Source organism: Aeromonas simiae, assembly GCF_000820125.1.
GTDB classification, from domain to species: Bacteria; Pseudomonadota; Gammaproteobacteria; order Enterobacterales; family Aeromonadaceae; genus Aeromonas; species Aeromonas simiae.
Map to the genome: position 1 here is coordinate 1 of NZ_CDBY01000076.1, position 53,443 is coordinate 53,443.

A 53,443-nucleotide genomic window follows, 5' to 3' on the forward strand; every position below is an offset into this window, starting at 1 on the left:
GTTGCTGACTTCCAAAGAAGTCTTGCTTGGTCACTTCATCAGACATTGAAATATCAAAAATTGTTTTTGATGCTTTCAATCCTGCGAGTGCCCACACAGATTGCTTGATTCAATTTGTTAAAGAACGTTGCCTTGTCGGCATCCAGCGCGGCATGCCGTGCTGGTGAGGGCGCATTATAGGGATAGCGGCGAGGCTAGCAAGCCCTTTTCTCACCTCGGCGAACCGTTCGCTCACAAAACACCCGAATCAGGCTGTTTTGTTTAAAAACCCACCCCAAAGGCGCCCCTCTACCGCGCATTTTAATTGAACATTTCAGATGCTAGTTTATAATCGACATCTGAAAGCACTATTTCATCTTCAGGAGCCCACATGCACCAGATCCTCGACCGTCAGAAGGAGGAGGCGATCCCTCCCCTGCTGCGCCTCGGTTTTCGCCCCTTCTTCCTGTTCGGGGCGCTGTTCTCGGTCGCGGCCATGCTGCTGTGGTGGCTGCAGTTAACCGGACTGGTGGCATTCCCGGCGCTGACCAACCCCATCTGGTGGCACGCCCATGAGATGTTGTTCGGCTTTGGCAGCGCCATCGTCGCCGGTTTCTTGCTGACGGCGGTGCAGAACTGGACCGGTTTTCCCGGAGTGCGTGGCCCTGTGCTTGGGCTCATCGTCTCGCTCTGGCTGCTCCCACGCCTGCTGCTGCCCCTGCTGGGTAACGACAACCTGCTGCTGATGATGAGCGATCTGATCTGGCTTCCCCTGGCCGCCTTCTACCTGGCCCGCCCCATAGTGCGGGTACGCCAGTGGCGCAACCTCTTCTTCGTTCCCCTTTTGCTGGTGCTCACCGCACTCAACGCCAGCAGCTGGCTGCTCGGGCCTGACTGGCTGCTGACGGAGAAGCTGCTGGTCGCCACCGTATTGCTCTTTACTACCCTGATCGCCGTGATGGGGGGACGCGTCATTCCCTTTTTCACCTCGCGCGCCACCCAGACCACCAAGCCAGAGCCACGAGTGTGGCTCGAGCGCATCGCCCTGGGGTCGCTTTGGCTGCTGCTGATAAGCTGGATCGCGCTGCCCACGTCGCTTCTGCAACAACCGGCCTGGGCGCCGCTCTACGCGCTCGCCGCCCTCGCCCACTTGATCCGCCAATCACGCTGGCGCTGGCGCGCCACCGCAGCCCACCCCCTGCTCTGGTCGCTGCACCTTGCCTATCTGTTTATTCCCCTCGGCCTCGCCGCACTGGGATGGTGGGCGCAGGGCGGCGCCCTGACCTTGTCGAGCGCCAGCCATTTCCTGAGCGCCGGCGCCATGGGGGGCATGATCCTCGCCATGATGGCGCGCGTCTCCCTCGGCCACACCGGGCGAGCGCTGGCGGTCGGCAAGCGCATCAGCGTCGCCTTCGCCCTGCTGCTACTGGCAGCCCTGCTGCGCGCCGCCCTCCCTTTGCTGCTGCCAAGCCAGACGCTCGCCGCCTGGCACGGGGGAGCCTGGGGCTGGGTCATCGCCTACGGTCTGTTTGTCTGGGTCTATCTGCCCATCCTGAGCCAACCCCGCATTGATGGCCGTCCCGGTTAGGGATAACGAATGAGATTATGAAAGCGGGCCGCGGTCTCACCCAGATTGCGATAACCATGGGGGAGATCGGCGGCAAAGCGCACCGCCTCTCCCCGCAACAGGCGGTGCCACTGCCCCTCTATCAGCACCTCCATCTCCCCTTCCAGCACCACCACATGCTCACTCACTCCGCGCTCATGGGGCTCAGACTCGCGCTCATAGCCAGGGAGCAGGGTCAGCTCGAAGAGTTCAAACCCAAGCGTGGGATCAAACGGAAAGAGGGGGGCCACCAGCATGCCCGCCTCGCCCGGCTGGCGGCGCAGGCGTTCCGCCGAGCGAAACAGCGTCGTGGTGGCATCCGGCATGGGGCCATCGAGAAAGCTCGAAAACGAGACCTTAAAGCCAGTGGCTATCTTCCACAGGGTCGCCACGGTCGGACTCGACTCACCGCGCTCAATCTGACCCAACATGGCCTTGCTGACGCCGGTCTCCTGCGCGGTGCGATCCAGGCTCCACCCCAGGGTCTGGCGCAGCTCACGCAGGCGGGCGGCGATCTGCTGGCCCGGGGGGAGGACGAGGGGGTCCGTCATAGGGCATCTCCTTCTTGTGCGTTATAACGCCCATCACTATAGTGAGGGCAATTGTACGTTATAACGCACGGAGCACCCATGCCCTTCTCGCTTTCTCACCTCAGTGCCGGCTTCATGGCGGTGCTGGTCGGCTACACCAGCTCGGTGGTGATCATCTTGCAGGCCGCCGCTGCGGCCGGAGCGGATGCCGCTCAGACGGCCTCCTGGCTGTGGGCGCTGGGGCTCGGCATGGGACTGACCTGTATCGGTCTCTCCCTTTACTACCGCATTCCGGTGCTCACCGCCTGGTCAACCCCGGGGGCCGCCCTGCTGGCCACCAGCTTAGCGGGGGTGAGCCTGGGTGAGGCCATCGGCGCCTTCATGTTGAGCTCGGCGCTGATGGTGCTGCTGGCCTTAAGCGGCAGCGTCGATAAACTGCTGCGGGTGCTGCCCAAACCGTTAGCGGCGGCCATGCTGGCCGGCGTACTGCTGCGCTTTGGCATCAATCTGTTTGCACCGCTGCCCGATGCCCCCTTGCTGATCCTCGGCATGCTGGCCCTCTATCTGCTGGCCAAACGCTGCGTCCCTCACCTGGTCATGGTCGTGGTTCTCATTGGCGGAGCCCTACTCGCCGGATGGCTAACGCCGTTTCACCTCGATGGCGTCACCCTCTCGCTCACCGAGCCGGTGTGGATGAGCCCGCGTTTCTCCTGGCATGCCCTCATCGGGGTGGGGCTCCCACTGTTTGTGGTGACCATGGCCTCCCAAAACCTGCCCGGCATGGCGGTGCTGCACGCCCACGGTTATCACCCCAAGGCCTCCCCCCTCATTGGCTGGACCGGCCTGACTGGCCTGTTGCTCGCGCCATTCGGCGGCTTTGCTTACAACCTGGCTGCCATCACGGCCGCCATCTGCATGGGAAAAGAGGTCGACGAGGCGCCCGCACGGCGCTGGCCCGCCGCCGTCTGGGCCGGGCTCTTCTATGTTATGAGCGGCCTGTTTGCCGCCAGCGTGGTGAGCCTGTTTGCCGCCCTGCCGCCGGCCCTGGTTGCCGCCATCGCTGGGCTGGCACTGCTCGGCACCATCGGCAGCAGCCTGCACAATGCACTGGCCGAAGAGCCCAGCCGCGAGAGCGCCCTCATCACCTTCCTAGTCACCGCTTCCGGGATCAGTTGGCTCGGGATCGGCTCGGCGTTCTGGGGGATCTTGCTTGGCGCCCTGGTGTGGCAGTGGCAACGCAGATCACCGCCTCCCCTCTGCCGCTAAGAAACCACACAGGCCCTACCGGGCCTGTTTATTTCTCCCCCATGTTCTCACTCAAGACGGGGCTTATCCCACTCCAGCACCGGCCAATGGCGCGCCTGCGCCAGCTCGCGCAAGGCCTTGGCCGGGTTGGTGGCGTGGGGAAATTCGGCCCATTCGAGCAGGGGCAGATCGTTGATCGAATCGCTGTAGGCAAAGCTGCCGGCGCTGGCCTCGCCGAAGCATTCACGCAGGCGCGCCACCTTGCCTTGGCGAAAGCTCAGCACCCCGCACGTCTCACCGATGAGCCGTCCATCCACCATCTCCAGCTCGATGGCGATACAGTGATCCATCCCCAAGGCGCGGGCCACGGGGGCAACGATGTGTTCGCCGCTGGCGGAGATGAGCACCAAGGTATCGCCCCGCCGCTGGTGCCAGGCGATGCGATCGAGCCCCTCGCGGTAGAGGCGCGGCAGCAGCCACTGCTCGCAAAAGTGCTGACCGTGGCCGTCGACCCAGGCGCGCGCCTTGCCGGCCAGCGGCGCCAGGGTGAAGGCCATGTAGGCGTGCATGTCCATCTTGCCCTGGTGGTAGAGGTTCATCATGGCCTGCTCGCGGGCCAGCATGTCGGCTGGGGCCAGCCCCTGCTCCACCAGGTATTCGAGCCACAGACTGGCGCTGTCGCCGCGCAGCAGGGTCTCATCGAGATCAAACAGGGCCAGCGCCATCACGCCACCTCACACAATTGGTCAAGCGGGATCACCAGCTGTAGCGGACGTCCCACGGGGTGCAACTCCTTGGCGCTGCGGTTGAGGGCATCGACGGTGAAGTCGGTGTCACCGCAGCGCACCCGATAGCGTACCACGTTGCCAAGCAGCTGCGCCTCCTCCACCACGGCGGGCAACACCCGCCGCCCCTCCCCCTCGGCGGCGCACTGGGCCAGGCTCAAGGTCTCGGGGCGCAGGGCCACGGCGCGCGCAAAGGGGCGCCCCAGCAGGCGGCTGGCGATCTCGGGTTCAAGCAGGTTGTAGCTGCCCATAAAGCCCGCCACGAAGCGGCTCGCCGGGCGGGTGTAGATCGCCTCTGGAGTGCCGGCCTGAACGATGCGCCCCTGCTCCATCAAAAAGACCCGATCCGAGAGGATCATCGCCTCCTCCTGATCATGGGTGACAAACAGGGTGGTGAGCTCAAGCCGGCGCACGATGTCGCGAATTTGGCTGCGCAGCACCCGGCGGATCCGCGCATCGAGGGCCGAGAGCGGCTCATCGAGCAACAGGATGCGCGGGCGCACCACCAGGGCGCGGGCCAGAGCCACCCGTTGGCGCTGGCCACCGGAGAGGGCCGCCGGGTAGCGCTCGGCTAGGTGGGCAAGCTCCACCAGCGCGAGGGCCTCACGCACGGCGCGATGCAATTCGCGCCCCGGCTGCGGCTTCATGCGCAGGCCGAAGGCGACATTGTCATAGACCGTCATGGTCGGAAACAGGGCATAGCTTTGAAACACCATGCCGATGCCGCGCTGCTGCGGCGCCAGGTGGGTGATTGCCTCCCCCGCCACCTGAATGCAGCCGCCGTCGACCTCGGTCAAACCGGCGATGGCGCGCAGCAGGGTCGACTTGCCGCAGCCCGAGGGGCCGAGCAGGGTGACCAGCTCTCCCTTGCGGATACCAAACTCGATGCCGGCAAACACCGGGGTGTCGCCGTAGGACTTGTGCAGTTGACTCACTTCGAGATGAAACATGGGATGTCACCGACTAAAACGGTTGGCCGCCCAGGTGAGCACCAGGGTCAGCAGGAAGTAGCTCATCACCAAGGCACTGGTGAAGTGGCCCGAGGTGGAGCGCATGTTGTAGAGGTAGACCTGCAAGGTTTCATAGCGGGTGCCCACCAGCATGTTGGCAAACACGAACTCCCCGAGCAGGAACGAAAGCGACAGGAACAGGGCCGAGAGCAGCCCCTTGCGCAGGCACGGCAGCACCACCCGCACGAAGGCCACCGGGGTGGTGGCGCCGAGCAGATGGGCCGCGTCCATCAGATCCTTGAGCGGGATCGCCTGCAGGTTGTTGGCCAGCGCCCGGTACATGAAGGGGAGCATGATGGTAAACCAGGTGCCGATGAGGACCCAGGGGGTGCCGACCAGCGAATCGGCATAGATCTGCAAGAGCCCCACCGACGAGACCACGGGGGGCACGGCAAAGGGCACCAGGATCAGCAGGTTCATCCAGGGATCGAGGCGCGGCGCGTAATAGAAGATGACCAGCACCAGGGGTACCAGCACCAAGGTGCCGAGCAGGAGCGTCCCAAAGCAGACCAACAGACTGCGGCCAAAGGCGGCCAGAAAACGGGGATCGCTCCACAGCTTGCCGTACCAGGCCAGTGTCAGATCGTCCGGCAGCAGGGTCGCCCCCCAGCGGCTCGACAGCGAATAGAGCAAGGTGGCGAGCAGGGGCAGCAGCAACAGGGCGGTCAAGGCCCATAAGCTGGCACGAGCCCAGTGCGGCGGCGAAGGGGGACTCGCGGCGTGAGAGACATCAGCCATGGGTGGCCTCCTTGTGGCGCTGGGCGCGGCGAATGAGCCATTGATTCAAGGCCGTGACCAGGCTCAAGCCGGCCATCAGCCAGACCGCCAGCGCCGCGGCGAGGTTGGGCTCGAGGAAGATGTCCCCCGACACCAGGCTGGCGATGCGGATGGTCACCAGATTGATATTGCCGGTGGTGAGCGCATAAGCCGAGGCGTAGGCCCCCACCGCGTTGGCAAGCAGGATGATAAAGGTGGCCAGTAGCGCCGGGGCCAGCACCGGCAACGCCACATGCCACACGTAGCGGGCGCGGGAGGCCCCGAGCAGGGCCGCCGCGTCGCGCCAGTCATCTTGCAGGGCGTCGAACGCCGGATAGAGCAGCAGCAGGGCCAGCGGGATCTGGAAATAGGTGTAGATGAGGATAAGGCCGCTACCCGAGTAGAGGTTAAACCCCTCAATAACTCCCCACTGGCGCAGCAGCAGGGTCAGGGCGCCATTGACCCCCAGCACAATGATGAAGGCAAACGCCAGCGGCACGCCGCTGAAATTCCCGGTCATGGTGACAAAGGCGAGCATCACCCGGCGCACCCGCTCGCCGCTGTGGCGCAGGGCCGCCGCCCCTAGGGTTGCGATGGCAAGCCCCAGAAGGCTCGACCAGAGGCCAATTTTCAGCGAGTTGCCAAACGACTGGCGATAGAAGGGGGAGTCCCAGATGGCGCGATAGTGAGAGAGCCCCACCCCGTCCGAGGTCTGCACGCTGCCCACCAGCACCCAGATAAGCGGCGCCACCTGAAACAGTAAAAACAGGGCGGCGAAGGGCAGCAGCCAGAGAAACGGCAACCAGCGGCGAATCGGGCGCACGCGCTGTACTCTGATGGGCCGGGTGGCTGACGGCGCGGTGCGGCGCACTGTCGTATCCTGTTGTGTGGTCATCGCCCCTCCCCTGCTAACAGCCAGGGGAGCGCCGCCTTGTCGTGTTCAAGGCCCAGCAGATCGGCCAACAAGCCACACAGGGACGTTTGCGGGATGGCCCGCTCGGGGGCGCCATGATCGAACGCCGCCCCCAACAGCCACAGTGGCACCTGCTGCTCTTCATCCAACGTGCCGCCGTGAGTGCGATCGCTATTCATGCCGTGATCGGCGGTCACCACCACCTGATAGCCGGCGGCGAGCCAATGGGGCAGCACGCCCGCCAGCAGCGCGTCCATCTTGCGGGCGCGGTTGCGATACTCGGGCGAGTCGAGGCCAAAGCGGTGGCCCGCATCGTCCACCCCCATGGGGTGCACCAGCAAAAAATCGGGGTCGTGAAGGGTGCGCAGCGCCTCGGCATCGGCCAGCAGGTGGCTGTCGGGGTAACCGTCGTCCCAATAAAACAGGCCGTGCTGAATAGGCAGCGCGTCGTCATGGGTGAACCGATGGCGCTCTTGCCAGGGGCTGACGTTGTAAAGCTCGCTCACCCAGTAATAGGCGGCCGCCGCGGTGCGGCGCCCCTGGCGAGTGGCGAGGTGAAACAGGGAGATCTGGGTCGAAAGGCGGCTCACCCCGTTGTGGGTGATGCCGCTTTGCAGCGGGCTCGCGCCGGTCAGCAGGCACTCGTAGAGGGGGCGCGAGAGGGAGGGCAACTCGCACGCGAGGCGATGATGACTCCCCTGCCCCGCCGCCACCAAGGCGGCAAGGTAGCCCATGCCATGGGCTACCCTGGCCGACAGGCCGTCCACCAACACCAGGATGACCTTGTGTCGCATCACACGCTCCTTTACTGCATGTGGATCATGACGCGCTCCTGCCACTGGCGCGGCAGGGCCTTGGAGCTTTGCTCCCAGGCGGCGTGATCGGTCACCGGCTTAGCGCTGGCGTATTGCCCGGCCGGCAGCAGCTTGGCCTTGACCTCGTCCGGCAGCACAACATTGCTACGAATGGGGCGGGCGTAGCCACGGGCCAGGTTGATTTGGCCGGCATCGGAGAGGATGTATTCACGGGCCAGCTTGGCGGCGTTGGGGTTCTTGGCCCACTTGTTGATGAGGGTGGTGTAGCCCGCCATCACCGAGCCGTCACTTGGGATCACCACGTCAAACTTCTTGGGATCGATCTGGTCGCGGTAGTTGAAGGCGTTGAAGTCCCACAGCACCCCCACTTCCACCTCGCCCTTTTCGATATTGGCGATGGTGGGATCGTTGAGCGACAGCCGCCCCTGCTGGGCCAGCTTGCCGAACAGATCCAGCGCCGGTGTCAGGTTCTTCTCGCTGCCACCGGTGGCAAACGCCGCCGCCAGCACGCCGTTGTTGGCCTGGGAAGCCACGCCCACATCCCCCAGGGTCACCTTGTAGCTGCCATCGAGCAGGGAGACCCAGGAGGTGGGGCTCTTCTTCACCAGATCCTTGTTGATGAGAAACGCGATGGTGCCGGTGTAGGCCAGCATCCAGTGGCCGTCGGCGTCCTTGGCCCAGTTCGGGATATCCGACCAGGTGGAGGGCTTGTAGGGCTGGGTCACCCCCTGCTGCACCGCGATCGGGCCAAACGCCCCACCCACGTCGCCGATATCGGCGGTGGCATTCTCTTTTTCGGCGGCAAACTTGGCGATCTCCTGGGCCGAGCTCATGTCGGTGTCCTGGTGCTTGATGCCATAAGTGCTGCCGAGCTGCTGCCAGGTCTCCTTCCAGTTGGCCCAGCTGTCGGGCATGCCGATGCTATAGAGCTGCCCTTCCTGGCGGGCGGCCTTCTCGATGTCGGCAAGTGCATTGGCGGCCAGGGCCGGTTGCAGGCTGGCCATCACGGCCAAGGCGGTCACGAGTGGTGCGTTCATCATCCCATCCTTCTGGACTAGGTCAGTTAAGGTCAGAAGGGATGCTAGGGGCCGAAAATGACGGTGACGGGGCAGTTTGATGGCGTTTTGGTGACAATCGGTGCCGCTTTAACCGAACGACTGCCCTGTCACCCCTCTGTCACGGTCAGCGGGTATCTCTGCTCTGGCCTAGTCCAAGGAGCCCTTATGACCTTTGCCATCGAACCCGGTCCCGCGCGCAAGAGCGAGCGCATTGCCCATGCCCTGCGCGATCTGATCCTGCGCGGCGCCCTCGCACCAAGCGAGCAACTCCCGGCGGAGCGGGCCCTGAGCGAGCGCTTTGCCACCACCCGCATCACGGTGAAAGAGGCGCTGCAATGGCTCGAGGCCGAGGGGCTCATCTACCGGGCCGAGCGGCGCGGCTGGTTTGTCTCCCCTGCTCGCCTCACCTATGAGCCGGCGCGCCACCTGCACTTTCACCACTGGATCCACAGCACCGCACGCCATGCCACGACCCGCTTGCTGGGGCTGACCCAACGCTTGGCCGGCGCCGAGCAGTGTGAGTGGCTCGCGGTGGCGCCGCTCACGCCTCTGGTCGAGATCCGGCGGCTGCGCACCATCGACGCGCGCCCTGTGCTGCACGTGACCCACCAACTGCTGGCGGCGCGCTTTGTCGGGATAGAAAACGAAGATCTGGAAGGGTCGCTCACCGAGCTCTATGCCCGGCGCTTTGGCATAGCGCAGGGTCAGGCCACCCTGGAGATTGAGGCCACCGCCGCCCGCGGCGAGGTGGCTCGCTGCCTGAACCTCGCCGAAGGGAGCCAGGTGCTGTGCATTCGGCGCCGCAACTGCGATCCTTTCGGCCAATTGGTGGACGGCGACATTGAGCACTGGCGCACCGATGCGATCCGGATCCGTTTTGAAAGCAGCGTAAAAGAATGAAGCCGTTATGACGTTCAGGGGCGGGAAAGCCCGCCCCTGCCGAGATTAGAAGTGCATGGTTTCACCATCGGCGGGAATACGCACACGCTCTTGCATGCCGTGCTGCTGAACGTGATCCCGAAGCGCTTTTCGACTTAATGTCATGTGGTTGATGGCTTCCATATGGGTGGCGACGATCACCGCCTGCGGTGCCACGTGAGCGGCATGAATGATGTCGTCTTTACCCATGATGATGGAGCCGGTATAGCCCGCCATGCGCGCATCGCCGGCGTTGATGACAATGACGTCGGGATTAAATTGGGCCAGCGTGTGATCGACATCTTTTTGCCAGATGGTATCACCCACAAAATAGATTGTTTTCGCACCTCGAGCGTGGAAAACCACCCCCATGGCTTCGCCCAGCAGCGCGGCAGCCTGGGGATTGGCGTACATCTCATCCGTGCCGTGTTGACCACCGATCTTCGTCAGATGAACCCCCTCAAAGAGGGTGTCTTCATTGAGAATGCGAACATTGCGATAACCCTGATCACGAATGATCTTGGCATCCCCTTCATGCTGCACAAATACAGGGAGATCTTTAGGGATCGCATTATTATCCCCCCCATCCCAATGATCCAGATGGGTGTGGGTGACGATCACCGCATCGACACTTTTCATGATGTCATTCACCGGCATCGGCAGTTCAACCAACGGGTTGCGTAATTCGCTGTGAAAGGTGCCCGCAAAACCGGGATAGGCTCCTTTCTTGGCGAGAAAAGGGTCGAGCAAAAAGATTTTCCCGGCATAGGTGATCTTCGCGGTTGCATTACGAATCTGCTGTATTTGCACCACCTGGTCAGCCACGTTTTCTGTGGTTTTCACTGCGTCTTGAGCAAATACACTCCCGGCGAGGACACTCATGGAAATGGCGATGGCACGTATTGCGATCATGGGTTGCATATTGCGGCTCCACATAAGTAGTGAGGTGAGACCGTATTGTGAATGGGCCAGGCGCCATTTAATATTGACCTGAAAGACAAGCTTCGACACATTTGGGCCACCATCATAGAGAAACAGCACCATGTCTGATGCCGTACCCGTGGTCGCGCTGATCACCTACCCCCGCTTTAGCCCCTTCCACTTTGCAGTGCCGTACTTGGTGTTCAGCGCAGAGCTGCCCACCCAACCCCTGTTCGACCTGAAGATCGTCTCATCGGGCGCACCAAGCCTGGTGGCTGAACGGGCATTAACGGTGCAACCCGATGGCGGGCTCGAACTCACAAAAACGGCTGACATTCTGATCGTCCCCGGCTGGCACGACCTCAACGAGCCGCCCGCCCCAGATCTGACGGAGGCATTATTGTCTGCCCATGCCAGGGGGGCTCATGTGGTGGGATTGTGTTATGGCGCCTACGTGCTCGCGTATGCCGGGCTCCTCGATGGCAAACGGGCTTCGACCCACTGGATGGCAGAGCAAGATTTTAGCCAGCGCTTTCCAAGCGTCACCCTCGATATGAATGCACTCTATGTCGAAGACAACCGGGTGATCACCTCGGCCGGCACCGGGGCCGGGCTGGATTGCTCTTTGCATATAGTGCGAGAGTATTACGGGCACCAGATTGCAAATAAAATTGCGCGTACTCTGGTCATTCCCCCTCACCGAGAAGGGGGCCAGGCCCAATTTATTGAGCAGCCGATAGCCTCATCAACCCAAGACGCCCAAATCAATCTGCTGCTCGATTACCTGCGAGAAAACCTTGCCCTGCCTCACTCTATTGATGAATTGGCCAGGCGAACCACCATGAGCCGGAGAACCTTCACGCGCCACTTTCTCAAGGCCACCGGCTTACCGCTCGGTGATTGGCTCGTGAATGAGCGGCTGCAACGGGCGCGTGAACTGCTCGAAACGACGTCATTATCTATCGATAAAATCGCCGAGCTGACCGGATTTCAAACATCCGTGTCATTTCGCCAGCACTTTAAGAAAAAATGTCAGATCAGCCCCCGAGGCTGGCGCCAGGTATTCGGAAAGAGCCGCGCGGCGAAATAGTGTTCGCCTCTCCTTCTTACTTACTCTTTTTGGCATTGCGCCGTCGATGACGCCCACTGACAAGATGGGGGGGATGGATCATTGAGGTCAACATCATCCCCTCATTGCTTTCGATCCCCATCCAGCACCACAGACTTCTCATATAAAAGAGCCGGCCCCAAAGGGGCCGGCTCTTTACCATGCATCGGCACGCCATATTATCGGCTGGCCGACCCCAGCGGAATTTCCGGATCGGGCTCGTGAGTGATGCGGTTACGCAAATCACGGCGGATGATCTCAATCGACCAGAACCAGACCAGGTGGCCGACGATCTCCGAGACATGCTCATACCAAGGCAGGCTAAGCAGCGGCGGGGTCAACCCCATCAGCGGGAAGGAGATCATGTGAACAAACAGCTGTGCCAGCGCACCGGCCAGCAGGCCTTGCCACAACTTGATCTTGGGGAAACGCTCGGCAACGACGCAATACCCCACGGCAAACACGATTGAGAAGAGGATGTGCGTCACCCCAACCCAGTTAAATACGTGGCCGGCGAAGGTGTAGACCGCCTCGTTGGGATCGGCAATCCCCAGCCAGTCGCGCAAAAAGACATAGGGCGGGTTGAGGAAGTTACGCGAACAGTCGATCTGGTCGGCGGCACGCAGCAGCGACTCAGGGGCGCAAGCACTGTTGAAGAGGTCGCTCGGGCTGCGCGGTGGCAGGGGATTTTCCGCCCCCCACTTTACAAAGGCAGAGACGATCCCGGCGATAAGGCCGATAAAGGCCGCCAGCCCATAACGACGGCGCGATGGGGGCGTTTGCTCAAAAATATTCATATAAGCTCCAACAGATAAGAGGTGAGTGCGAAACAGACATCAAGGCAATCCCATAATGCACGTTCTGGCAATTTCATCAGCGCCCCACATAGGCACGCCAATCGCCCTTGACAGAGAAAAGAGAGTCCGTCTGCATGCGCCGCCGGAGTGTAACCGAAGTGAGGCCCTGTTCGAAACCATCTTTACCTTATGGGCACGAGATGGGGGCCTCCAAGGACAATCAGGGGCACCACGCCGCCATAGTGAGGGATGAAGATGAACCGACCGCTTGCCAAGGGATATGGTTCACGCAAGGCTTGGGAGAAACAGCAACGCCGCCATGCCGCCATCCCTCTGTTGGAGTGGACAGGATATAGGCACAGCAAAAACCGCACGCAAAGAAAAAGCCCAAGCTGAATCGCCACCTGATGGGCACAAAGCTGATGCGGCGCCTTCCCTGGCCATTAGCCTTGCCTGTCAGGTGGTTTTTGCAGTCATAATAAGCTCTGTTACATTCCGAATTCTAGGAAGTAACTTCTAACTTGATGCGTTTTCATCCATTCGTTAGCCCAAGATTTAGCCTCTTCAATTTCGTTCTCAGAGAGTTTTTTTTCAAGAAGACTGAGTTCTTTAACAGAACGAGAATAGGCTGACTCCTCAGTTTCTGGCGGTAGTTGATGGGTTAATACATATAACCAAGCGTAAGCTTTTTTATTGCTTTGCATATCAGTAGGAATTGGAATGGTAAACTCATCGCCTCCCATCAGATAAGTGCTATAGATCCTTATCGAGTTAATATTTCCTGTATTGGCTGCACGTTCGAGCCAAGCCAGCATTCCAACAATATCTTTGTCTTTCTCAGCATAGCTGGACATAACCTCCATCGCCTTGGGATGGCCATGATTGGCGGCTTGTTCTGTCCAATAACGTTCAGCTTTTTCACGGGAGCCAGGGATAAGGTACCAACTGCAGCCACTTCGGATGTCATTTGCTAAATTGAACTGAGCTCCTGCATCCCCTTTTTGGGCTGCCTTCTCAAGCCATTTACATGCACCATTATCATCATTTTTTAATGATAGGAGGAAAGAATATGTCTTCAACCCCTCGATATCACCTTCTTCAGCCAGTTGCTTGGATTTCTTAATCAGCTTGTCAGACCAACCACCATCACCTTGATGTTCAGCTAATGTTGAGTCAAGCATGACATTTTCACCGATATTAGAAAGGGCTAGCATCCCACAAAGCCCCCCTAACTCAGCTGCTTTTTTAAAGTATTTTTGTGCATCAGCGTTAACAATCAAAGATGTGCCTTGATAGCCGCTGGCAATGGTACAGAGCGCTTTAATATTTCCTGCATTAGCTGCTTGCCACATCAGGTCCAGCCCTTTATCCCACCCTTGTTCATAGGGGATAACCGCTTGTTGATAAAGCTCATCTGCTGTCACCACCTTATTTGTAGCTACGCTTTCAAATGAGACTGCGATCAACGAACCCAACACGAGCATTGAAAATTTATTAACTCTTAACATTCCACCCGTCCTGAATCTGAGAGCGACCATACGTATTAGAGATCTTGTAGTTAGGTTGTGCATTTTCCCAACGCATATTTGATAACACATTGCGAGCTCGCCGATACTTTATTAATGTTGACTTAAGGTCATCATTTCTACTGTCCGCAGGCAAAGCCATATATTTATCTAGTGTACTAAGGTTACGCTTATAAGCACCAATCTGATCTTGCACATTGATATCGGTCATGCGGCTTATCGCCTCTTGAAACTTATGGCAATTATCAGTAGTAGCTTTACCGCTATAGAGCCAATCAACCAAGCGCGCAATGGTCATTTGCTGCAACACATGGGTCTCTTTATCCGATAAATTGACAGGGGGATTGTTCAGCCTCAGTACTTTGGAGTTTGCCACCAAGGTACCCAATAACGACCCCAATGCCTCCGGCAGTAGACCGTTGGCCCACACTTTAAGCTTGGCTTCCGTTGCTGCATTTGCCTTGGCATCACCAGCCGTATCCGGGCGTAATGCCGGATTGGGATTACGTGGTTTAGGCAGCAAGTGACCCGACAACGTCCACGCCACCAGACCCGCATTCTGGCTACGATTGAGCTTGCCGTAAATCCTGTCGACAAAGTCTTTCTCTGCCGCCACTATCTGGCCAATATTGACTCCCAGCAGCAGAGCCAACTGACTGGCCCTGGAGAGCCGCTGATAGCTCTCCTCATCGGCGAAGACTTCGACCCGCTCGTAGTTGCAGCGGCGCAGCAGATCCTGAAACATGGCCACTACATAACCGGTAGATTGCCAATCCACTTCAAACTCAAAATAGCCCTTGGCCTTGGCGCTGCCTCCCAGCACACCGGCCTTGACCCCCAACCGCATCCGGTTATTGCGCCAGCTCAGGATAAAGGGGAACTCGCTCAGCGTGTCCTTGATTTCAGCCTTCAGCCCGGTGGTAGCCTTGCACAGCTGCAGCGGCAGCTTAGCCTCTTCGGCCACAATGCCTAGACGCTTGATCATGCTGCTATCTGGACGCCAAAGCAGGCGTCCTGACAGACTGCAGCCCACCTCAGCCCCAACCTCGGCGGTAAATTCCCCCTTCTCTTCAGCCTTGACCGCCACATCGAGCCCACTGAGGCTAATTCCACCGACGCTGGCATTGAGCGATGCCTCGCGGCCAGCCTTGAGCATGGCGCCCGCTTTGCCCCACGCCTTGGCGTGGACATCTACGGCCCAGGTGCCCAGATTGATCTGGTATTTGTTGCCACTCTTGGGGGCGATCAGGGTTGCTATCGTGGGCTTCGCACCTCGTGGCAAGGTGATTCTGAACAGGTCGATCTCCCCGCGCAGAGGATAAAACTCTGCAGTAACCGACAAGCTGGCGCTCGGCCCAGGCATGGAGATGGTGCCGTCCTGATAGGTCAGCGTCATTGGCGGAGGGTCTATCTTGCCGGAGCTGCTGAGCTTGCCCTTCCAGTCGCTGTAACTCATCATCCGCATCAGCTGCGCTTGGGGTGACTCATCAAAGGGACCAAACTCCACCTGCTTGTCAGAGCGATAGAGCAGTGTGCCAAGGTGTCCCGCAAAGCGGCTACGCCACGACTCCAGCGCAGTCACCTTGATATTCTTCTGCTCCAGATAGTCGGCCACCTTGTCAAAATTGAGGGCGCCACTCTCTTTGTAAAACCAGCCCTTTTGCAGGGGGAGAGGGGTAATGCCATCTTGTGCCAGCAGGGCGAGCAGCACCGGATCCTGCTCCAGTTTGAGCAGATCACCCGCCCGTTCCTTGACCTTGTCTACCGGCAACTGCCAGAGGCTGAAGTAGCTGAGTGGCTCTACCGATAATGCCGCTGAGCAGATCTCGCGCAGCGGATAATCCCCCTTGGTCAATACGTCCATGGGTTGGCGCTGATATTCCCCCTCCCATGCCAATACCCGAGGAGGAACTTGGCGAGAGCAGGCTAACAGAGCTCTTTCGTACAACTCGTTCGCTTGCTTGTGGGCAGCATTGATGGCGTCAAGCTGACGCTGAAACATCTGCTGGGGTGGCAACAAAGGATTCTCTTTGTCGCTGCTGGAGGCATAACCGCTATCGAGCGCGGTCAAGAAGGCCTTGGTGGTCTTCTCCAGCTCCTCTTCGGCCTGCTTTTTCTTGGCCAGATAGGCGTACCAACTGGCGTAGCACTGATCTCCGGCCACACACCCCTCTATGCCGCTCAGAGCAAACTCAGGCACCGCGACCCCGAGCGCGCCAAGCTCGCTGATGCAGCGATTGAGGGTCTGCTGGGCCGCAGTCATCTTGGCCAGGGTTTCCTGACGATGGCTAAACCAATCGTCACTCGGCCACATCAGGTAGTTGCTGTGCTCCTGCATCAGGGTCTGGGTTTTCAGCACCGCCTGTCGCAGCGATTCAATCTGCTCTGCTGGAGGCTTTTCTGCCACAAACGTGGCTCGGGCCTTGTTGTATTGCGCCAGCAATTTGCCAATCTTGACCTGACGCGGGTCATAGTAGTGGCCATTGTTATCGACTTCATACCCTTGCGCCTTGGCTTGCTCTATCCCCTGACGTTTGAGCTGCTCCAGTTGAGCAATACGTTTTGCATCCTCAGCAGCATGATTGCTAACTCGCTTGTACACCGCTGCTTGGCTGTTATCTCCATAGGGTGAAAAGGTTAGGCTGGATGACCTACTAGCTTGAATGCTGTTCCACTCCTGCTGCTGGGCCGGGGTCAAGAAGCTGTATGCTGTCGGGCTGATCATCAAGCTATCGAGTTGAATTCCCTGCGCGGCCAGCGCCTGCAGCTTGCTGGATGAGCCCAGCACCTTAACTTCAAACTCACTGACCACCGCTTTTATCTTCTTGAAAGCTTTTTTCTCGACCAGCCAGAAACAGTTAGAGCCACTGACGTAGAAGATATCTTCAAATTCTTTTGCCGAGCAGGGGGATTTGACCGCAGCAAACGACTCATTTGATGCAGCCTCTGGCAACGGAACAAAAGGTAACACGGTCGGTGACTGACAGAGCTCTTCATCAATAACATTGTTCACTACAGGTGACGTAGTCGTGGTTGGTGCGGACATCTATAGCGCCTCCACTGGCTGATGGGTCTGATGCTGCCAAAAACGGTTTGCCACAGCCAGCGGCTCATGACACTCAATATCGAAGGTGGTCAACCACTGGGCCATGCGACCATCTAACACGGGAGCAGGATAATCATTAAGCAGGGTGAGCCAAGGCATGAGCTCCCACTGCTCGGTCAAGCCTTTCTCAATCAGGCATGCAAGCGAAGAGGCAAGACCATAACACAAAGCAGGGTCAATCCGGGCTGCTTGCAAGCTATAAAGCAGGCGGGTTTTCTGGGCCATCGCCAGCAATTCCGAACTCAAACACACCGGTTGTTCAAAGGCGGCTTCGCGCTCAGCGCAGACAATTTCACACCAGCTTGCAGAGCACCAGTCAGGCAAGTACACAGCCTCCAGCGCTGAGCCCACCAATGCCGCATCATACTGGCTGGCATAGAGAGCCAGCCAAATAGCCGGATCATAAAAGCGCAGATAGCTTTGTCCCTGACCGTCTGGCACAGTCAGGAACAGTCTGAAATGGTTAGCCAGCTCTTCACAAGAGAGTGATGATCGAAGCGCAACACCTGCTCGCCTTTCACGTACTTCTGTGAGTAATTTTTCCTTCACTGCAGTATCAGAAGGGAGGCTTAGTAAAAAGGGGCTCACCTCCAATAAGGCTTGATGCTGCGTACCTGCAAACAGCAGTGTTAATTTAGGTTGTTCAATGAGCTGATAGCTCACCTCTTGCGCCTTTTCCCAGCGAGCCGTGTCAACCAACAAGTAGTTGATTGGTAAGCTATCGGGAGACAGCCGATGCAAGGATGTTAACTGTTCCCATCGAGTTTGCATGTGCAGTCCCCCCGTTCACATGTGCCATTAGAGCGCCTGCCACACATGGGCATCGCAACCACCCCGGCTTTTGCAGCGACCAACATGGCCGGGATCATCTCTGGTGTTAGCGGTACAACATAAGGAGCTAATGCTACCCCCATCGGTAGTCCGGGTATCTGACCCGCCCACCCAGAGCCAGAGCCGGGACTGCCGCCCGAGTTCATCTTGATGGTGGGGCCGACCAGGGTAACGCCGCTCGGGTCTACCTTCACAAAACTACCGCCGACTTTGACCGTGATCTCAGCGCCCGCTTCCAGCACAATTTTTTGGCCTGAGTCGAGATGTATCTCCTGACCCGCTTCCACCAACAGCGCCTGGGCAATCTTCTGGTGGAGCGAGGCGTCCACGGTGAGGGAAAAATCGCTCTTGATGTGGTGGCGCTGCTCGCCCTCCACCGTCAGGTGGTCGCTCCCCTTGATGCGAGTCACCCGATCAAAGTCGATGTCGCGGTGCTCGTCGTGCTTGATGTGCCAAGCTACATCGTTCTCGATGAGCACGTTGAGATCTTTCTGACCGTGGATGTAAATCTCTTCCTGGCCGGCCTGATCTTCAAAGCGCAGTTCGTTAAAGCCCTCGCCCTGGTGGGTCTCGGTGCGCAGCACGGTGCGGGTCTTGTTGGCAGGCAGCTCGTACGGCGGCCGGTTGGTGGCGTGATAGGTGCGCCCGGTGACGATGGGCTGGTCGGGGTCCCCTTCCAAAAACGAGACGATCACCTCGTGGCCGATGCGCGGAATGGCCATCATGCCGTACTGGCCGCCAGCCCAACCTTGGCTCACCCGCACCCAGCAGGAGCTCTGGTCGTTGCTCGCGCCATAGCGGTCCCACGGGAATTGCAGTTTGACCCGGCCGTGCTCGTCGCAGTAGATCTCTTCACCCTCGGGGCCCACCACGATGGCGATCTGCGGGCCGTCCACCATCGGCTTATGGGGCGCCTCGGGGCTACCAATACGCGCTCGCCAGGTAGTGCTGGCTTTGACCACGCCAAATTCGTTGTGGTAGACGGTCGGGCCGCTGCCCCCCTCCTCTTCCAGCGCCTGCGGCTGCTCGCCGGTGTGGCGGATATGGACGATTTGCCAGTCGGTGTTGAGGCTGCCGCTCGGGTGTTCGGTTAGCGAGAAGCATTGCCCTGGCAACAGAGCGGCACTGTTGGACTGGCCACAGCCCGCCACCGCGTCATGGCGCAGGGCATCGAGCCGATACTGGGCAAACGCCTTGCCGCTGGCGTCCTGCTTGAAACGGCCGGGGTAGTCGAAATGCTGATAGGTATCGCGCTGATGGTCGAGCTCTGCCCCCTGCTTTTTGTGGGACAGGCTATAAGCCGGGGTCTTGAAGCTGTAGTCCTTGAGCTCGACGTCAGAGGGGCGCACCGATTCGCAATAGTGAAACTGGCGCACATAGGCGCCTTGCTCCAGCGAGCGGTTGCCGAGATTGAAAAAGAGCTCAGGGCCTTGAGTCAGTGCCGCCGCGTCATCGGCAAACACGATGCGATGCTGGCCGGCGTCGAACTCGTGGAAGTAGAACAGCCCCTCCTCGGCGGCGAGGCGGCTGACAAACTCAAGGTCGGTTTCTCGGTATTGGACGCAGTACTCGCGCTGGGCGTGCTCATTTTTCAGGGCAAAGGCGTAGTCGGTGATGCCGGCCTCTTGCAGCAGGATGCTGATGATCTCCTGCGGGCTCTGGCTTTGGAAGATGCGGGCGTTGTGGCGCAGGCCCAATCGCCACAGGGCCGGTTTGACCTCGGCCACGTAGCGGGTGCGGCGAAAGCCGCTGTCCCCTTGGGCAAACTCACTAACCACCCCGCACACCCGCCGTTGCAGCTCGCCGTGGTACCACACCTGCAGCTCGCACGGCTGGTCGAGCACGGCGCCAAAGTCGATATCCGGTTGCGGACTGGCCAGATCAAGATGGAGGTGAAAGGGGCGATTCAACCCCTCGTCGAGTTTAAAACTCGCGACGACGAAGGTGGTGTCGGGCAGCGCCCCCACCTTGACGGTGAACTGAAGTCCGGTCTGGTTGGCCATGGTGGCAAGGCTCCTTTGTGCTTTGTCATTTCACCGCTCGCAGAGGAATGGCAAAGCATAAAAGCTCCGGCGCGGCGCTCACCGCGCCGGAGAAACGGGCCCTTCAGGCCCGATGCACTATATCCACTATCAACAGTGGGAACCGAAGATCAGGCCTCGATCGGCGCACGCCAGTCGTCGGCGCCAGAGGTGCCAGCCACGGTGTGCTCCCAGTCAATCTTGCGATAAGCCATGGAGACCTGGATCAGCTGGGTGAAGTCAGCCTTGGCCGGATCTTGGCAGTGCGGCATCTGGCAGTCGATGTCGACGATGGTGGCATCGGTCAGCACGGTGCTGAAGAAGTGCTCCTGCTTGCCTTCCACGGAGGTGCGGTACCACTTCAAGGTCACCTTCGGCAGCATCTCACCGGACGCCAGGGCGTTGTACATGAGCGGTACGGCCTTGTTCAGGGCCACGGTGAACTTGAACGGCTTGTGCACACGCTGGCCGGACGGCTGACCGGATTGCGGGTCGGTCGGTACGGTCACTTGGTGGTTGAACTCTTGCACCAGCATCTCGTCTTCGTGACCCTGCACGAAGATGTTGCCGACGGACTCAGAGGTGAAGGCACCCGCAGTGATGTTGCCCTGGGTTTTACCTTGGATGCTGATATAACACGGAGTTAGCATGGGTATGCTCCTAATCGATGGATTCAATGAGATAACACTCGTCCATCCCAACGGCAGCAATCATGCCACTTTATTGTTTTGTTATTTATCAATCACTTACAACAAGGCCCATTACAACATCAACACCCACCGCGCAAGATATTGCGTGAAATGCGCATATATACCAGCAAAAATCACTCAGTTGGTTATTTCCACTGCATGGCGAGCAATACATTGCGCATGGCAGCATCATTTACCTGTATCATCGACGCATTCTATCTACACAATATCAATAGTGCCTGCCCCGGCGTGTGATGACATGGTTGAATGCCTCTCACCGCCTAATGAAGGCGCACATCGAAAATCGAGCATAAAGAAAAAGCCCAAGCAATTAAATTGCTTGGGCTTATCATTTGGCGGTGAGGGAGGGATTCGAACCCTCGATACGTTGCCGTATACACACTTTCCAGGCGTGCTCCTTCAGCCACTCGGACACCTCACCAAATTTTGTCAGCGTAATGTTTGCTGGCTGTGCAAAGCACGCGTTGCGCGCTTTTCATATCGACCTTGTCGACCGGCAGCCACTTGGACACCTTGCTCTATTCGTTGCTCCGCGCTGTGCGCCGGAACGGGGCGTACTTTAGGGAAATCCCCTCGCGGCGTCAACCGATTTATGGGCAAGCTGGTCTGTTCGCGCAATTAGTGTACGGCGGCGTTACCAACCGGGATCTCGGGCAGGTTGAGGTAGGCCTCACGCTCACACTCGGCAATGACCTCATGGGTGGCGGCGATGGTGCTGTTGACGAACAGCAGGAACTGCTCGACCGAGAGCCCCGCCTTGGTAAAGACGGTGTGCCCCACCACCAGGCGCGGCAGGCTGTCGTCGGTCACGTCGAGAAACACCTTGAGCGAGGGGTAGTTCATGTTAAGGCGCCCCAGATCGGAGACCACCGCCAGCAGGGCCGAAGGACGCAGCTCCAACTCGGTGGAAAAGAGCAGCCCCTCCTCTTCGACGAAGATGCGGCTCTCCTGCACGCCGTCCACCGACTGCAGGGAGACGATGTGAATGCCGTGGCACTGATCGCAGACATAGTGCTCAACGCGCGCCGTTTGCAGCCAACGCATCACCATTTCGGAACTGGGAGTATTCATGCTTGGGAGGAACTCTTCACTGTGGAGGGGCGCAGTCTAAACCAAATTGTCACAGACCAAAAGCATCGTGCCTTAATCCGCCACTTTACCGTCTCTGTGTGCGACTAACCTACTGAGTCATGGGTAATTTCACACGAACGTCACATCACCGACACCGAATCGACACACCATCCCTCTACCCTGCCGGCAGTCTTAACAAAGGAGTGACGACAATGAAGAAAATGGCCGGACTGGCCTTGCTGATCGGCGCCGCCCTGGCGAGCGGCTGCAACTCCAGCAACGATTCCGACAACCGCACTGACACTACCCCGAAGAACGTGATATTCTTTCTCGGCGACGGCATGGGGATCACCACCCTCACCGCCTCACGCATCTACAGCGTGGGGGAAGAAGGCTCACTCACCCTCGATTCCCTGCCCGAGAGCGCCTTCATCAAGACCTTCTCCCACGATGCCCAGGTGACCGACTCGGCCCCCTCCATGTCGGCCTACATGACCGGGGTCAAGAGCAACAACGGCGTCATCGCGATGGATGGCGACGCCACCCAGCAAGATGACTGCACCCAGAGCGCCGGCAAGGGGGTCACTACCCTGCTCGAGCTAGCCAAGCAAGCCGGGCGCGCCACCGGTGTGGTCACCACCACCCGGGTGACCCACGCCACCCCCGCCGCCACCTATGCCCATCTCTGTAACCGGGATCTGGAAAACGACATCGCCGCCCAGCTGGTGCCAGGCGGCGCCGGCTATAACGCCGCGCTCAAGGATGGGGTCGACGTGGTGCTGGGGGGCGGCAGCCGCCACTTCCTGCCGGAATCGGAGCAGGGCAAACGCCGCGACGGACGCAACCTCATCACTGAGATGCAGGCCCAAGGCTATCAGTACGTCAGCAACGAGAGCGAACTCAAGGCCGCCAGTGGGGATAAAAAGCTGCTCGGCCTGTTTGGCAGCAGCCACATGAACTACGAGCTGGATCGCCAGAGCGGCGAGCCCTCGCTGGCCGAGATGACCGTGAGCGCCCTCTCCCACCTCACGTCAAACCCGAAGGGCTACTTCCTGATGGTGGAAGGGGGACGCATCGATCACGCCCTGCACGACACCAATGCCAAGCGGGCGCTGGTCGACACGATCGCCTTCGACGACGCCATCAAGGCCGCGCTGGACGAGGTGAAAAAGAGCGATCCCGAGCTCAAGCACACCCTCATCGTGGTCACGGCCGATCACGACCACACCCTGGTGCTCAACGGTTATGCCAAGCGCACCGGCAAGACCCGCGCCGATAACCCCGGCGTGCTGGGCTTGGTGAAGAGCTACAGCGACGGCACCCCCACCCTCGACAAGCAGGGTAACCCCTACACCATCATCGGCTTTGGTAATGGCCATAACCGGGTCGAAGGGCCGCGCCAGAGCCTGGATGAGGCCACCGTCAGCGCCGACGACTACGCCCAGGAGGCGGCGGTGCGCATCAGCGACGTGGCCGGCAGTGAAACCCATGGCGGCACCGATGTGTTCCTCGGCGCCATTGGCCTTGGGGCCGAGGGCTTTCACGGCTCTATGGACAACACCGCCGTCTTCACCACCGTCAAGCGCGCAGCCGGACTGTAAGGAGCATCAGATGAACAAGCACACCATCGCCGCCGCACTCGGTCTGGCCCTCGCCTCGAGCGCCACCCTGGCCGCCGACGCCAAGAACGTCATCCTCTTCATCGGAGATGGCATGGGCCCCACCGTGCTCACCGCCACCCGCCTCTACAAGGTGGGGGAAGAGGGGGATCTCGAGATGATGAAGCTGCCTTACGCGGCGCGCATCAAGACCTTCTCCCACGATGCCCAGACCACCGACTCCGCCCCCTCCATGGCCGCCTATACCACGGGGGTCAAGATGAACAACGAGGTGATCGGCATGAGCAGCGACACCGTCGCGGTCGCGCCGGGCAAAGATGCCAACGGCAACAAGAGCATCAACTACTGCGCCAGCGACAACGGTACCCCGGTGCCGACCCTGCTCGAGCTGGCCAAGGCGGCCGGTAAATCGGTCGGCGCCGTCACCACCACCGAGCTGACCCACGCCACCCCGGCCGCCACCTATGCCCACATCTGTCACCGCGACGCGGCCTATGCCATCGCCGAACAGGCCGTCCCGGGCGGGGCGGGCTTTAACAGCGCGCTCAAGGAGGGAGTCGACGTGCTGCTGGGGGGCGGCGCCAACCACTGGACCCCCTACAGCGCCGACAACCCGAAGGGGCGCGCCGACGGCCGCGATCTGACCAAGGAACTGCAAGATCAGGGCTATCACTACGTCACCGACAAGAGTGCGCTGGCCGGCGTGGCCAGCGGCCGGGTACTGGGCCTGTTTAGCCAGACCTCGCACCTGGACTATGACCTAGACCGTCAGGCTGAGGGGGCCGCGGCCACCCAGCCTTCGCTCTCTGAGATGACCGCCAAGGCCATCGATCTGCTCGCGCCCAACGATCAGGGCTATTTCCTGATGGTGGAAGGGGGGCGTATCGACCACGCCCTGCACGGCACCAACGCCAAGCGCGCGCTGGCCGACGCGGTGGCCCTTGATGAGGCGGTCAAGACGGCGCTGGGCAAGGTCGATCTCAACGAAACCCTGGTGGTGGTCACCGCCGACCACGACCACACCATGACCCTCAACGGTTACGCCGCCAAGGGCAACAAGGTGCTGGATCTGGTCAAGGACAAGGAGGGCAACCCGGCCCTCGACGCCGACGGCAACCCCTACACTGCCCTGGTGTTCGGCAACGGGCCGAACCGCCCCGACCACCGCACCGCGCTCACCAGCGAGCAGGTCAGCGCCGATGACTACCAGCAAGAGACCGGGGTGGAGCTCTCCTCCGAGACCCATGGCGGCGGCGATGTGATGCTCTTTGCCGATGGCCCCGGCAGCCGCGCCTTCAAGGGCACCTTCGACAACACCCAGGTGTTTGGCAAGATCAAGGCCGCCCTCGGCCTGTAACCGCGCGAGGGGCGCACCAGCGCCCCTCCATATTTTCGTAAAGAGGCATCATGATTCGACTCCCCCTCACCGCCTTGCTGCTGGCAAGCCCGCTGATTTGGGCCAATCCGCAGCCCGATCAGGCGGCCCAGATCACCTATGAGACCCGCACGACCACCCCGGATGGCATCGTCAAGGAGAGCCGCTGGCAGGAGCGCTGGCTGCGCGTCGGCGACACCCTGTGGAGCGAGCGGCTCATCCCCCTGCCCCTGGCCCGCGCCTTTCATGCCCGCCATGACCGCCAGCGCGGCCACAAGCACTTCACCCATCAGATGGCGGCCCGCTGGGTCGAGCCGGATGCACAGGGCAAGCCCTACCTGCGCTACGCCGATCGCTGGCACAAACAGGTGGTGGAGGTGCCCGCCGCCGAATATGGCATGGTGGGCTTTCAACCCGACTGGGCGAAGCTGCGCCAGTTGTTCGACCCGGCCCACCTCGCCCGCATGCAGCCGCTCGACACGCCGGCTCCCGAGGGGGCGCGCTGGTACCAGGAAGAGAGGGACAACGAACGCACCCGAGTGCTGTGGTCACAGGCGCGGCAACTGGCGCTGGTGGTGGAGTCGGGCAGTCGCGATGGCTGGCGCCACTATCGCATGACGGTCACCCCCAAGGCCCTGCCCACCGCCCTCCCCTGGCTGAGCCTGGATGGCTTCCAAGAACTCGATATTCGTGACTTCTTCGACTGAAACAGCCCGGCGAGTCCGGCGGCTAAGTGATAAACTGCCGACATCATTATCGAGTCGGTCACTATGCGCCTGCTGCTTCTGCTCTGCCTGTTGCACACCTCCTTGGCCCACGCCATCACGCTGCTGGCCGCCGAGGTGCCCCCCTTTGTGATCCGCCCCCAGCAGGGGGCGCCGACCGGCATGGCCATTGAAGTCATGGAAGAGGCCGCCCGCCGCCTGCACGAGCCACTGACCATCGAGCTGCTCCCCTTTCCCCGCGCCCTCAGCCAGATCCATCATCGCCCCGATGCCCTGCTGCTGCCGCCGGCCTGGAGCCAGGTACGCGCCGAGCGCCTGAGCTGGGTGGCCCCTCTCATTGAGGAGTCCTTTGTGCTGCTCACCGATCGGCGCTACCACCCCGAGCCGTTGACCCTCAAGGAGCTGGATCGGCAGGAGGTACTGATCGGCACCCTGCGCGACTCGTTCAGCCACGAATGGCTAAATAGCCGCCGTGATCTGCGCCTCGAACTGGCCCACGACGAGCGACTCAATGCCCAGAAGCTGGCCCGCGGGCGTATTCAAGGCTGGGCGGCCTCATGGAATACCGCGCGCTACCAGCAGCAGCAAAATGGGCTGCCGCTGGAGCGACTGGTGCGTGGCGAGGAGCTGGCGCGCACCCACCTCTATCTTGCCGCCGCCCCCGATTTCCCCACCGCCCTGGCGGCCCGCTGGCAGCAGGTGATCGCCCAGATGCGCCAGGATGGCTCGCTCGCCCGGATCCTGGCCCAGTACGACTACCAGGCCCCCTGAGCGGTGCGCCGATCGCCAATTGCCAAAGTGCGCCAATCTGGTTATGGTATCCCCATGAACAGCATCATGTTTTGCCTCTCCAGGCCCACACCCTTCTAAGCCCCCGACGCAGCCCGCCGTGACGCGCTGGTGTCCGGGGGCTTTCAGCCATCTTTTCTTGCCAGGCACGCCCCACCGGACGGAGGGGCGTGGTTATCACCATTAAAACCGATAAGGAATGCCGAGATGAAACAGCCCAATCTGGTGATCTCTTCCCTCGATCTCGATCGCCTCGAGCGCCTGCTTGAGACACTGCCGACCCAGCAGGCCCTCAATCACCCGCTGCAAACCGAGCTGGATCGCGCCGACGTGATCGAGCCGGAGCAGATGCCCGCCGATGTGGTCACCATGAACTCCACCGTACGCTTTCGCCTGATTGCCAGCGGTGAGGAGCACAGCCTGACCCTGGTCTATCCGAAGGATGTGAAGGGCGAGAGCAGCCGCATCTCGGTACTGGCTCCGGTCGGCAGCGCCCTGCTCGGCCTCAAGGTGGGGGATAACATCAGTTGGCCCGGCCCTTCCGGCCAGCTGATTGAGGTCGAGATCCTCGAAGTGGTCTATCAGCCGGAGCGGGCCGGCGAGCTGCACCGCTAAGGTGTCAGCGGCGTGGGGCTTGGCGTGCCCCATGCCAGCCCCGCTACCGGGCGGTCGGCATCACGGCAGTCTCAAACAGCGTGATCCGATTCTTGCCCTCTCGTTTGGCCCGATAGAGGGCCTGATCCGCTCGTTGCAACGCCTGTGACAAGGCTTCACCCGGTGCCATCCAGTCCATCCCGACGCTCACCGTGATGCTCACCCCGTCCACCTCAATGGCGGCAATATCGTGCCGCAATCGCTCGCAGCCATTGCGAGCCGTCGCCTCGTCCGCCCAGCGCGCCAGCACCACGAACTCTTCACCACCGAAGCGGCCTGCCACCAGATCGCTGCGCTCATTCAGATAGCGCCCCACCTTCTGAAGCACTCGATCTCCCAGCTCATGGCCATGCCTGTCGTTGAGCTGTTTAAAGTCGTCCAGATCCAGCATCAGCAGTGCCACCCGCTCCTGCCCCAGCCAGCGCCCCAGCATGTGGTGCAGACCGCGCCGGTTGAACACCCCGGTCAGTGGATCGCGGGTGGCCAGCTCGCGCAGCGCCAGGGTGCGATGGCGGGTACACAGCAGCAGCACCCCGATGGAACTCAAATACCCGCCCATCAACATGGTGACATAGGGCAGCACATTGACCAGCTGCCGCCGGAAGGGGGAGCCCACCTCCTCGATACCGAGCAGGGCCAGCCGTAACGAGATGAGGATGATGAGCAGCGCGAAGAGGCAGATCATCATGGTGACCGCCAGTCGATAGTCGCGCCAGCCGTCGCGCACCAACTGCCAGATCGTGAGCAGCGAGAGGAAGATAAAGGCAAGGCTACTGATGGCGATGCGGTACTCCACGTTCAAGTTGACCGCAAAAGCCCACCCCATCATGGCGGCAAACAGCAGCACCCCGCTCCACCACACCAGCCAGCGTACCGGGCGCAGGAAAAAGCAGCGCACCCCGGCCAGCGTCAGGGCGACATGGGTAATGAGAAAGACGTTGCCCGCCCACAACCCCGCCGTGAAGGGGGCGAGGATCTGCATCACGAAACCGCTCTGGCCGATCACCGCCAGCAGTCCCGAGGCCCACCACAGCCGGGTGCCGGGAATGTCCCTGTGTGCCAGCCAGGTGAGCGTGAGGGTCAGAAAGCCAAGGCTGTAGCCAAACAGGGCCATCAGCATCAGGGTGTAGATATCGAGACGAAGGAGCAGCGCTTCCATGATTCGAGGCGGGCGATGAAGAGGTCGGTGCAGTATAAAAGAAGCCTTTCGCGCTGGCTCCTGACAAATCACCCGATGGGCAACATTTTTTCAACACGAATCCTCTGACAGAAAGGCTTGCACCGGGCGATAAGGATAGATATGTTGCATCGACGAGATATTATTTCTGCAACAGTCGCAAAATATCGAAACAGTTTATTGATTTGACTAGATTTAATCGAATCTGACGAAATTTTGCTCTGCGCTGAAATATTCTCGGTATGGCTTTGCCATCCATGTCTTGCCTGTTGCCGGATGCAGCAGATGTCCCCGCGTGGATATGCGGGCACAGGTTCAAGGCCGAACACAACCCAGACAGAGACGTCACCATGATAAGAACGCTGATCCTTTCCTTTATGCTGTTTTGCGGGCTGGCCCAGGCTGGCACCGTCGATGACATCCTCAAGCGCGGCACCCTGCGCGTTGGCTTTGACGCCGGCTATCAACCCTTCGAGATGACCAACAAGCAGGGCCAGTACATCGGCTTTGACGTGGATCTCGCCAAAATGGTCGCCAAGGAGATGGGCGTCAAGGTGGAGTTCGTCAACACCGCCTGGGACGGCATCATCCCCGCCCTGCTCACCGACAAGTTCGACGTCATCATGGGTGGCATGACCGTCACCCCCCAGCGCAACCTGCGCGTCAACTTTGCCGATCCCTACATTGTGGTCGGGCAGACCATTGTCCTGCGCAAGGATCTGGCCGGCACCATCACCTCGTTCCAGGATCTCAACGATCCCAAGTACAAGATCGCGGTCAAGCTCGGTACCACCGGCGAGCAGGCGGTCAAGCGTCTCATCCCCAAGGCTCAGGTATTCCAGTTCGAGACCCAGGATGACGCCAAGCTGGAGGTGATCAACGGCAAGGTCGACGCCTTCGTCTATGACCTGCCCTACAACGCCGTGTTCGCCTCCCAGAACACCGGCGCCGTGGTGCACCTCGACAAGCCCTTCACCTTCGAGCCGCTGGCCTGGGCCGTGCGCAAGGGGGATGCGGACTTCATCAACTGGCTGAACAACTACCTGCGCCAGATCAAGGGGGACGGCAGCTATGACCGCCTCTACAAGAAGTGGTTTGAATCCACCGACTGGCTCAAGCAGCTCAAGTGATCCTGAGGGCGGCTTCGCCGCCCTCACTTTTTTCCGGCGTTGCACACGAATCGAGAGGTAGTCATGGTGCGAACCCCCAACCCCGTGCGTCAGATGGAGAAACGGCCCAACCCCCTGCTGTGGCATGGCGTCTTCGCGCTGCTGTTGCTGCTGGCGGGCTACGCCATCTATCAGGCCGTGCAGGCGGTCAACTACACCTGGCGCTGGGAGCGCATCCCGCAATACATCGTCTATCAAGACGAGCAAAAGAGCATGGCCGAGTTCGACGGCACCGTGGTGGCCGACCAAGGTACCCTGTGGCTGCAAGACGATCTGGACCCCACTCACCGCCAGAAGGTGGCGGCCCAGGGCGCCCTGGTGGCCGAAGGGGATACGGTGTTTCGTGGCGATGCCATCGACAGCCGCAAGGCATGGACCGCCGGCCCCATCGCCCTCGGCGTCTGGGTGACGGTCAAGCTCTCCTTCTGCGCCGGGATCCTGGCCATCCTGCTCGGCACCCTGGCGGGGCTGGCACGCCTCTCCCCCAACCCGGCCCTGCGCAACCTGTCTATCACTTATGTCGAGATCATCCGCGGCACTCCGCTGCTGGTGCAGATCTTCATCGTCTACTTCTTCATCGGCACTGTGCTCAACCTCGATCGTTTCACCGCCGGGGTGGCGGCGCTCGCCGTCTTCACCGGCGCCTACGTGGCCGAGATCGTGCGCGCCGGGGTCAGCTCAATCCACAAGGGGCAGATGGAGGCGGGCCGCAGTCTCGGCATGACCTCGGCCCAGACCATGCGCTACGTGATCCTGCCCCAGGCCTTCAAGCGGGTGCTGCCGCCGCTCGCCGGCCAGTTCATCAACCTGATCAAGGACTCCTCTTTGGTGTCGGTCATCTCGATCACCGATCTGACCAAGGCCGGCCGCGAGGTGGTGAGTTCCACCTTCAGCCCGTTCGAGGTGTGGTTCACCGTGGCCCTGCTCTACCTGGTGCTCACCGGCACCCTCTCCTTCCTGGTCCGCCGTCTCGAGGTGAAATATGCGAAAAGCAACTGATCCCATCATCCGCGCCGCAGCGGTCGAGAAGTTCTACGGCAGCGAGGTGCACGCCCTAAAGAACGTCACCACCCAGGTGGCCGAGGGGGAAGTGGTGGTGATCGTGGGGCCTAGCGGCTCGGGCAAGTCGACCTTCCTGCGCACCCTCAACCAGCTCGAGACCATCAACGACGGCAGCATAGTGGTCGACGGCATCAGCCTGACCGAGCCGGGGAACGTCAACAAGCTGCGCGAAGAGGTGGGCATGGTGTTCCAGTCCTTCAACCTCTTCCCGCACCTGACGGTGCTCGACAACATCTGCCTGGCGCCGCAGAAGGTGCGCGGGCTCACACGCCGGGAGGCCGAAGACAGGGCCAAGGCGCTGCTGCTCAAGGTGGGGCTCTCCAACAAGGCACAGAGCTACCCTTCCCAGCTCTCCGGCGGTCAGCAGCAGCGGGTGGCGATCGCCCGGGCGCTCGCCATGCAGCCACGCATCATGCTGTTTGACGAGCCGACCAGCGCCCTCGATCCCGAGATGGTGGGTGAGGTGCTGGAGGTGATGAAGGAGTTGGCCCGCGAGGGGATGACCATGGTGGTGGTCACCCACGAGATGGGCTTTGCCCGCGAGGTGGCCGATCGGGTGCTGTTCATGGAAAACGGCGAGCTGCTGGTCGATGAGAACCCCGCCAGCTTCTTCGACGCCCCTCCCTCGGAGCGGTTGCAGCGTTTCCTAAGCCAGGTGCTCTGAGCCTCGCCGCTGACGACAAGAAGGGGAGCCTGTGGCTCCCCTTCGCTTTTTCACTCAGCTCCACTGCTGGCCGAAGCTCCACAGCGCCGGCAGTAGCGCCACCAAGGCCAGCCCCGCCAGCCACCGCTCGCGGCCGCTGAGGCTCAGCCCCAGCTTGCGCCGGGTGTGCAAAAACAGCAGCAGACCCGGCCCGTAGAGCAGCAGCGAGAGCAGCAGATACTCAAGCCCCGCCGCGTAGAGCAGCCACAGGCCGTAACCGGTGGCGATCACCGCCGCCAGGCGCGCCTTGCGATCCCCCTCCCCGCTCAGGGTGAGCTTGAGCAGGAAGGCGCCGATGAGGAAGTAAGGCACCAGGATCATGGAGGTGGAGATCAGCAACAGGTTGGTGTACCCCTTGCCGAGCAGCCACACCAGCAGCAGGCAGCCCTGCACCGTCAGGCTGGTGAGCCAGAGCGAGGCAATCGGGGTGCCGTGCCGGTTCTGGCGCGTGAACAGCGCCGGGAAGGCGCCGCGCTGGGCGGCGCTGTAGGGCACCTCGGCCGAGAACAGGGTCCAGCTCACGTAAGAGGCCAGCACCGAGACGATGAGGCCGAGGCTGATGAGCGCCTTACCCCAGGAGCCAGTCATGTGGGCCATCAGCCCCGCCATGGAGGGGTTGGGCAGGGCCGCCAGCTCAGGGCGATTGAGGATCCCAAGCGCCAGCACCGACACCAGCACATAGAGGGTGAGCGCCAGCACCACGCCAAGCACGGTGGCCCGCCCCACGTCCCGTTTGTTGCGCGCCCGCGCCGAGAGCACCGCCGCCCCCTCGATACCGGTGAAGACCCAGAGGGTGATGAGCATGGTGTTGCGCACCTGCTCGGAGACCGGCTGCTGCAAACTCTCACCGCCCGGCTCGGCATGAAACACGACCGGGTCGAACCAGTAGCAGGCAAAGGCGACAAACAGCAGCAGCGGCAGGCTCTTGGCCAGGGTCGCCACCAGGTTGAACAGGGCGGCCTGCTGCACCCCGCGCGCCACCAGAAGGTGTACCGCCCAGAGGATGCAGGATTCACCGAGGAAGGCCCAGCCGGTGTTCCCCTCGCCAAACCAGACTCGCTCCGGGGTGTCGGTAAATCCCCCGATGGCGGCAAAGGCCACCACCAGATAGCCGACCACCCCTATGGTGGCGCACAGCCAGTAGCCCCAGGCGCTGAAGAAGCCGACCAGATCGCCAAACCCCTCGCGGGCATAGCTGTAGATCCCCCCGTCGAGCGCCGGGCGCAGCCGCGCCAGATAGAGAAAACAGGCCGCCAGCGCCAAAATGCCGATCCCGGTCACCAGCCAGCCGATGAGCACCGCCTCAGCGCCGGCCACCGCCGCCATGTTCTGGGGCAGGCTGAACACCCCTGCCCCCACCATGGAGCTAAACACCAGGGCCGTGAGTGACCAGAGCCCGATCTTCTTCTCACTCATCGGCCACCCCCGCAAAGTGCGCGCTTAACGCGGCGATGTGCTCGGGGCCGATGCCGCAGCAACCGCCGATGAGGCGAGCCCCGGCCGCCTTCCAGCGCTCGGCCCAGACCAAGTAATCCGCCGGCCCCAGATCGGCGCGCACCTCGTCCAGCCCGTCGTTGGCGGTGGCCTCCTTGGGCTGGGGCGGGAAGGCGTTGGCGTAAGCCCCGAGGCGCACATCGCGCCGCTCCAGCATAGCCAGGGTGGCCACCGCCTCGGCCAGTGCGGCCTCGATCACCTCCGGCTGGCAGCAGTTAAAGAGGATGGCGTCAGCCCCCGCCTCGACCAGGGCGCGCACCGCCGCGCTCACCGGCTCGCCGGAGCGCAGCCGTGGCTCGCTGCCGGGCACGTCATCTTCCAGGGTGAACGAGACCCACAGCGGCTTGCCATCGTCGGGCAACAGGGCCCGGTAGGCGAGCGGCTCGGCAATCAGGCTCATGGTCTCGGCCAGCCAGATGTCGACATGGGGGGCCAGTGCCCGCACCAACGGCGTCGCCAAAGCGGCCACCTGCTCGGGGCGGTAGAGATCGGCGCGATAAGAGCCAAACAAGGGCGGCAAGGAGCCCGCCACCCGAACGCCGGGATGGCGATCCGCGACCTGACGCGCCAGGGTGGCGCTGAGGCGGGTCAACGCCTCCCCTTCACTGGCAAAGCGCGCCTGGCCGATATGAAACGGCACTAGGGCATAGCTGTTGGTGGTGATCACCTCGGCACCGCTGTGAATGAATGCCTCGTGCACCTCGCTGACGGTGTGCGGCGCCTCCATCAGCGCCAGCGCCGACCATTCCGGCTGACGAAAGGGGGCCCCGCGCCGGGCCAGCTCGCGGCCCATACCACCATCCAGAATCACCACCCCTTCTCTGTTTTCCATTCGACTCTCCAGCCTGTTAATAAAGATATCAAGACACCCAAACATCTATCCATTTGGACGTCTAAACATCTTTTACAGCAGAGCAGAAAGCGATGCAATCCCCTTCGCAGCGGAAACCGCAGAAATAAAAAAGGGCCGATCTTGCGATCGGCCCTTCTATTTGACTCTATTCAGACGCTATCAGCTGTTGTGCTCGCGGCGCTTGTTACCAAACTTGCGGCCCTTGTCGAACCCACCTTCACGATTGCCTTCGCGGCGATCCTTGTTGAAAGGACGACGCTCCTTGTTGAAGGGGCGATCGCGGAACTGACGCGGCGCGGCGCTGCGGGTCCCTTCCGGCACTTCGGTGTAGGGGGTGATCATCAGCGGACGCTGGCAGACACGCGCCTTCTTGATCACTTCCATCACTTCGGCGCTCATGCCCTTGGGCAGATCGACAGTGGAGAAATCATCGGCGATCTCGATGTTGCCGATGAAGCGGCTTTCGAGGTTGGCTTCGTTGGCGATAGCGCCGACGATCTGGCCCGGCTTGACGCCGTGATGGGCACCCACGTCAACGCGGAAGCGCTCCATCTTCACGTCAGGATTGTCTTTGAGCGGACGCGGCTCCAGACCCGGCATGCGACGGGCCGGACGATCACCGCGATCGCCACGGTTGAAATCACGGTCACCGAAGTCACGCGGTTCACGGCGCTCGAACTCGCGGGGAGGCTGGGAGAGCAGCGGATCCGGCTTGGACTCGTCGAGCAGCAGCGGCTGATCACCTTGCACCAGCTTGGCCAGGGCAGCGGCCAGCTCGATCGGGTCGACGGACTCTTCCTGTACCAGCTCGTTGACCAGTTCGTAATAGGTCTCGAGCTCCTCACCCATCATGGTTTCGCGGATGCGCTCCTTGAACTTGGTCAGGCGGTGCTGGTTGATGTCGGCCATGGTCGGCATCTTCATCGGCTCGATGCTCTGACGCGTTGCGTGCTCGATGGAACGCAGCATGCGGCGCTCGCGCGGGGCCACGAACAGGATAGCCTCACCCTTGCGACCGGCACGGCCGGTACGGCCGATACGGTGCACGTAGGACTCGGTGTCGTACGGAATGTCGTAGTTCACCACGTGGGTGATACGCTCGACGTCCAGACCACGGGCCACCACGTCGGTAGCGATCAGGATGTCCAGCTGGCCTTGGCGCAGCTTCTCGACGGTACGCTCACGCAGCTTCTGCGGGATGTCGCCGTGCAGCGCTTCACAGGCATGGCCACGAGCAGCCAGCTTGCCGGCCAGCTCTTCGGCCGCATTCTTGGTGCGCACGAACACCAGCAGGGCTTCGTAGGATTCCACTTCCAGCAGACGGGTCATGGCTTCCAGCTTATGGGAGCCAGTCACCTGCCAGTAGCGCTGACGGATGGTGGTCGCGGTCGCGGTCTTGGAGGCGATCTTGATCTCTTTGGGCTGCTTCAGGTGCTTCTGAGCCACACGACGGATCTGCTCCGGCATGGTGGCGGAGAAGAGGGCCACCTGACGGCCAGCCGGGCACTGCTCCATGATCCAGTCGACGTCGTCGATGAAGCCCATGCGCAGCATCTCGTCCGCCTCGTCCAGCACCAGGGCACGCAGACCGGAGAGATCCAGGCTCTTGCGGCGGATAAGGTCCATGACGCGGCCCGGAGTACCGACGACCACCTGGGCACCGCGACGCAGGGCGCGGATCTGGGTGTCATAGGAGGAGCCACCGTAGATGGGCAGCACCTGGAAATCGGTCATGTGGCTGGCGTAGCGTTGGCACGCCTCGGAAACCTGAATGGCCAGTTCACGGGTCGGCGCCAGCACCAGGATCTGGGTGGAGCGGCTGCCTGCCTCAAGGCGGGAGAGCAGCGGCAGCGCAAAGGCCGCCGTCTTGCCGGTACCAGTCTGCGCCTGCCCCAGCAGATCATGGCCCGCCAACAGTGGCGGAATGGCGGCGGCCTGGATGGGGGACGGGCGCTCGTAGCCCACGTCGTGCAGCGCCTTCAAAATGGGCGCGGCCAATCCAAGCTCGTCAAAAAGGGGCAGATGTTCGGTATCAGACATAGATTCTTCCAGGTATTTAGGCAGGCGGTTCACACCGCGGAACAGCAAAAAGGCGGCGATTATAGCGCCACTTTGCCCTGCTGTCTTGAAAAATGTGATTCGTCTCTCAAACAGCCTGCCAAGTATATGCCTGCCCACCCGCCCTGGCATGCACTATCTGCGCAATTGTGATCGCTTCGCCCTCAGGACCGCTTGTGGCGCAGCACCGCCATGGTGATCCGGCTGGTGCAGATGAGTCGCTCACGCTCGTCGTTGATCTCAATCTGCCACACCTGGGTGGTGGCCCCCAGATGCACCGGACGCGCTACCCCGGTCACCTTCCCTTCCCGCTTGGCGCGGATATGGTTGGCATTGATGTCAAGGCCGACGCAGTAGTGCTCCTCATCCACCGCCATGTTGGCGGCAATCGAGCCCAGGGTCTCGGCCAGCACCACAGAGGCCCCGCCATGCAACATGCCAAACGGCTGATGGGTACGGCTGTCGACCGGCATGGTGGCCGCAATCCAGTCATCGCCAAAGGCGCTGTAGTGAATATCAAGGTGTGCCATGAGGGTGTTGCGGGAGCTGGCCTCCAGCCCCTCCAGGCTCATCGCTTTTTTCCAGATGGACATGAGCGCTCTCTTTTGAAGGTATCAGGCGGCCACGCTACCACGGGTATGTGACGCCGGGCCACTCGGCCCACGGCGTGTCGCGACCGGGAAAGCGCACCGACGTCCAGTTCCAGCGCCGCCTAAGCCAGCGCCGGATAACCTCGCTAAACGTCGACGCCGCCACTGGCGAATCGGCGCACAACCAGAAGAAGACCTCGACCTGGACGCCGGGCAGCAGCGAGGGATAAAGGTACAGGCCGCCGATCAGCGCCTGCTCCTGCTCCTCCCACACCGTGTAAGCAAACGAGCGGTGGGCGCGAAGCTCCGACACCTGCCACGCCAGATCGGCCTCGTGCTGGGCTAGCGAGAAGTGCGCCGATGGCCAGGGGTCATCGGCGCGAAACAGCTGGTGCAGTTGCTCCCGCTCACGCAGCAGCGCCACGTACTCGCGCACCGCCTGCGCCTCGTCACAGGCCCGCAGCACAAACCCGGCGTGGGCGTAGTGCTGGGGAACCTGAAAACGGGCGGTCTTGAGCATCACACTCGCTCGAGCAGGGCCTGCAACGGGTGCTTGAGCTGCTCCCCCTCCATGTGGTTGACCTGGCTGCGGCAGGAGTAACCGGTGACCAGGCAGCGATCCGTCGGCAGCCGCGACAGGGGCTCGGCCCAGCTCAGCGAGTAAATACCGCGCGAATTTTCGAGGTTGCGGGCATCGTGGCCATAGGTGCCGGCCATGCCGCAGCAACCGACTGAGACCGGCTCGAGGCGGGCGCCAAAGCGCTCAAACACCTTCTTCCAATCACCGGTGCTGGTCGGCAGCGCCGTCTTCTCGGTGCAGTGGCCAAACAGATACCAAGGCGCCTCGTCACGCTCGCGCGCCTCGGGCAGCTCGGCTTGCAACAGCCACTCCTGCACCTGCAACACCTTGAAGTCGCCCCGCGCCTCGCCCAGCGCCTTGACGTACTCGTCGCGATAGCAGAGCACCATGGCCGGATCGGCTCCGATGAGCGGCACCCCGAGCCGGGCAATCTGATTGAGGAACTGGGCCGTGGTGGCAGCGGTGCGGGCAAAGCCGCGCAGGAACCCCTTGACGTGCTGCGGCTTGCCGTTGGGCTTGAACGGCAGCAGGTAGGGTTGGTAACCAAGCCGCTCACACAGACGCACCAGATCGCGCACCACCGGCGCGTCGTAGTAGCTGGTGAAGGGATCTTGCACGATCAGCACCACCTTGGCGCGCTGCTCGGCGCTCATGCGCTCTAGGCTCGGCAGGTCGAAATAGCGGGCGCGGCTCTCTTTGAGCTCCTCGGCCAGGGTCGGCACCGACAGCAGCGGCAGGTGCACCAGACCGACCGTCTTCTCGGTCGCCTTTTGCAGCCACTCCTTTTCCAGGAAGAAGTTCACCATGCGCGGCGCCTTGGCCAGCCAAGGGGTGTAGCCCTCCGAGGTGCCGATGATGTAATCCTTGGGGCTGCGCAGGTAGCGGCTGTGATAGAGCTGCATGAAGCGGGAGCGGAAGGTGGGCACATCCACCTTGATCGGACACTGGCTGGTGCACGCCTTGCAAGCAAGACACCCCTCCATCGCCTCCATCACCTCGTGGGAGAAGTCGTACTGGCCCCGCGAGCGGGCCCAGGTGTTGCGCACCTTGTCGACGATCTGCTTAAAGCGCACCCCGCCGGTTTGCAGCGCCACCTCCTCGGCCAGCGGATCGAAGCCTTGCAGGGCGAGCTGACGCAGCCACTCACGCATCAGGCCGGCACGCCCCTTGGGAGAGTGGCGGCGATCGCGGCTGATCTTGACCGAGGGGCACATGGGCGAGTCGGTCTCGAAGGTAAAGCACAGGCCGTTGCCGTTGCAGTCGAGCGCTTGGGTGTAGCTGGTGCGCACCGCCAGCGGGATCTGGCGGTCATACTTGCCGCGCTTGGGGCCGTCCACCGACACCAGCTCGGCATCGCTGCCATAGGGCATGCAGATCTTGCCGGGGTTGAGGCGGTTATCCGGGTCGAACGCCCCCTTGACCCGCTGCAACTCCTCCCAGAGATCGCCGAAGAAGGCCGGGCTGTATTCCGAGCGGAACCCCTTGCCGTGCTCGCCCCACATCAGGCCGCCGTACTTGGCGGTCAGTGCCACCACCTTGTCGGAGATGCGCCGCAGCATCACCTCCTGCTCGGGATCGCACAAGTCCAGCGCCGGGCGCACGTGCAAGACACCCGCATCCACGTGGCCGAACATGCCGTAGTCGAGCCCATGCTCATCGAGCAGGGCGCGAAACTCCATGATGAAATCGGCCAACGACTCCGGCGGCACGGCGGTGTCTTCGGTGAAGGCCACCGGTTTTTTGCGTCCGGCGGCGTTGCCAAGCAGCCCCACCGATTTTTTACGCATGGCGTAAACGGTCTCGATGCTCGGCAGGTGGTCACACACCTGATAGCCGATGATGCCGGCCTCGCCACGGGCCATCAGCTCGTCGATACGCCGGCACAGCTCGGTCACCTTGGCCTGGTGCTCGGCCTCGTCCAGATCGGCGAACTCGACGATGTTTAGCCCGTCCATCCGCTTGCCCGGCACCTCCTCGATGAGGCTGCGCACCGAGTGCCAGATGATGTCGGCCTTGGCCAGATTGAGCACCTTGGAGTCCACCGTCTCGACCGACAGTGCCTGGGCCTGCACCATAAAGGGGGCATTTCGCAGCGCAGACGGGAAGCTGTCGTACTTGACGTTGACCAGGGTGCGATAGCGCGGGATCGCCGTGATGTTGAGGCGCGCCTCGACGATGAAGCCGAGGGACCCTTCCGAGCCACACAGCACCCGGCTCACGTCGAGGGCATCCTCGGCCGGCTCGTAGAGGTGCTTGAGATCATAACCGGTCAGGAAGCGGTTGAGCTTGGGGAAGGTGGCCTCGATGTCGGCGCGGCGCTCCTTGCCGATGCGGTAAAGGGCGCGATAGATCTCCCCTTCGCGATTCTCGAGCGCCAGCTTGTCAGCCAGTCGCTCCCCTTTGAGCGGCTCGGTGGCGATGATCTCGCCATTTTCCAGCACCGTCTTGAGCCCCAGCACGTGATCCGAGGTCTTGCCGTAGACCAAGGAGCCCTGCCCCGAGGCGTCGGTATTGACCATGCCGCCGATGGTGGCGCGGTTGGAGGTGGAGAGATCCGGTGAGAAGAAAAAGCCATGGGGCTTGAGGGCCGCATTGAGCTGATCCTTGATGACGCCGGCTTGCACCCGCACCCAGCCCTGCTCCGGGTTAATTTCCAGCACCCGGTTCATATGGCGCGACAGATCGACGATAATGCCGGCGCTCAGGGACTGGCCGTTGGTGCCGGTGCCGCCGCCTCTGGGGGAGAAGGTCAGCTCGCGATAGCGCGGCTCCTGCCCCAACGAGAGCATCAGACTGATGTCGTCGGCATCCCTGGGGAAGATCACCGCCTGAGGAGTAACCTGATAGACGCTGTTGTCCGTCGCCATGGCGAGCCGGCCCGCATATGACTTGTCAACGTCACCCCGAAACCCCTTCTCAATGAGGGCATCTAAAAATGCCAGAGTCAGGGGTGACACACTGCCTTGGTAATCGAGTCTCGGGATCATGAATCCTTGTTCCCTACTGGTTTTGATACCTGCTGATGACAGGCAATTTAGCCGGCGCTCCGGCGACCACAATGCCGGGCGGTGCGTCCTGCGCCCGCCTTGGCATTCGCTCACGTCTTTTTGTACGTTGGCCGGCAGTATATCAGCCCTTGCTCAGTCGGGATCAAGCCCGTCGCGCCACTTGCCGCTGCGACGTAAACCGTTTGTTCAACTATCGATGGAGGATTGTTATGGCTTTATTTAGCCATGTTATCAGTACAGAGAAACAGGCCCTCACCCTCTCTCTGTTCGGCTGTATCACCTTTGCCTGCTTCGGCGTCGGTTATGGCCTGTTTGTCGGCTCCCACGCCATCTTACTCGACGGCGTTTTTACTCTCTTTAGCATGGGCATGACCGGCCTTGGCCTGGTGACCGCCTACCTGGTAACCCGCCCCGATGACGCCCGCTTCCAATACGGCTACGCCCACTTCGAGCCCATCGCCAACGTCATCAACGGCACCCTGATCCTGCTGCTCTGTCTGGCGGCCCTCTATGGCGGCCTCACCACCCTCAATGCCGGTGGGCGCGAGATAGACCTCGACCACGCCCTGCTCTACGCCGCCGTCTCCACCTTCTTCTGCGCCGCCCTCTACCGCCTCGAGGCGCAGGCCGCCGAGCGGCTCGACTCCGAGCTGGTGCGGGTCGATGCCAAGGAGTGGCAGGTCGACACCATACTGAGCGCCACCCTGCTGCTGGGCTTTGTCATCGCCATGGGGCTCGAGCAGGCCGGCTATGGCCGCTACAACCGCTACATCGATCCGGTGCTGGTCTCGGTACTGGCCCTGTGCGCCACCCTGATCCCCATCAAGGTGCTGGGGCGCAACCTGCGCGAAGTGCTCAAGATCGCCCCCAAGGGGGAAGTGCAGCAGAAAGTGCAGGCCGAAGTCGAGGCCCTGCGCCAGCGCTACGGGGTCGAGTGCTACAGCCACCTGGCCAAGAGCGGCCGCCGCTTCGAGCTTGAGCTCAACATCCTGGTGCCCCACGGGCAGGAGTGGCCCGTCGCCCGTCAAGATGCCCTGCGCCAGGAGCTGTGGGGGCGCCTTGGCGATACCCTGGGCGAAACCTGGCTCTCGGTCTGCTTCACCCGCGAAGCCCGCTGGCTCTGAGGGATTATTGTCATAATCGCAGCACTCTTCTGGGATTAACCCTCTTTTAGGCAAGGCCATAGCGGCCTACTATGACGCCATCGACAGCGACGCCTGTCCTGGCGTCATACCGTCCGCTTCCCTACTTAACGAGGTTTCCATGTCCCACGATCCCCTTTTCTGCCCCCTGCGCCTCGGCCAGCTCTCCTTGCAAAACCGCATCGTCATGCCGCCCATGACCCGCTCGCGCGCCGCCCAGCCCGGTGACGTGGCCACCGACCTGATGGCCACCTATTACGCCCAGCGTGCCGGTGCCGGCCTCATCGTCAGCGAAGGCACCCAGATCTCCCCCACCGCCAAGGGTTATGCCTGGACCCCCGGCATCTACAGCCCCGAGCAGGTGGCCGGCTGGCGCAAGGTGACCGACGCGGTGCATGCCAAGGGCGGCGCCATCTTCGCCCAGCTCTGGCACGTCGGACGCGTGACCCACCCGGACAACATCGGCGGCGCCCAGCCGGTCAGCGCCTCGGCCCTGCGCGCCGAAGGGGTGCGGGTGTTTGTCGACAAGGACAACACCCCGGGCTTTGTCGAGACCGTCACCCCGCGCGCCCTCTCGGTAGCGGAGATCGCCGAGGTGGTAAACGAGTACCGCCAGGCGGCCCGCAACGCCATCGAAGCCGGCTTTGACGGCATCGAGCTGCACGGCGCCAACGGCTACCTCATCAACCAGTTCCTCGATTCCGAGTCCAATGCCCGCACCGACCAGTACGGCGGATCGCTCCAAAACCGCCTGCGCTTCCTGCGCGAAGTGGTCGAGGCCGTCGGCGGCGAGATCGGCATGGAGCGAGTTGGTGTGCGCTTGGCGCCCCTCACCACCCTCAATGGCACGGTCGATGCCGATCCGGAGCAGACCTACACCGCTGCCGCCCGCCTGCTCGGCGAGCTGGGCGTGGTCTACCTGCACATCGCCGAAGCCGACTGGGACGATGCCCCTGTGATGCGCGGTGAGTTCAAGCAGGCTCTGCGCGAGGTCTATCCGGGCACCCTCATCTATGCCGGCAAGTACGATGCCGCCCGCGCCCGCACCGCCATCGCCGAGGGCTGGGCCGACATGGTCGCCTTTGGCCGCCCCTTCGTGGCCAACCCGGATCTGCCCGAGCGGATCCGCCACGATCTCCCTTGGGCGCCCCACGATCCGGCCACCCTGTTTGGCGGCGACGCCAAGGGGCTGACCGACTACCCTAAGGCCGACGGCTCGGCCGCCTGAGTGTGACGCAAGGCCCGCCCCATGGCGGGCCTGTTTGCAAGGAGAACAAGATGAACGCGATAAAAAGCCAGGGCTGGTGCTGGCAGGCAGCGGGTGAACCCGATGCCCTCATCCTAAGCGATCTCACCCTGCCGGTCCCCGGCCCCGGTGAGGTGGTGGTGGAGAACCGGGTCATCGCCATCAACCCGGTCGACTGGAAGCTGCTCGAATGGGGCCACCCCGACTGGCAGCCGGGACAAGTGCCCGGCGTCGATGGCATGGGGGTAATCGTGGCCTTGGGCGAAGGGGTGCATCACCTGCGCCTCGGCAGCCGGGTCGCCTACCACACGGATCTGCGCCGCCACGGCAGCTTCGCCCGCCACACCTGTGTGCCGGCGCGCGCCCTGCTGGCGGTGCCAGAGGCGCTCTCTGACGAGGCGGCCGCCGCCTTCCCCTGCCCCGGTCTCACCGCCTGGCAGGCGCTGGCCAAGCTGCCCGACCTGCATGGGGAGGCCGTGCTGCTCACCGGCGCCGCCAGCAATGTGGGGCGCTACGCCGTCTCGCTGGCACTGGCCCGCGGCGCCCGCGTGTTTGCCTCGGCCGACGCCCGCCACCACGACGCCCTGCGCCGGCTCGGGGTGCAGGTGGCCGACTATCACGACACCGATTGGCTGGCCACCCTGCGCACCGCCAACGGCGGTGAGCCGTTTCACGCCATCATCGATCTGGTCTCAAGCGCCCAGGCCGGTGAGCTGTGCCACGCCCTCGGCTATTACGGCCATCTGGTGGCGGTGCTGGGACGGGTGGAGCAGAGCCCCCTGCCCCCCTTCACCCGCTGCATCTCGCTGCATGAGATCGCCCTCGGCGCCCAGCACGCCCACGGCTCCGCGCGGCAGTGGCAGCAGCTGGTGCAGGCCGGGGAGTCGATGCTCACCGCCATGGTGAGCGGCGCCATGCCGACCGCCCCGCTGGCCGTGCGCGATTTCGCCGCCCTGCCGGCCGCGTTGGCCGAGGCCAAGCGGCAAGGGGGCGGACGCAAGTTCCTGCTTCGGGTGTAACCCAGGCACATAAGCAAAGGCCCCGCACTGCGGGGCCTTTTGACGAGAACTAGAGCATGCCGATGGCCAGGTGGGACTTGAGAAAGTCGAGCCAGGCGCGCAGCCGTGGATCGCGCTGGGCATCGGAGTAGAAGACGGCATTGATCGGGCGCGAGGCACCGCTGTTGGAGCGGGCCAGCACCTCGACCAGGGCGCCGCTCTCCCGATCCGGCCCGGTCATGAAGTCCGACAGGCAGACCAGCCCCTCCCCGGCCAGGGCCAGCTGACGCAGGGTCTCGCCGCTGCTGGCACGCAGGGAGGGGGTCACCGGCAGGCGATCCCCTTCGCGCGAGAGCAGCGGCCAGTGATTGAGGTGATCGGGGCTAATAAAGCCCAACAGCACGTGGCCCGCCAGATCCTCCGGGGTGCGCGGCGTGCCGTGGCGCTTGAGATAATCGGGGGCGGCCAAAATGCGCAGGCGCGAGCGGCCAAGCGGCATGGCGCGCAGGGAGGAGTCCCCCAGCTCGCCGATGCGGATCGCCACGTCGACCCGCCGCTCCATCAGGTTGATGAACCCCTCCGAGCTGTTGAGTTGCAGCTCGATGGCGGGGTAGCGTTCGCGAAAGCGCCCCAGTATCGGCACCAGCTGATGCAGGATGAAGGGGGTGGCGGCATCGATCCGCAAGATCCCCTCAGGCTGCTCGCGGCGCATCAGCAGCGTCCCCTCCGCCTCGGCCATCTCGGTCAGGATCTTCACCGCCCGCTGATAGAACCACTCCCCCTCCTCGGTCAGGCTGAGGCTGCGGGTGGTGCGGGTAAGCAGCACGGTGGCGAGCTTCTGCTCGAGACGCTTGACCCCGCGGCTCACCACCGAGTTGTCGAGGCCGAGGTTCTCGGCGGCCTGGCGAAAGCTGCCCGCCTCCACCACCGCCACAAACAGGGCCAGCTCGTCGGAATGGGTCTTCATGATTGCTGCCTTTGATACAAGAGTGTCTGCGCTTTATAGCGTTACATGCAGGATGATGGCAAGCGCCGGCCATACAAAGAGGGGAGCCCTGGCTCCCCTCTTTGTCTTCACAGCAGGCCGCGCACCAGGATGCCGGCAATCAGCAGCGGCGCCACCAGCCGCCAGCACCAGAGCAGGCAGGCTCGCGGCAGCGGCGCCAGATCCTCCGGCACCATGCGCGCACCGAGCTTCCAGCCCAGCAGCAGGGTCAGCACCAGCCCGAACAGGGGCATCATCAGGTTAGAGGTGAGGTAGTCGAGCAGATCGAACAGGGTCTTGCCAAACAGGGTGTACTCGGCCCAAGGGCCAAACGACAGGCTCACCGGAATGCCGCAGGCCATGATGAGCAGGGTCAGGGTGCGGCAGGCGCCGCGCCGGTTCCAGCCCCACTCCTCGGTGGTGAAGCGCACCAGGTGCTCGAGCATGGAGATGGACGAAGAGAGCGCGGCCACCAGCAGCAGCAGGAAGAAGATCACCGCCAGCCCCTGACCCAGCGGCAGGTGCTGGAACACGGCGGGCATGGTCATGAAGGTGAGCCCAGGCCCGGCGGTCGGATCGATGCCGGTGGAGGCGAGCACCGGGAAGATCATCAGCCCCGCCAGCACTGAGATGAGGCTCGCCAGGGTCACCACCCAGACACCGGAGCGCACTACGCCATCGCTGCTGGGCAGATAGGCGCCATAGGTGGTGTGTACCCCCAGGCCAATGGAGAGGGAGAAAAAAGCGAGGCCAAGGGCATCGAGCACTCCCTGGCCGGTGAGGTGGCCAAAATCCGGCAACAGGAACTGGCGCACCCCGGCCATGGCGCCGGGCATCGAGAGACCGGTCAGCACCAGCAGCAACATCATCAGAAACAGGGCCGGCATCATCCAGCGCAGCGCCCGCTCCACCCCCTGTTGCAACCCCCCCTGCACAAACCACCAGGTGAGGCCGGCAAAGATCAGGTGGGTCAGCACAGGCCAGATCGGATCGCTCACATAACCGCCAAACAGGGCGGTCAGCGCCGCCGCATCGCCGTGGTTGAGCTCACCGCCGATGGCCAGCGCCGCGTAGCCCACGGTCCAGCCCCCCACCACGCTGTAGAAGCTGTAGATGAAAAAGCCGCACAGGATCCCCATGTAACCCATCCAGCGCCACTTCGGCCCTACCAGCTGGTGGAAGGCGCCGAGCACGCCACGCTGGCTGTGGCTGCCGAGCAGGGTCTCTCCGACCTGCACCGCCACCCCCAGGGTGAAGCTAAACAGCAGAAACACCAGCAGGAAGGCGCCGCCGCCATTGGTGGCGGTCACATAGGGAAACTTCCAGATGGCGCCAAGGCCGATGGCCGAGCCAGCCGCCGCCAGCACATGCCCGACACGGGAAGACCACTGCACCTGGCTCATGCCACCTCCGCGGAATAGATCATCACTTCACTCCAGCTACAAAAAGGGCCGCCCCTGGCGACCCGTACTGCAATCCATGCCGGTGTACGCGTCAGGATGGCGCCCAAAGAGAGCGGGAACATCGAGCCGTCGCGCGGCAATCCGAACATGGATAACAACCTTGAAATTGAAAGGCCCACAGCCTAAACCATGGAAAGAATCTTTGACACAAATTTCTGTCATTATCTGCATGCACAGATTGCACTATGGCAAAAAGTCATTATTCATAGGGTTTCACGCTAGCCACAGCCCGTTTGGCCGGGTCTGCGCTCCCCCGGTAAAGGGGCATGGGTGAGGCATTTATATGCGTAATACGCACTCAATATCATCTATTGATGACAATAACGCACCAGTGAACTGTGCCACGGCGTCTGTTTTCCCCACTCCCCCCTTGGCATACTGCCCGACATCATCCACCGCTCAGCAGGAAGTCCCATGTCTACCGTCATCGTCATTGCCCGCCTGGTGGCACAACCCGGTCAGGGTGAACCACTGCATCGCGCCTTGCAGCCTCTGATGGAAGCCACCCGCGCCGAGCCGGGCTGTCTTGCCTATGATCTGCACCAAGAGCGAGACAATCCCGACGCTTGGATGCTGTTTGAGCGCTGGGAGAGCGACGCCGCCCTGGCCGCCCACAATCAAGCCCCCCACCTGGCCCACTTCGTCACCACCTTTGGTGCGAGTCTGGCCGAGCGGGACGTTCGTTACTATCACCCCCTTTCCCGCTAAGGAGATTTTTCATGCAGATGCCTTCCATCGGTCTTGGCACCTTCCGCCTTGAGGGCGCACCGCTCATCGGCTCCCTCGAAACCGGCCTCGAGCTTGGCTATCGCCACATCGACACCGCCCAGATCTACGGCAACGAAGCCGAAGTGGGCCAGGTGCTCAGTCAAAGCGCCCTGCCACGCAGCGATCTCTTCCTCACCACCAAGGTGTGGACCAGCGAGTTTGGCCCCGGCAAGGTGATCCCGAGCCTTGAGCTGAGCCTGGAGAAGCTCAAGACCGACTACCTGGATCTGGCGCTGATCCACTGGCCGAGCCCGAACGACGAAGTCGCGATGGCGGTCTACCTCGAGCAGTTGGCCGAGGCCCGCGAGCGTGGCCTGACCCGCGAGATCGGCGTCTCCAACTTTACCTCTGCCCAGATCAAGCAGGCCGTCTCCATCCTGGGAGCCGGCGCCATCACTCACCAGCAGATTGAAGTACACCCCCTGCTGCAAAACCGCATCGTGCGCGACGTCTGCCGCGAGCTTGGCATCGCCGTCACGGCCTACATGCCGCTTGCCTACGGCAAGGTGCTCGACGAGCCGGTGCTCAAAGAGATCGCCGCGCGCCACGGAGCCAGCCCGGCTCAGGTGTCGCTGGCTTGGCTGCACGCCCAGGGGATGACGGTGATCCCCAGCTCCACCAAGCGTGAGCATCAGGCCGCCAACTTGGCCGCTCTGGATCTGCGCCTGAGCGCCGAAGAGATGGCGGCGATTGCCCCGCTCGATCGCGGTGAGCGCTGCGCCAACCCGGACTTCGCGCCCGCCTGGGACTGATCCCGTCCCCACGAAACAGCCCACCTCTCGGTGGGCTTTTTCATGTCCGCTTATCGGCTATTAATGCAATAAAACCAAAAGTGTCTTGGTTTTACCGTCATTTTAAACAACAAACTCCCCCTGCATACTGCGCTCACTGTATATCACCACCCAATCTGGAGTTTTCCATGCCACTGGCGTTATTTGCCCTCACTCTCAGTGCCTTTGCCATCGGCACCACCGAATTTGTCATCGTCGGGCTGGTGCCCACCATCGCCGAACAGCTGGCGGTCTCTCTCCCCTCGGCAGGGCTGCTGGTCAGCCTCTATGCCCTCGGCGTCGCCATCGGCGCCCCGGTGCTGACCGCCCTCACCGCCCGTCTGCCGCGCAAGTGGCTGCTGGTCGCCTTGATGGGGGTCTTCACCCTCGGCAACCTGTTTGCCTGGCAGGCGCCCGACTATGGCACCCTGGTGATGGCCCGCGTGCTCACCGGCCTCACCCACGGGGTCTTCTTCTCCATCGGCTCGACCATCGCCACCGGTCTGGTGGCCCGCGAGAAGGCGGCCAGTGCCATCGCCATCATGTTCAGCGGCCTGACCGTGGCGCTGGTGACCGGGGTGCCGCTCGGTACCTGGATTGGTCAGCACTTCGGCTGGCGTGAGACCTTCCTGGTGGTGAGCCTGCTCGGTGCCATCGCCCTGCTCGGCAGCCTGCTGCTGATCCCGGCCAACCTGCCCAAGGGTGAGGCGGCCCGCTTTAAGGATCAGCTCTCGGTGCTGACCAAGGCCCCCCTGCTCAAGGTCTATGCCAAGACGGCGCTCGGCTACGGCGGCTCCTTCACCGCGTTTACCTTCCTCGCCCCGATCTTGCAGCAGGTGAGCGGTCTTTCCGCCAATGCCGTGAGCCTGGTGCTGCTCGCCTACGGAGCCTCGGTTGCCATCGGCAACATCTGGGGTGGTAAGCTGGCCGATCGCCTCGGTGCGGTGCGCGCCCTGCGAGTGATGTTCGCCGGTCTGGCCCTGGTGTTGCTGGCCCTCAACTTCACCGCATCCAGCCCGGTGCTGGTGGTGCTCACCGTCCTGGTGTGGGGCGCCTTCGCCTTCGGCAACGTGCCGGGTCTGCAAGTGCTGGTTGTACAGGAAGCCGAGCGCCACGCCCCCAAGGCGGTGGACGTCGCCTCGGGCCTGAACATCGCCGCCTTCAACATCGGTATCGCGCTGGGCTCAGTGGTCGGTGGCGCCACCGTCGAGCACCTCGGCCTCATCCACACCCCCTGGATCGGCGCCCTCATCGTGCTGATGGCCCTGGCGCTGACCTATACCGGTCGCCGTGCCGATGCCCCGGCGCTCGCCACCTGCAAGTAAACCGTGTGATCGTGCGCCCAGCTTGCTCATCCGGCGGCTGGGCGCCGTGCCATGAGGCCGTTATGCTGGCCCCATGACTGCATCGGAGATCGCCCATGAAAGTGCTCATCGTCCACACCCACCCCGAACCCTTAAGCTTCTGTGGCGCCCTGTTCGAGACCGCCATCGAGACGCTGGAAGCCGCCGGGCACACCGTCATGACCAGCGATCTCTATGCCATGGGCTTTGATCCTGTCTCGGATCGGCGCAACTTCCATACCCAGCACCACCCCACCTACCTCAGGTTGCAGCAAGAGGAGCGTTACGCCGCCCAGCGCGACAGCTTCACCGCCGAGATTGACGGCGAGATGGCCAAGCTGGAAGAGGCCGAGCTGCTCATCTTGCTCTTTCCCCTCTGGTGGTTTGGCCTGCCGGCCATCCTCAAAGGCTGGGTCGACCGGGTCTTTGCCATGGGGCGCATCTATGAGGAGGGCCAGCTCTATCAGCACGGCCGCTTTGCCGAGCGGCGCGCCCTGCTCTGTGTGACCACGGGAGCCGATGAGCCGGCCTACCAGCCAGAGGGGCTGCACGGCGACATCCACGCCATCTTGCGTCCCATTGAGCGCGGCATCTTGCAATGTGTCGGTTACCAGGTGCTTGCCCCTGCCCTGTTCCATGGGCCGGCAGGCGCCGAGCAGGTGGTGCGCGAACACTGGCTCGACGAGTGGGCGGCGCGCCTGACGACCATAGAGCGCGAATCCCCCATCGAGGTCGGTCGCTACTAATAAAAAAAGAGGAGCCATCGGCTCCTCTTTTTTTCACTCGGGACGCGTCTCATCATCCCCCAACCCGGCGGCCCAGCGCGCCTCCAGCCAGAGCAGGTTGCACAGCCCGACCAGCAGGGCAAAGCCAAGCCCCAGGAACCAGGTGAAATACCACATATGTCTCTCTCCTTGTCAGTAGAGTTGATGGCTGCGGCGGCGCAGCTGCGCCCGGTCGATCCGCCCGTGCACTACCCGGTAGACCCAGAGGGTGTAGCCGAGGTTGATGGGCATCAGCACCAGCACGATGCCGAGCATGATGGCCAGGGTCTTAAAGCTCGATACCCCATCCCACAGGGTCAGGCTGCTGCCCGGATCGAGCGACGAGGGGAGCACAAACGGAAACAGCGCGATGGCGACCGACACCAGCATGGCCGCGCAGGCGCCGCCGCTGGCCAGCAGCCCCAGCCGTGGCAAGCGGCGCCAGGCCAGCAGAGCACTTAGCAGCGGCAACGTGGCCCCCAGCAGGGGCACCAGCCACAGGGCCGGCGTCGCCCGGTAGTTGGCCAGCCAGCCCTCCGGGTGCAAGGTCACCAGCTTGGCCAGCGGGCTCAGGGCCGCATCGGTGGCAAGCCCAGGGGCGAGCGCATAACCCGGCAGGGCCGCCAGCTGCCAGCCGGCCAGCAGGTAGGCGCCGCTCACCAGCCCCCCCAGCCCTATGGCCAGGGCGCGGCCCCGCTGCGCCACCGCCCCCTCGACTTTGACATGCAGGAAGCTGGCCCCGTGCAGCAGCAAGGCCGCGACCACGCAGAGCATGACGGCGGCGATAAAGCGGCCGTGCAGGGCGAAGGGGCCATAGTGCAGGCGTAGGGCGCTGTCGAAGCGAAACGGCAGCCCCTGCATCACCAGGGCCAGGGCCGCCCCGAGCACCAGGGTCGGCAGCAGGCCACCGGCCACCAGGGCGCGATCCCACCAGCGCCGCCAGGCGGCGTGCTCGAGCTTGCTGCGGTAATCAAAGCCGACCGGACGCAGGAACAGGCCAAACAGCAGCACGATGAGGGGCACATAGAGCACCGAGAAGGCGGCGGCATAGACCAGGGGCCAGGCGGCGAACAGGGCACCGGCGCCGGCGATGATCCACACCTGGTTGCCCTCCCACACCGGGCCGACGCTGTTGATCGCCAAGCGGCGCTCCTCGTCGTCGCGGCCCACCAGCGGCAGCAGCATGGCGATGCCGAGATCGAAACCATCGAGCACCACGAAGCCCACCAGCATGAAGAGCACCAGGCCCCACCAGATCAGTTTCAGGGTTGCGTAATCCATCAGGCGCTCCTTGGCAGCGAAGATGAGGAGACAAGCGGCGCGCGCACCATGGCCGGCCCCTTGCCGATGACGTGGCAGAGCAGGAACAGCTCCACCACCAGCAGGCTCAGGTAGATAGTGCAGATGCCGATCAGGCTGAACCAGAGTTGCCCTGCGCTGAGCAAGGAGACCGAGGCCGACACCGGCAGCACGTCGCTGATGGTCCAGGGCTGGCGACCGAACTCGGCCACAAACCAACCCGCCTCGATGGCGAGCCAGGGCAGCGGGATCGACCAGAGCAGGGCCCGCAGCAGGCGCGGCGAGCGAGTCAGCCGGTGGCGGCACAGCTGCACAAAGCCCGCCACAAACAGTCCCAGCATCACCACCCCGAGCCCCACCATGAGGCGAAACGACCAAAACAGCGGCGCCACCGGCGGGATCGAGTCATCGACCGCCTTGGCGATGGCCGCCTCGTCGGCGCTGGCGATGGGGTTGGCATACGGCGTGAGCAGCAGACCATAGCCGAGATCGGCCCGGTGGCGCTCGAAACGCGCCCGGGTCGCCTCGCTCGCATCCCCGGCGCGGATCCGCTCCAGGGCGTCGACCGCCTCGATCCCCTGGCGGATGCGCTGGGCGTGTTCGCGCTTGAGATCCTTGATGCCGGTGACCGGCTCATCGAGGGATCGGGTGGCGATGAGCCCCATCATGTAGGGGATCTTGATGGCGGCGTGGGTGGTCTCGGCCTGCTGATCCGGAAAGCCAAACAGGGTGAAGGCCGCCGGCGCCGGCTCGGTCTCCCACTCCGCCTCGATGGCGGCGAGCTTGACCTTCTGCACCTCGCCGGTGCGATAGCCCGACTCGTCGCCAAGCACGATCACCGAGAGGATGGCCGCCAACCCAAAGCCCGAGGCGATGGCAAACGAGCGCAGGGCAAAGGCCTGCTCACGCCGGCGCAGCAGGTACCAGCTGCTCACCCCCATCACGAACAGGGAGGCCGCCACGTAACCCGCCGCCACCGTGTGGACAAACTTGACCTGGGCTACCGGGTTAAACAGCACCGCCGCCACGTCGGTCAGCTCCATGCGTTGGGTCAGCAGGTTGAACTCGGCGCCGACCGGGTTCTGCATCCAGCCGTTGCCGATGAGGATCCACAGGGCCGAGAGGTTGGAGCCAAGCGCCACCAGCGCCGTCACCAGCAGGTGCTGACCCCGGGAGAGCTTGTCCCAGCCAAAGAAAAAAAGGCCCACCAGGGTCGATTCGAGGAAGAAGGCCATCAGCCCCTCGACCGCCAGGGGGGTGCCGAAGATGTCGCCGACATAGTGGGAGTAATAGGCCCAGTTGGTGCCGAACTGAAACTCCAGGGTGAGGCCTGTGGTCACCCCCATGACGAAGTTGATGCCAAAGAGCTTCCCCCAGAAACGGGTGATCTCCTGGTAGACGACCTTACCGGTCATCACATAGGCCGACTCGGCGATCACCAGGATCCAGGAAAGACCCAGGGTGAGGGGCACAAACAGGAAGTGGAACATGGCCGTGGCGCCAAATTGCAGGCGCGACAGGCTTACCACGTCATCCGGATTGATCATGTGTCGCTTCTCTTTTGATGTACTTGGTAGGCACGTTTTTGTGCCGCGCCAGTACACCACGGAGCATGACACCTATAACAGATGCAGTTATAGTGAATTACACCTATAACAGTTTGACCCTCTATGCCCCTCTACCGCGATCTCGCCGAGCGGCTGCGCACCCAGATCGAGGCCGGCGTCTGGCAACCGGGGGAGCGCATCCCCTCCATCCGCCAGAGCTGCCAGGCCCACCGCCTGAGCCCCATGACGGTATTGCAGGCCTATCAGCTGCTCGAAAGCCAAGGGCTGTTGCAGGCGCGCCCCCAATCCGGCTACTACGTCAAGGGGAGCCCGGCGCGCCAGCCGACCGCCATGGGGGTGACCCGCTACACCGGCGCCGTCGACATCAACGATCTGGTGTTCGAGGTGTTGCAGGCGAGCAAGGCCCGCAACCTAGTGCCCCTCGGCATGGCGGTGGCCGATCCCCACCTGTTCCCCCTGCCCCGCCTTGGGCGCCTGCTGGCCGGCTGCATGCGCAGCCTCGATCCGTTCAGCACCGTCACCGATCTTCCTCCCGGCAACGAGGCGCTGCGCCGTGCCATCGCCCAGCGCTACGCCCGCCACGGGCTGCCGGTAGATCCTGGCGAGATCATCATCACCACCGGCGCCATGGAGGCGCTCTCTTTGAGCTTGCAGGCCCTGACCGAGCCCGGCGACTGGGTGGCGGTGGAGTCCCCCACCTTTTACGGCGCCCTGCAAGCCATCGAGCGGCTCAAGCTGCGGGCGGTGGAGATCCCGGTGATCCCCGGGGTCGGCATCTGCCTGAGCCGGCTCGAGGCGGCCCTGCGCGATCGCCCCATCAAGGCGTGCTGGCTGATGGCCAACGTGCAGCACCCCCTCGGCCACACCCAGCGCGACGAGCACAAGGCGGCTCTGATGGCGCTGCTGGCCCGTTACCGGGTGCCGGTGGTGGAGGATGATGTCTACGGGGAGCTCTATTTCGGGCGCGAGCGGCCTCTGCCCCTCAAGGCGTGGGACCAGGCGGGCACCAGCCTGCTCTGCTCGTCGTTTTCCAAGTGTGTGGCGCCGGGCTTTCGGGTCGGCTGGGTGGTGGCCGGACAGCACGCCCCGCGCATCGAGCGGCTGCAACTCATCTCAACCCTGGCGACCAATGTGCCGAGCCAGCTGGCCCTGGCCGCTCTGCTCACCCAGGGGGGCTATGACGCCCACCTGCGCCGCCTGCGCACCACGCTGGCGCGGCGCATGAGCCAGATGCGCTCGGCCCTGCTGGCCCTGCTGCCCGAGTCGGTCACCCTCAGCCAGCCCGAGGGGGGCTTCTTTCTCTGGCTCACCCTGCCGCCCGGCTGCGACACCCGCGCTCTGCATCGCCAGGCGCTGGCTGCCGGGTTTTCACTCGCCCCAGGGGCGCTCTTCTCGGGGGGCGGCGAGCACGAGCACGGCCTGCGCCTGAACGCCTCTCTTCCTTGGAGCCCGGAGCTGGAGCAGGCCCTCTCCACCCTGGCCGGCTGGATCCGCGCCCTCTGCCCCCAGACATGACAAGACCCGCCGTGGCGGGT

Annotated in this window: 47 protein-coding genes and 1 tRNA gene; 20 read left to right on the forward strand and 28 right to left on the reverse strand. The window is 62.5% G+C overall.

The window, feature by feature from the left end; translation table 11 throughout:
- The first annotated feature begins 370 nt into the window (after nt 1-370).
- Complete coding sequence (locus tag BN1134_RS15540; RefSeq protein WP_042048326.1) at nt 371-1,567, forward strand: NnrS family protein; 1,197 nt, start codon at nt 371-373, stop codon at nt 1,565-1,567.
- Here the strand turns inward: BN1134_RS15540 and BN1134_RS15545 are convergent.
- Nucleotides 1,564-2,136: a helix-turn-helix domain-containing protein gene (locus tag BN1134_RS15545; protein WP_042048327.1), complete on the reverse strand. Its 573-nt coding sequence runs from the start codon at nt 2,134-2,136 to the stop codon at nt 1,564-1,566. The two genes, BN1134_RS15540 and BN1134_RS15545, sit on opposite strands and share 4 nt — an antisense overlap.
- Before the next feature lie 78 nt (nt 2,137-2,214).
- Here BN1134_RS15545 and BN1134_RS15550 point away from each other — a divergent pair, with 78 nt between their 5' ends.
- Entirely contained in the window at nt 2,215-3,381 is a 1,167-nt protein-coding gene (locus tag BN1134_RS15550; RefSeq protein WP_042048328.1) for a benzoate/H(+) symporter BenE family transporter, read from the forward strand.
- A 47-nt stretch (nt 3,382-3,428) separates the two neighbouring features.
- Here the strand turns inward: BN1134_RS15550 and BN1134_RS15555 are convergent, their stop codons facing one another.
- From BN1134_RS15555 to BN1134_RS15580, 6 genes are read right to left on the reverse strand one after another with little or no spacing between them, the layout of a single operon-like run.
- Nucleotides 3,429-4,085, reverse strand: a complete 657-nt coding sequence (locus tag BN1134_RS15555) for an HAD family hydrolase (protein ID WP_042048329.1) — start codon at nt 4,083-4,085, stop codon at nt 3,429-3,431.
- Entirely contained in the window at nt 4,085-5,095 is a 1,011-nt protein-coding gene (locus BN1134_RS15560; protein WP_042048330.1) for an ABC transporter ATP-binding protein, read from the reverse strand. The genes BN1134_RS15555 and BN1134_RS15560 overlap by 1 nt, the downstream gene beginning before the upstream one ends.
- A 6-nt stretch (nt 5,096-5,101) precedes the next feature.
- Nucleotides 5,102-5,893, reverse strand: a complete 792-nt coding sequence (locus BN1134_RS15565) for an ABC transporter permease (RefSeq protein WP_042048331.1) — start codon at nt 5,891-5,893, stop codon at nt 5,102-5,104.
- Nucleotides 5,886-6,806 carry an ABC transporter permease gene (locus BN1134_RS15570; protein WP_042048332.1) on the reverse strand — a complete coding sequence of 307 codons (921 nt, stop codon included), beginning with the start codon at nt 6,804-6,806 and terminating at the stop codon, nt 5,886-5,888. The genes BN1134_RS15565 and BN1134_RS15570 overlap by 8 nt, the downstream gene beginning before the upstream one ends.
- Complete coding sequence (locus BN1134_RS15575) at nt 6,803-7,618, reverse strand: alkaline phosphatase family protein (RefSeq protein WP_042048333.1); 816 nt, start codon at nt 7,616-7,618, stop codon at nt 6,803-6,805. Before BN1134_RS15575 ends, BN1134_RS15570 begins: the two co-directional genes overlap by 4 nt.
- 11 nt (nt 7,619-7,629) lie before the next feature.
- On the reverse strand, nt 7,630-8,676 hold the full coding sequence (locus tag BN1134_RS15580) for an ABC transporter substrate-binding protein (RefSeq protein WP_042048334.1): 1,047 nt from the start codon (nt 8,674-8,676) through the stop codon (nt 7,630-7,632).
- Between the two features lie 186 nt (nt 8,677-8,862).
- Here BN1134_RS15580 and BN1134_RS15585 point away from each other — a divergent pair, with 186 nt between their 5' ends.
- Nucleotides 8,863-9,597: a UTRA domain-containing protein gene (locus BN1134_RS15585; protein WP_042048335.1), complete on the forward strand. Its 735-nt coding sequence runs from the start codon at nt 8,863-8,865 to the stop codon at nt 9,595-9,597.
- Nucleotides 9,598-9,642: 45 nt separating this feature from the next.
- Here the strand turns inward: BN1134_RS15585 and BN1134_RS15590 are convergent, their stop codons facing one another.
- Nucleotides 9,643-10,659 (reverse strand): MBL fold metallo-hydrolase, encoded by a 1,017-nt coding sequence (locus tag BN1134_RS15590; protein ID WP_332309664.1) that lies wholly within the window; start codon nt 10,657-10,659, stop codon nt 9,643-9,645.
- On the opposite strand from BN1134_RS15590, the gene BN1134_RS15595 reads away from it, so the two are divergent.
- Nucleotides 10,658-11,626, forward strand: coding sequence for a GlxA family transcriptional regulator (locus BN1134_RS15595; RefSeq protein ID WP_042048336.1), 969 nt, complete (start codon nt 10,658-10,660; stop codon nt 11,624-11,626). The two genes, BN1134_RS15590 and BN1134_RS15595, sit on opposite strands and share 2 nt — an antisense overlap.
- A 197-nt stretch (nt 11,627-11,823) precedes the next feature.
- Here the strand turns inward: BN1134_RS15595 and BN1134_RS15600 are convergent, their stop codons facing one another.
- From BN1134_RS15600 to BN1134_RS15635, 8 genes are all read right to left on the reverse strand, one after another.
- A complete protein-coding gene (locus BN1134_RS15600) occupies nt 11,824-12,441 on the reverse strand; it encodes a YagU family protein (protein WP_042048337.1) in 618 nt (205 codons plus the stop codon).
- A 488-nt stretch (nt 12,442-12,929) separates the two neighbouring features.
- Entirely contained in the window at nt 12,930-13,949 is a 1,020-nt protein-coding gene (locus BN1134_RS15605; protein ID WP_156991829.1) for a tetratricopeptide repeat protein, read from the reverse strand.
- Complete coding sequence (locus BN1134_RS15610) at nt 13,936-17,013, reverse strand: hypothetical protein (RefSeq protein WP_042048339.1); 3,078 nt, start codon at nt 17,011-17,013, stop codon at nt 13,936-13,938. The genes BN1134_RS15605 and BN1134_RS15610 overlap by 14 nt, the downstream gene beginning before the upstream one ends.
- The gene (locus tag BN1134_RS18960; protein ID WP_084214839.1) at nt 17,014-17,844 is read right to left on the reverse strand and encodes a DUF4123 domain-containing protein; all 831 of its coding nucleotides are present in this window, start codon (nt 17,842-17,844) and stop codon (nt 17,014-17,016) included.
- Nucleotides 17,820-19,907 carry a type VI secretion system Vgr family protein gene (locus BN1134_RS15620; protein ID WP_084214840.1) on the reverse strand — a complete coding sequence of 696 codons (2,088 nt, stop codon included), beginning with the start codon at nt 19,905-19,907 and terminating at the stop codon, nt 17,820-17,822. The genes BN1134_RS18960 and BN1134_RS15620 overlap by 25 nt, the downstream gene beginning before the upstream one ends.
- Nucleotides 19,908-20,056: 149 nt before the next feature.
- Complete coding sequence (gene hcp1 / locus BN1134_RS15625; protein ID WP_042048340.1) at nt 20,057-20,575, reverse strand: type VI secretion system effector Hcp1; 519 nt, start codon at nt 20,573-20,575, stop codon at nt 20,057-20,059.
- Between the two features lie 393 nt (nt 20,576-20,968).
- Nucleotides 20,969-21,056: transfer RNA gene (locus BN1134_RS15630), tRNA-Ser, on the reverse strand.
- 197 nt (nt 21,057-21,253) lie between these two features.
- Nucleotides 21,254-21,706: a type III secretion system chaperone family protein gene (locus tag BN1134_RS15635; protein WP_052449516.1), complete on the reverse strand. Its 453-nt coding sequence runs from the start codon at nt 21,704-21,706 to the stop codon at nt 21,254-21,256.
- 212 nt (nt 21,707-21,918) lie between these two features.
- Between BN1134_RS15635 and BN1134_RS15640 the strand changes: the two genes are divergently transcribed.
- The 5 genes from BN1134_RS15640 (at nt 21,919) to rnk (ending at nt 26,829) form a co-directional block, all read left to right on the forward strand.
- Nucleotides 21,919-23,307, forward strand: coding sequence for an alkaline phosphatase (locus tag BN1134_RS15640; RefSeq protein ID WP_042048341.1), 1,389 nt, complete (start codon nt 21,919-21,921; stop codon nt 23,305-23,307).
- A 10-nt stretch (nt 23,308-23,317) separates the two neighbouring features.
- Nucleotides 23,318-24,682: an alkaline phosphatase gene (locus BN1134_RS15645; RefSeq protein WP_042048342.1), complete on the forward strand. Its 1,365-nt coding sequence runs from the start codon at nt 23,318-23,320 to the stop codon at nt 24,680-24,682.
- 50 nt (nt 24,683-24,732) lie between these two features.
- The gene (locus BN1134_RS15650) at nt 24,733-25,407 is read left to right on the forward strand and encodes a hypothetical protein (protein WP_042048343.1); all 675 of its coding nucleotides are present in this window, start codon (nt 24,733-24,735) and stop codon (nt 25,405-25,407) included.
- A gap of 63 nt (nt 25,408-25,470) precedes the next feature.
- Entirely contained in the window at nt 25,471-26,196 is a 726-nt protein-coding gene (locus tag BN1134_RS15655) for a substrate-binding periplasmic protein (protein ID WP_042048344.1), read from the forward strand.
- 225 nt (nt 26,197-26,421) lie between these two features.
- Entirely contained in the window at nt 26,422-26,829 is a 408-nt protein-coding gene (rnk, locus tag BN1134_RS15660) for a nucleoside diphosphate kinase regulator (RefSeq protein ID WP_042048345.1), read from the forward strand.
- A gap of 43 nt (nt 26,830-26,872) precedes the next feature.
- Here the strand turns inward: rnk and BN1134_RS15665 are convergent, their stop codons facing one another.
- Nucleotides 26,873-28,027, reverse strand: a complete 1,155-nt coding sequence (locus BN1134_RS15665; protein ID WP_042048346.1) for a GGDEF domain-containing protein — start codon at nt 28,025-28,027, stop codon at nt 26,873-26,875.
- A gap of 368 nt (nt 28,028-28,395) precedes the next feature.
- On the opposite strand from BN1134_RS15665, the gene BN1134_RS15670 reads away from it, so the two are divergent.
- From BN1134_RS15670 to BN1134_RS15680, 3 genes are all read left to right on the forward strand, one after another.
- On the forward strand, nt 28,396-29,175 hold the full coding sequence (locus tag BN1134_RS15670) for a transporter substrate-binding domain-containing protein (RefSeq protein ID WP_042048348.1): 780 nt from the start codon (nt 28,396-28,398) through the stop codon (nt 29,173-29,175).
- A gap of 63 nt (nt 29,176-29,238) precedes the next feature.
- The gene (locus BN1134_RS15675) at nt 29,239-30,213 is read left to right on the forward strand and encodes an amino acid ABC transporter permease (RefSeq protein WP_302354912.1); all 975 of its coding nucleotides are present in this window, start codon (nt 29,239-29,241) and stop codon (nt 30,211-30,213) included.
- A complete protein-coding gene (locus BN1134_RS15680) occupies nt 30,197-30,940 on the forward strand; it encodes an amino acid ABC transporter ATP-binding protein (RefSeq protein WP_042048349.1) in 744 nt (247 codons plus the stop codon). Before BN1134_RS15675 ends, BN1134_RS15680 begins: the two co-directional genes overlap by 17 nt.
- A gap of 54 nt (nt 30,941-30,994) precedes the next feature.
- Here the strand turns inward: BN1134_RS15680 and BN1134_RS15685 are convergent, their stop codons facing one another.
- From BN1134_RS15685 to ydiJ, 6 genes are all read right to left on the reverse strand, one after another.
- Nucleotides 30,995-32,395, reverse strand: a complete 1,401-nt coding sequence (locus tag BN1134_RS15685; RefSeq protein ID WP_042048350.1) for a basic amino acid/polyamine antiporter — start codon at nt 32,393-32,395, stop codon at nt 30,995-30,997.
- The gene (locus BN1134_RS15690) at nt 32,388-33,305 is read right to left on the reverse strand and encodes a homocysteine S-methyltransferase family protein (protein WP_042048351.1); all 918 of its coding nucleotides are present in this window, start codon (nt 33,303-33,305) and stop codon (nt 32,388-32,390) included. The genes BN1134_RS15685 and BN1134_RS15690 overlap by 8 nt, the downstream gene beginning before the upstream one ends.
- 180 nt (nt 33,306-33,485) lie before the next feature.
- Nucleotides 33,486-35,366: a DEAD/DEAH box helicase gene (locus BN1134_RS15695; RefSeq protein ID WP_042048352.1), complete on the reverse strand. Its 1,881-nt coding sequence runs from the start codon at nt 35,364-35,366 to the stop codon at nt 33,486-33,488.
- Nucleotides 35,367-35,548: 182 nt separating this feature from the next.
- On the reverse strand, nt 35,549-35,977 hold the full coding sequence (locus BN1134_RS15700) for a hotdog fold thioesterase (protein WP_042048353.1): 429 nt from the start codon (nt 35,975-35,977) through the stop codon (nt 35,549-35,551).
- 34 nt (nt 35,978-36,011) lie between these two features.
- Complete coding sequence (locus BN1134_RS15705) at nt 36,012-36,497, reverse strand: hypothetical protein (protein WP_415857807.1); 486 nt, start codon at nt 36,495-36,497, stop codon at nt 36,012-36,014.
- The gene (gene ydiJ / locus BN1134_RS15710; protein ID WP_042048356.1) at nt 36,494-39,541 is read right to left on the reverse strand and encodes a D-2-hydroxyglutarate dehydrogenase YdiJ; all 3,048 of its coding nucleotides are present in this window, start codon (nt 39,539-39,541) and stop codon (nt 36,494-36,496) included. The genes BN1134_RS15705 and ydiJ overlap by 4 nt, the downstream gene beginning before the upstream one ends.
- A gap of 230 nt (nt 39,542-39,771) precedes the next feature.
- On the opposite strand from ydiJ, the gene BN1134_RS15715 reads away from it, so the two are divergent.
- The 3 genes from BN1134_RS15715 (at nt 39,772) to BN1134_RS15725 (ending at nt 42,969) form a co-directional block, all read left to right on the forward strand.
- Nucleotides 39,772-40,686 (forward strand): cation diffusion facilitator family transporter, encoded by a 915-nt coding sequence (locus tag BN1134_RS15715; protein ID WP_042048357.1) that lies wholly within the window; start codon nt 39,772-39,774, stop codon nt 40,684-40,686.
- A 139-nt stretch (nt 40,687-40,825) separates the two neighbouring features.
- The gene (locus tag BN1134_RS15720) at nt 40,826-41,932 is read left to right on the forward strand and encodes an alkene reductase (protein WP_042048359.1); all 1,107 of its coding nucleotides are present in this window, start codon (nt 40,826-40,828) and stop codon (nt 41,930-41,932) included.
- 50 nt (nt 41,933-41,982) lie between these two features.
- Nucleotides 41,983-42,969, forward strand: a complete 987-nt coding sequence (locus BN1134_RS15725; protein ID WP_042048361.1) for an alcohol dehydrogenase catalytic domain-containing protein — start codon at nt 41,983-41,985, stop codon at nt 42,967-42,969.
- Nucleotides 42,970-43,018: 49 nt separating this feature from the next.
- Here BN1134_RS15725 and BN1134_RS15730 read toward each other — a convergent pair whose 3' ends face one another.
- Together BN1134_RS15730 and BN1134_RS15735 are read right to left on the reverse strand one after the other, a co-directional pair.
- The gene (locus BN1134_RS15730; RefSeq protein ID WP_042048362.1) at nt 43,019-43,915 is read right to left on the reverse strand and encodes a LysR substrate-binding domain-containing protein; all 897 of its coding nucleotides are present in this window, start codon (nt 43,913-43,915) and stop codon (nt 43,019-43,021) included.
- A gap of 107 nt (nt 43,916-44,022) precedes the next feature.
- Nucleotides 44,023-45,336: a sodium-dependent transporter gene (locus tag BN1134_RS15735; protein WP_042048363.1), complete on the reverse strand. Its 1,314-nt coding sequence runs from the start codon at nt 45,334-45,336 to the stop codon at nt 44,023-44,025.
- 474 nt (nt 45,337-45,810) lie between these two features.
- Here BN1134_RS15735 and BN1134_RS15740 point away from each other — a divergent pair, with 474 nt between their 5' ends.
- The 4 genes from BN1134_RS15740 to BN1134_RS15755 all read left to right on the forward strand — a co-directional run bounded on the left by BN1134_RS15740 (nt 45,811) and on the right by BN1134_RS15755 (nt 49,023).
- Nucleotides 45,811-46,104: a putative quinol monooxygenase gene (locus BN1134_RS15740; RefSeq protein ID WP_042048364.1), complete on the forward strand. Its 294-nt coding sequence runs from the start codon at nt 45,811-45,813 to the stop codon at nt 46,102-46,104.
- Between the two features lie 11 nt (nt 46,105-46,115).
- Nucleotides 46,116-46,916 (forward strand): 2,5-didehydrogluconate reductase DkgB, encoded by an 801-nt coding sequence (dkgB, locus tag BN1134_RS15745; protein ID WP_042048365.1) that lies wholly within the window; start codon nt 46,116-46,118, stop codon nt 46,914-46,916.
- Between the two features lie 167 nt (nt 46,917-47,083).
- Nucleotides 47,084-48,259 carry an MFS transporter gene (locus BN1134_RS15750; protein WP_042048366.1) on the forward strand — a complete coding sequence of 392 codons (1,176 nt, stop codon included), beginning with the start codon at nt 47,084-47,086 and terminating at the stop codon, nt 48,257-48,259.
- Between the two features lie 95 nt (nt 48,260-48,354).
- Nucleotides 48,355-49,023 carry an NAD(P)H-dependent oxidoreductase gene (locus BN1134_RS15755; protein ID WP_042048367.1) on the forward strand — a complete coding sequence of 223 codons (669 nt, stop codon included), beginning with the start codon at nt 48,355-48,357 and terminating at the stop codon, nt 49,021-49,023.
- 33 nt (nt 49,024-49,056) lie between these two features.
- On the opposite strand, the gene BN1134_RS15760 is transcribed toward BN1134_RS15755, so the two are convergent.
- Genes BN1134_RS15760 through BN1134_RS15770 form a run of 3 tightly spaced genes read right to left on the reverse strand, consistent with a single transcriptional unit; the run spans nt 49,057 to nt 51,887 of the window.
- Nucleotides 49,057-49,179 (reverse strand): CydX/CbdX family cytochrome bd oxidase small subunit, encoded by a 123-nt coding sequence (locus BN1134_RS15760; protein ID WP_042048368.1) that lies wholly within the window; start codon nt 49,177-49,179, stop codon nt 49,057-49,059.
- 15 nt (nt 49,180-49,194) lie between these two features.
- A complete protein-coding gene (gene cydB, locus BN1134_RS15765; RefSeq protein ID WP_042048370.1) occupies nt 49,195-50,322 on the reverse strand; it encodes a cytochrome d ubiquinol oxidase subunit II in 1,128 nt (375 codons plus the stop codon).
- Nucleotides 50,322-51,887, reverse strand: a complete 1,566-nt coding sequence (locus BN1134_RS15770) for a cytochrome ubiquinol oxidase subunit I (protein ID WP_042048371.1) — start codon at nt 51,885-51,887, stop codon at nt 50,322-50,324. Before BN1134_RS15770 ends, cydB begins: the two co-directional genes overlap by 1 nt.
- Before the next feature lie 123 nt (nt 51,888-52,010).
- On the opposite strand from BN1134_RS15770, the gene BN1134_RS15775 reads away from it, so the two are divergent.
- Nucleotides 52,011-53,423, forward strand: coding sequence for an aminotransferase-like domain-containing protein (locus tag BN1134_RS15775; protein WP_042048372.1), 1,413 nt, complete (start codon nt 52,011-52,013; stop codon nt 53,421-53,423).
- The last annotated feature ends 20 nt before the right edge of the window (nt 53,424-53,443 follow it).

Bases quoted from the DNA above. Each gene is read 5' to 3' on its own strand.
- BN1134_RS15540 (WP_042048326.1), top strand. From the start codon at position 371: ATGCACCAGATCCTCGACCGTCAGAAGGAGGAGGCGATCCCTCCCCTG.
- BN1134_RS15545 (WP_042048327.1), bottom strand. From the start codon at position 2,136: ATGACGGACCCCCTCGTCCTCCCCCCGGGCCAGCAGATCGCCGCCCGC.
- BN1134_RS15550 (WP_042048328.1), top strand. From the start codon at position 2,215: ATGCCCTTCTCGCTTTCTCACCTCAGTGCCGGCTTCATGGCGGTGCTG.
- BN1134_RS15555 (WP_042048329.1), bottom strand. From the start codon at position 4,085: ATGGCGCTGGCCCTGTTTGATCTCGATGAGACCCTGCTGCGCGGCGAC.
- BN1134_RS15560 (WP_042048330.1), bottom strand. From the start codon at position 5,095: ATGTTTCATCTCGAAGTGAGTCAACTGCACAAGTCCTACGGCGACACC.
- BN1134_RS15565 (WP_042048331.1), bottom strand. From the start codon at position 5,893: ATGGCTGATGTCTCTCACGCCGCGAGTCCCCCTTCGCCGCCGCACTGG.
- BN1134_RS15570 (WP_042048332.1), bottom strand. From the start codon at position 6,806: ATGACCACACAACAGGATACGACAGTGCGCCGCACCGCGCCGTCAGCC.
- BN1134_RS15575 (WP_042048333.1), bottom strand. From the start codon at position 7,618: ATGCGACACAAGGTCATCCTGGTGTTGGTGGACGGCCTGTCGGCCAGG.
- BN1134_RS15580 (WP_042048334.1), bottom strand. From the start codon at position 8,676: ATGAACGCACCACTCGTGACCGCCTTGGCCGTGATGGCCAGCCTGCAA.
- BN1134_RS15585 (WP_042048335.1), top strand. From the start codon at position 8,863: ATGACCTTTGCCATCGAACCCGGTCCCGCGCGCAAGAGCGAGCGCATT.
- BN1134_RS15595 (WP_042048336.1), top strand. From the start codon at position 10,658: ATGTCTGATGCCGTACCCGTGGTCGCGCTGATCACCTACCCCCGCTTT.
- BN1134_RS15590 (WP_332309664.1), bottom strand. From the start codon at position 10,659: ATGGTGCTGTTTCTCTATGATGGTGGCCCAAATGTGTCGAAGCTTGTC.
- BN1134_RS15600 (WP_042048337.1), bottom strand. From the start codon at position 12,441: ATGAATATTTTTGAGCAAACGCCCCCATCGCGCCGTCGTTATGGGCTG.
- BN1134_RS15605 (WP_156991829.1), bottom strand. From the start codon at position 13,949: ATGTTAAGAGTTAATAAATTTTCAATGCTCGTGTTGGGTTCGTTGATC.
- BN1134_RS15610 (WP_042048339.1), bottom strand. From the start codon at position 17,013: ATGTCCGCACCAACCACGACTACGTCACCTGTAGTGAACAATGTTATT.
- BN1134_RS18960 (WP_084214839.1), bottom strand. From the start codon at position 17,844: ATGCAAACTCGATGGGAACAGTTAACATCCTTGCATCGGCTGTCTCCC.
- BN1134_RS15620 (WP_084214840.1), bottom strand. From the start codon at position 19,907: ATGGCCAACCAGACCGGACTTCAGTTCACCGTCAAGGTGGGGGCGCTG.
- hcp1 (WP_042048340.1), bottom strand. From the start codon at position 20,575: ATGCTAACTCCGTGTTATATCAGCATCCAAGGTAAAACCCAGGGCAAC.
- BN1134_RS15635 (WP_052449516.1), bottom strand. From the start codon at position 21,706: ATGAATACTCCCAGTTCCGAAATGGTGATGCGTTGGCTGCAAACGGCG.
- BN1134_RS15640 (WP_042048341.1), top strand. From the start codon at position 21,919: ATGAAGAAAATGGCCGGACTGGCCTTGCTGATCGGCGCCGCCCTGGCG.
- BN1134_RS15645 (WP_042048342.1), top strand. From the start codon at position 23,318: ATGAACAAGCACACCATCGCCGCCGCACTCGGTCTGGCCCTCGCCTCG.
- BN1134_RS15650 (WP_042048343.1), top strand. From the start codon at position 24,733: ATGATTCGACTCCCCCTCACCGCCTTGCTGCTGGCAAGCCCGCTGATT.
- BN1134_RS15655 (WP_042048344.1), top strand. From the start codon at position 25,471: ATGCGCCTGCTGCTTCTGCTCTGCCTGTTGCACACCTCCTTGGCCCAC.
- rnk (WP_042048345.1), top strand. From the start codon at position 26,422: ATGAAACAGCCCAATCTGGTGATCTCTTCCCTCGATCTCGATCGCCTC.
- BN1134_RS15665 (WP_042048346.1), bottom strand. From the start codon at position 28,027: ATGGAAGCGCTGCTCCTTCGTCTCGATATCTACACCCTGATGCTGATG.
- BN1134_RS15670 (WP_042048348.1), top strand. From the start codon at position 28,396: ATGATAAGAACGCTGATCCTTTCCTTTATGCTGTTTTGCGGGCTGGCC.
- BN1134_RS15675 (WP_302354912.1), top strand. From the start codon at position 29,239: ATGGTGCGAACCCCCAACCCCGTGCGTCAGATGGAGAAACGGCCCAAC.
- BN1134_RS15680 (WP_042048349.1), top strand. From the start codon at position 30,197: ATGCGAAAAGCAACTGATCCCATCATCCGCGCCGCAGCGGTCGAGAAG.
- BN1134_RS15685 (WP_042048350.1), bottom strand. From the start codon at position 32,395: ATGAGTGAGAAGAAGATCGGGCTCTGGTCACTCACGGCCCTGGTGTTT.
- BN1134_RS15690 (WP_042048351.1), bottom strand. From the start codon at position 33,305: ATGGAAAACAGAGAAGGGGTGGTGATTCTGGATGGTGGTATGGGCCGC.
- BN1134_RS15695 (WP_042048352.1), bottom strand. From the start codon at position 35,366: ATGTCTGATACCGAACATCTGCCCCTTTTTGACGAGCTTGGATTGGCC.
- BN1134_RS15700 (WP_042048353.1), bottom strand. From the start codon at position 35,977: ATGTCCATCTGGAAAAAAGCGATGAGCCTGGAGGGGCTGGAGGCCAGC.
- ydiJ (WP_042048356.1), bottom strand. From the start codon at position 39,541: ATGATCCCGAGACTCGATTACCAAGGCAGTGTGTCACCCCTGACTCTG.
- BN1134_RS15715 (WP_042048357.1), top strand. From the start codon at position 39,772: ATGGCTTTATTTAGCCATGTTATCAGTACAGAGAAACAGGCCCTCACC.
- BN1134_RS15720 (WP_042048359.1), top strand. From the start codon at position 40,826: ATGTCCCACGATCCCCTTTTCTGCCCCCTGCGCCTCGGCCAGCTCTCC.
- BN1134_RS15725 (WP_042048361.1), top strand. From the start codon at position 41,983: ATGAACGCGATAAAAAGCCAGGGCTGGTGCTGGCAGGCAGCGGGTGAA.
- BN1134_RS15730 (WP_042048362.1), bottom strand. From the start codon at position 43,915: ATGAAGACCCATTCCGACGAGCTGGCCCTGTTTGTGGCGGTGGTGGAG.
- BN1134_RS15735 (WP_042048363.1), bottom strand. From the start codon at position 45,336: ATGAGCCAGGTGCAGTGGTCTTCCCGTGTCGGGCATGTGCTGGCGGCG.
- BN1134_RS15740 (WP_042048364.1), top strand. From the start codon at position 45,811: ATGTCTACCGTCATCGTCATTGCCCGCCTGGTGGCACAACCCGGTCAG.
- dkgB (WP_042048365.1), top strand. From the start codon at position 46,116: ATGCAGATGCCTTCCATCGGTCTTGGCACCTTCCGCCTTGAGGGCGCA.
- BN1134_RS15750 (WP_042048366.1), top strand. From the start codon at position 47,084: ATGCCACTGGCGTTATTTGCCCTCACTCTCAGTGCCTTTGCCATCGGC.
- BN1134_RS15755 (WP_042048367.1), top strand. From the start codon at position 48,355: ATGAAAGTGCTCATCGTCCACACCCACCCCGAACCCTTAAGCTTCTGT.
- BN1134_RS15760 (WP_042048368.1), bottom strand. From the start codon at position 49,179: ATGTGGTATTTCACCTGGTTCCTGGGGCTTGGCTTTGCCCTGCTGGTC.
- cydB (WP_042048370.1), bottom strand. From the start codon at position 50,322: ATGGATTACGCAACCCTGAAACTGATCTGGTGGGGCCTGGTGCTCTTC.
- BN1134_RS15770 (WP_042048371.1), bottom strand. From the start codon at position 51,887: ATGATCAATCCGGATGACGTGGTAAGCCTGTCGCGCCTGCAATTTGGC.
- BN1134_RS15775 (WP_042048372.1), top strand. From the start codon at position 52,011: ATGCCCCTCTACCGCGATCTCGCCGAGCGGCTGCGCACCCAGATCGAG.